Consider the following 56,775-nt stretch of genomic DNA (forward strand, 5'->3'; position numbering starts at 1 on the left):
GAAATCTCCATAGCCATCGACTGTGGCCCGCGGGTTCCTTCCTCGGGGACTTTCGTACGCCTGCCGGCGCCCGAAACTCTTCACGGAAGCGGAATGGCAGCTTCCGAGATGGTAGGGCTAGAAAGTCGACGTTTGTATTCAGCGTCGTGGGCCAACTGCAGGGACGACGAACGGAGCGACAGGCCTTACTTCACCGTGATGGCCATACCGCTGAGATCGGCGTTGACTTGCAGGCCTACCTGCTTGCCTGAGAGTTCGAGTTGGGCGCCCTTGTCATTGGTCATGACGATCACCTGGGCCCCTTTGCCGAGCGCGCCGCCACCGCCCGCCGCCCCGTAGACCCCCGTTACATCTCGGACGCGGCGAATGTGGCGAACGGTACCTTGGAAATAGGTCTTGGAAACCCCGAAGGCGAGGCCGCCCGAGATGCCGCCGACAGAGATGGGATAGCGGCGACCATGGAAGGTCAGCGTGCCCTCGCCTCCAGAGCCACCCACAAAGAAGGCAGCTTTGTAGACGGAGAAGCGGATCGTACCGCTCTCGGCATGCGCGGCGCTGGCAAGGCTTACCCCCGCAGCGGCGATGACGGCAAACGCGACTGAACGAAATGTGGACGAAATCTTCACGATGCGAACTCCTTAAGATCGCCGCTTACCACCGGCCGGGCACGGCAGCGTCGTATCAAAGCTATAGGTGAACAGTCTGGCCCGTCATTGGTTCCAAGCATGCGGATTGAATCCGGCTGCGGGAAGGCCGCCACGAAACGAGGCGGATGGCGAACATAGATGTGCTCGGAGGGCCGCTCATGTCGCGACGCCACCTACAGCGCGGTCTCAGGAGATGTCTGCTTCCGGGCCACGGCAATATCTACTTCTATGGCCGACATGCGGCGCTAAGTTGCCCGTTCCGGCGGCCGGCTCAAGCGGCAAGATCTGACCCCGTTGCCGACATCAGCCCGGACAAGTACCAGTTGCAGGGTCTTCAGGAAGGAAGAAGCTTCGCCGCTCGCAAGGGGTTAGTTCGCGGGGCACGGTGCGCCGGGCGAAGTCAATGAGGTCGTTGGGTGTCTGGAAGACGCGAACGATACGGACCCTTTCTTCACCGGAAATAATTGCGATCTGGGTGCCGTCGGAACTGAAGGCTGCGCGTGTAAGGCCCGGTCGAACGGTCGCTTCGTCCTGGCTGGCAAGGACAGCAATCTGGCGCCCCGATTGCGTCGCCCATAGCCTGACCGTGCGATCTTCGGACGACGCGGTCACGACATACAAACCACTGGGACTGAACTGGGCGCTGTCCACCGCGCCGCTGTGGCCCCTAAGAACGGCCCTTTCCAGTCCGCCAGAGACGCTCCAGATACGGACGGTTCCATCGCGTGAGGCAGTCAGCAGCGACTGACCGTCGGGGCTGAAAGCGACCACCGTCACCTCGTCGGTATGTCCCTCTAGCGTTACGACGTTTGCTCCGTCCGTGGTCGACCAAATTCGGGCCGTGTGGTCGAGTGAGCCCGTGGCGACCAGTTGACCGTTCGGGTTGAAGGCCGCTGCAGTGATGCGATCCTGATGCCCCACAAGAGCCTTAAGCTCAGCCCCGCCCGCCTTCAGGAGGTGGCCCGCATTGTCTTCCCTGGCCGCGAGGATCAGACGTCCGTCGGGGCTAAGAATGGCCTGCGGCAGCTTGCTGCTTGTTTTGATGACGGCCAGCTCGGTGCCGGTCGCCGCGTCCCACAGCTGCGCGGTACCGTCGATCGAAGCGGAAACAAGCGATTTACCATCGCGACCAAACTGGATCTGGATCAGTCCGCCATGTGATCGGAACTGGGCGGTCTCGAATCCCCTGGCCACCTCCCAAATTCGGACCTGGCCCCCAAGAGATGCCGTCGCGACGCGCCTTCCATCGGGACTGAACGTCGCACGTTGAACGATCTCATGTGTATCGAGCCGGATTATTTCGCGCCCGCTCAGAACATCCCACAAATGCGCCGCGCTGTCGCCGCCACCGGTCAGCAGGTGGACATTGTCGGGACTGAAGACCGCGAAAGTCGGCCGATATTCATGAGAGAGCGTCGTCGTCAGTGCGCCGTCGACATCCCACAGCCGAGATGTGCCATCGTGTGAAGCAGTGAGAAGGATGTTGCTGTCAACCGGGCTGAATTCCAGATGCTCGACCAAAGATTCATGACCGGCGATCGTCGTGACCAACGAGGCGCGTTCAACGTCCCAGATGCGGATCGGCCCATTGACCGAAGCGGTCGCCAGGAAGCGGTCGTCCGGGGTGAAAGCACCGTTCATCTCCTCATCGCGTTCATCCGCACCGATATCAGCCAGCTTCAAACCCGAAACCTCCTGGCCGAGCAGGTCATGCAGCGTTCCTAACGCTCCATCCCAAATCCGGGCAGCGCCGTCGAGTGATACCGTGGCAATTCGCTGACCCCCGTGACTGAAAATCACGCCGTTCAATTGCGTGTCGCTCTTCTGGCCTGCGAACTTTGCGATCTCCGTTCCTTTCGACACATCTAAGAGGCTGGAAGTGCCGCCGTATGAAAGCGGACCGCACGCGCCAGCCAGCAGCCGGCTTCCGTCCGGGCTGAACGCCAGGCTGTAGGGCCTGGAGTTCACCCGGATTGACCGCGTCAGTGCGCCATCTGCGGTATTCCAGATCGAAACAAAGTGCTTGCGTGCCGTCGCGAAGCTGCGACCGTCCGGACTGAAGCCAGCCCGTGCATATCCGTCGCTGCTTACACTCACGACTTTCTTTCCGGTCCGAGCGTCCCAGAGCGCTGCATCGCTGTTCTCCCCCGCCGTCAGCACCTGGTTTCCATTCGGGCTGAAGATTGCCGTTGGATAATTACCTACCGGCTGCAGGATGAAGAGCTGTTCTCCCGAGATGGCGTTCCAGACGCGCGCAGTGCCGTCCCTCGCGGCCGTCAGGATACGGCTACCGTCCGGGCTGAATTCAGCCCTCTCCACGGCCCCTTCATGACCTTTTAGAACTGCAGTTTCGGTACCGCTGGAGATGTCCCAGATGCCTGCAGTTTTATCGTAGGATGCAGTGACGATGTGATCGCCGCTCGGATTGAACGCCGCATCCGCAACGCCGGCGGCATGCCGAAAGATTTTGATCTGGTGGTGCGCCAGCAGGGCCTTGTAGAGGGCTGCCTCTGCTTCAAAGAGATATGGCCGCTCGGACTGGTCTTTCGAGGGCAGTGCTTCGAGCGCCAAGAGGATCGCAGCCTCGGTGTTGCCCGTCGCCGTGGACTGCTGTGAAAGAAAGGAGAGCGAAAGAGACTGGTTGCGCAGCGCCTGGTCGCGTTGCCACCTTGCTTCCTCCTGCGCCCTGAAGGCGACCAGTGCGCCTGCGCCCGCTATGAGAGCGAGCATTATCGCCACAATCGCGGCATTGCGCGTACGTCCGGCAAGCCGGTTTGCGGCAGTAGCCGCGAGGCTCCGGCGCTCGGCCTCGCGCTCCAGGCGCTCGCGTTTTGCCTCTTCGGCGGCCTCGATCAGCGCCAGCTCTGCCTGCCGGTCCTTCTCCTCTCTCTGCTGATGGGCGCGCAAAGATGCCTCGATGTATTCAAGGACATCATCGTCGACCTCCTCCCGTCTTGACAGCAGCAGCTCTTCGCCCTCCGCGAGACGTTTGCCGGACGGAAGGAGAAGCTCTCGATTCCTACTCTCCAGGTGCCAACGGTGGGCGTCGGCCCTGAGGCGGTCGCGCGTCTCGAGGAAGTTCCGGTTGGCATTCACAATGTCACCGGCGCGCGGCCAACGGCTCAACAGTGCTTCATGTGCAACGCGGACGAAGACATGCCCTCCGGCGTCCTCATCGCTGACGAGTAGCCGTGCGTCGATCAGGGCCCTGACGAGAGCCGATCGCGCGGGGGTGCCTGCAACTTCGGTGAGCAGGGCCGGACGTGCCGTCACCGTTCCATCGCTTGGACTTGCTGTGGTGAGGGCGCCCAGCACCGGGGGTAAGGCCTCCTGGATCTCGGGCGCGAGTAAGTCTACGACTTCATCGGCGCGGCGCGCGATTGCGCCTTCGAGCCCGCCGAGCGCGCGATAATGCGCAAAGGTTAGAACTCGGCGCTCGCGGCCGGCTTGGTACAACGCGTCGAGCACAAACTCGAGAAGCGGCAATGATCCGGGATCGGCAGCTGCTGCCTTCTGCAGCACATCATCGAGCCGCCCCAACTCGGCACTCTCCTCAAAGCGGAGCCCGGCAACGCCCGCCGGTTCGCGGATGATCTGCGCGATCTCTGGGCCGGTCGGCGGCAGGAGTTCGTAGCTGGAGAGGCCGTCCTTGAGTGCCGAGAAACCCGGGACCTCACCGCAGCGGTGAAAAAAGTCCGAACGGATCGCCGCGATCACCCAGACCAGTCCGCTCGCGGCTAGCACCGCCATGAGCCGCACAAGGGCCTCGCGCGTCGCCGGCTGCTTCTCCGTCGTGAACAGCTCCTCCAGCTGATCGATGGCGACAAGCAATCTGATCTGCGAGTGGGCCGACCCGGCCGCCTTGCCAAGTGCCTGTCGGACCATCGCCAGCGCCCGATCCGGCGCGCTCCTGCAGAGCAGAGCAAACTCCGCGACTGTTACTTCGCAGGACAACTCCGGCACAGCAGCTTCGCTAAGCAGTGCCGCAGCCAGCACAGCGAATGCATCCGGTCCTTCGGAGAGGCGGATCAGGCAGCGGCGCCACAAGGATATGCCCGCCACGGCTCCAGGCTGGGTCAATGACGGCAGCAGGCCAGCACGCAGGAGGGAAGACTTGCCGCAACCGCTCATTCCGTAGATAAGGAGGAATGCCGTACCGCTGGCTGCCTGCTGCTCCAGTCTTGCAGTGCAGGCAGCAATCGCCCGCGCTCGGCCGAAGAAGAGGTCGGCATCTTCGAATTCGAAGGCATCGAGACCGCGAAATGGCGACCTGACCGGTTCCTCCGAAGCAAGGGGTACGCGGTAGATGCGCAAGACGCGTGCGACGTTCTTCAGCTTATGCTCGCCGAGATCGACGAATTCCAGCGAGAGTCGGTCTTGAGCCTGGGCGTGGACCGCTTCCGTGACGCAAATCCCGCCCGGTCGTGACAACGTTTGCAGATGAGCGGCGACCTCGACTGCCTCGCCCGCGAGGTGGTCGCCCTCGGCGACGACATAACCCAGGTGAACGCCGATGCGGAAGCGCAGGCGCTTTGTCTCGGGAACTTCGCAGTTCCGCCTATCGACGTCATGCTGGATCTCGCTTGCACACCGCATCGCCTCGACAGGGCCGGTGAACTCGGCGACGACGCTCTCTTCGGCGCTCCAGAACACGCGACCCGCATGTTGAACCAGCAGCCGATCGATGATCTGCCTGTACGCCCGGAAAGTTGCAGCAGAGATCCGCTCATCCTTGCCTGTCGGCCGGCCCTCAGCGGCCACTTCGGCGGCCAGGATGGTGGCCATTCTCGGTCCGGCATTTGAGGGAAGGACCAGCCTGTAACCGCGCCTCGGCACTGTCTGCACGACGGCCTGCCGGCTGTCGTTGAGCGCCCCACGGATCTCGTGAATGCACTGCACCAGGCTGTCATCGGTCACGGCTATCCCGTTCCAGACCGCCTTCATCAGGTCGTCCTTGGTGATGACGCGATCAGCGTTCTCCAGAAGGTGACGAAGCACCGCGAAGGCCTGGTGGCGAAGTGCGATTGTCCTGTTGGACTTGTCGCGCAAGGTCTCGCTGCTCAGATCGGCGGTCACGCCGTTGAGTACGAACGTCGTGGGAGGCGAGCTATTCAAGCCGGTTCCCTCAAGCACGAAGCCGCAGTCCAATTCTTCGATCTTAGCACGGTTTCGCGCTGCGAAGAGTGTTCACCATCCAGACCGGCGGGGAGCGCAGATTTCGGCGAATGATCGGAAGCCGTTCGTGACCCAGGAGACGCCTCGGACCGACAATTGCATTGTCAGCGAGACGCTCGCCATGGACTACTTGGTGCAGATTGCTCGAAGTGCGGGCGCAAGACCGGTGCTACGGCTCATGGGCGTCTGCCTGCTCACTCTGTCCTTCGCGATGGCGTCACAGGCTTACTCTACCGACCGTCCCGCGGGCGACCTGGCCGAAGTCGATCTGCAACTGATCCTTGCCGTCGACGTCTCGCCCTCGATGAGCAAAGTTGAGCAAAGAGTGCAACGGGACGGCTATGTCGGTGCCTTCCGCCACGCGGACATCGCGAGGGCAATCAAGTCGGGAGAGCGGGGCAGAATCGCGGTGCTCTATCTGGAGTGGGCCGGGCCAAATCAGCAAACCGTCATTATGCCGTGGACAATTGTCGAAAGCCTCGACGACACTCTGGCTGTGGCAGACAGGCTCGCGGCGCTGTCGTTGACTGAGGGCCGCGGAACGTCGATTTCCGGCGCATTGGCGGCCGCGAATGATCTGTTCGCGAAGAGTGGCTTGCGCAGCCCGCGCAGGGTTATCGACGTATCAGGCGACGGTCCCAACAACGCCGGAGCGCTCCTTGACCCCATCCGGCAGGTTCTTCTCGCGGAAGGTGTAACGATCAACGGACTGCCTATCGCACTGCCCCGCATTGGCGGGGCAGACGGGTTTGCGATGTACGACCCTTCCAACCTGCAATCCTATTTCGAGCGCTGCGTCATTGGCGGACCAGACGCATTTGCAATCGGCGTCACCGAGGCCGCTATGTTCGCCATCGCAGTCCGTCGAAAGCTCGTGCGTGAAATCTCCATGAACACGGGTCAGATGATCTACGCGGCCTACACCGCGCGTTCAGACCGCACGGTCGATTGCAACGTGATCGCTCAGTTACCGGGCCGGTAACGATAGGCGATGGGGTGACCGCGATATATAGAGGGTGGGCGGCAACGGAATGCCTTTCGCGCACCGCTGCCTACAGTCAAATTGAATCTGCTTGCGGACCCCAAGGCAGCCATTGCCCTCAGCAGCGGTGAACGCCGTCGAAGGGTCGAGACGAGACGTTAGCGCTTGTCCCTGCGCAGGTCTGGCGTGACCACGACCTCCACAATGATCCCCGCGATGTCTGCTTCCGGGCACCAGCAAGATCTGTCGATATGACCGAGATGAGGCGCAAACCTGCCGTTCGCAATGTGGACAATAAAACTCGCCGTTAGCTCAATCGCAGAGTTCCCTTGGCTACTCCCCGCTCCGCTTCTGCGCGATCAGGTCGAGGCGCTCGCGGTCGGAGCGTTCGCGCTCGTCGCGGTTGCGCACGTCCTTGTAGGCGCGCTCGACCATGTTGGTGCGCGCGGTAGCCGCTGCGATGAGGCTGGCCTCCTGCCTGGCGCTTTCGAGGCTCGCCTCCTGGCGTCCGACCGCACTGGCGATGCGGCGATGGTAGAGATCGGGAAACAGGCCGGAAAGGGAATCGGCCTGGTCGAAATGCCCGACCAGATCCCGGGCTTCGGCCTCGGCGGCGCTGGCCGCGGCAAGGAAGGTGGCGTGACGGGTTTCGTGCAGCGCCTTCAGTTGTTCCTGCACCTTGACCAGTTTCTTCAAGCGGTCCCTGCGTGTGCTCATGGCTATCTTGCCAATGTCAGGTCGACAAAGCCGGCGACGAACAGCGACAGCATGGTGCCGACGGCGAAATAGAAGATGATCATGCCGCCGGCGATGATGAAGGGCTGGGAGATGAAATAGATCGGGATCTGCGGGGTCAGCTTGTTGACGAAGCCGATCGTCAGGTTGACGAGAATGGCATAGGCGACAAACGGGCTGCCGAGGCGGATGACCAGGAAGAATGTGTCCGACACCGTGTCGGTGACATCGACGAGTGCGGCCTGCGGGTTGAAGAAGATGTTGACCGGCGCGACCGTGTAGGAGGTCACCAGCGCGCGTATGATCTCATGGTCGAAATCGAAGACGAAGAGCATCAACAGCGCCGAGAACGAGATGATGGCGGCAAGCGCCGCCTGCGGCTCCGGCTCCTCGATCGCCGGTCCGCCGGTGCCGCCATAGCCGATCAGCATGGCGATGGCCGAGCCCATGAAGCGCAAGGCTTCCATGTAGAGCCTGGTCATGGCGCCGATCAGCCCGCCGACCAGAAGTTCCGAGATGATCATCGGCACCAGGATTTGCGGGCGCGGGTCGACGAAGGGAAAGATGCGGTCCCACAGGAAGGCGAGCAGGCCGCCGGTGGCGGCAACCGCCACGAACAGCCTGACCTGGACCGGGACGCGGGCGCTGGACAGGCCGGGCATCAGCATGAAGCAGGCGCCGATGCGGCAGAAGGCGAGGAACGCCGCGATGACGACGCCTTGCGAAAGCACGCTCACGATATGGTTCCGAGCACCCTGATCTCGACGCCCTTGGCGATTTCGACGTGGCTGAGCACCGGCAGCGTGGTGAACAGCCGCTCGATGATCATGCGCACATAGGGACGGGCGTCGGGCGCGGTGACCAGCACGAAACGCTCGCCGGCCTCCAGATATTTCTTGATCGCCTTGGTCGCGTCCTGGCCGAATTCTTCCAGCTGGCGCGGATCGATGTCGAATTCGCGCACCTCGCCCTTGGCGTCGCGCTTGAGGCTCTGGTGGAAGGCCAGATCCCAACGGTTGCCGAGACGCAGCACCTTGAGTACGCCTCCCTCGGAGAGGTCGCCGCAGATCTGCTGGGCCATGCGGATGCGGACATGTTCGACGATTTGCTCGGTGCGGCGCACATGCGGCGCGATCTCGGCGATCGCCTCGATGATCAGATGCAGATTGCGGATCGAGACCCGCTCGGCGAGCAGCAGCTTCAGCACCGCCTGCAGGCCGGGATAGGAGATGTGCGTGGTGCAGATCTCGTCGGCGAGCTTGCGATATTCCTGGTCCTGCCGTTCGAGCAGCGCCTTCATGTCCTTGTAGGACAGAAGCTGCGGCAGGTTGTTGCGGATGACCTCGGAAAGATGGGTGAGCAGCACCGACATGTTGTCGGCGAAGGTGTAGTTCTCGCGCTTCAGATCTTCGGCGAAGGTTTCGACCACGGAATAGGCGCGCATGCCGAAGGCCGGCTCGCGGATTTCCTCGCCCGGTATTTCGGGTATGTCGCGGTTGCCGAGCAGCACCATGATCTCGCCGACGCGCATCTGGTATTCGGCCACCACGGTGCCGTGCACCTTGATCTGGTAGCTCTTTGGAGGGATGGCGAAATCGTCGGCGACCCGCACTTCCGGCACGACGAAGCCGTATTGGGTGGCGAATTTCTTGCGCATCTTGGCCATGCGGAAAACCAGTTCCTGATGCGACACCAGCAGCCGGGTCGACAGCTGCTTGCCGATCAGGAGCTCGATCTCGGCGGTGGCGAGCGACGCCTTGACCGAGTTCTTTTCCTCTTCGACCTTGGTCGCCTTCTCCTGGTCCTTGATCGCTTCGGCGGCGGCGACGGCGCGGTTGTGGCGCATCGGAATGACGTAGCCGAGGCCAGCCATGCCACCGGCCAGCGCAAAGAACGGAAACAGCGGCAGGCCGGGCATCAGGCCGAGCAGCACCAGCAGCGATGCCGCCACGTAAAGCGCGCGCGGATGGGCGCCGAGCTGGCCGAACACCGCCTGGTTGGTCGAACCGCGCGTACCGCCCTTGGACACCAGCAGGCCGGCGGCCAATGAGACGATCAGCGCCGGGATCTGGGTGACGAGGCCGTCGCCGACCGACAGCTTGATGAACACGTCGGCGGCTTCGCCCATGCCCATGCCATGCCTGATATAGCCGATGGCGATGCCGCCGACGATGTTGATGGCGGTGATGATGAGGCCGGCGATGGCGTCGCCGCGGACGAATTTCGAGGCGCCGTCCATCGAGCCGAAGAAGGAGGATTCCTCTTCCAGCTCACGGCGGCGCAGCTGCGCCGTCTTGTCGTCGATCATGCCGGCGGAGAGGTCGGCGTCGATCGACATCTGCTTGCCGGGGATGGCGTCGAGGGTGAAGCGGGCGCCGACCTCGGCGATACGGGTGGCGCCCTTGGTGATGACGATGAAGTTCACCACGATGAGGATCATGAAGACGATGAGGCCGATGACGAAATCGCTGGCCATCACCAGCTTGGAGAAGCCGGCGATGACATAGCCGGCCGCGTGCGTGCCTTCATTGCCATGCGACAGGATCATGCGCGTGGTGGCGATGTTGAGCGACAGCCGCAGCATGGTGGCAATGAGCAGCACGGTCGGGAATGACGAGAAATCGAGCGGCCGCTGGATCCACAGCGCCACCATCAGGATCAGCACCGAAAGCGCGATCGAGAAGGCAAGGCCGATGTCGATGAGAAAGGCCGGGATCGGCAGGAACAGCACGGCCAGGATGATGACGATGCCGATGGCGAAGAAGACGTCGCGGCCGTTCTTGGCCACTGCGCCGGGCTGGATGCTTTCGCTGATCGCCATGTCGTCCCCAAAATGCCAAGCCTGCCCGCGCGGCAGCCTTGTGAGCCTAACCGGCCAAGCTTGCGCGAGGGTGGGAGACTGGCTACTGCGCTCTGGCTCACGGCTTCCAAGAGGAAATCTCATGCTCCTGATCATCGGCACCATCCGCTTACCCACCGGGAAGCTGGAGCAGGCAAGACCGGCGATGGAGCGCATGATGTCGGCCAGCCGCGCAGAGCCCGGTTGCCTCGAATATTCCTACGCGCAGGACGTGCTCGATGCCGGGCTCATCCGGGTCACGGAAGTCTGGAGCGACAGGACAGCGCTAGATGCACATTTCCGCTCGCCGCACCTTGCGGACTGGCGTGCAAGCTGGCCGGCACTTGGCATCGGCGAGCGCAATCTCGTGCTCTATGAGGCCGGCGATCCCAAGCCGACCTGATCGGTCCGCCAGCCGGCTGCTCTTCGGCCGGCGAGCGCCGTTCGCGGTCCAACAGAGGCAGCCGCGGCCCGCAACCGGACGGCCATGCCACAATGGCGCCTTGTCTGTCGCCATTGTGGTTGCCATGCCGTGTCGCCGGGCGTATCAGGCGGGCTTTCCACTGCCTTTTCTGATGTCGGCGAGCCGCCCCGGTGCTTTCCAGAAACCAACCGCAAGTCTATGCACGCCGGCTGCGCGCGGTGCTGACCAGATCGCTGCCGCTGCTCGAGGCGCGCGGCGTCGCGGTGGTCATTTTGGCCGGTGTCGTCGGGGTGATGGCGGGTATCCTGGTCACGGCGATGAGCCAGATCGTGCAGGACCTGCACGGGCTGCTGTTCGGCGTCCAGCCCGGCGGCCGGCTGTCCGGCATGTTCTCGCTCGCCAATCCGCTACAGGCGCTGATACCGGCGATCGGCGGCATCCTGCTTGGGCTGACCGTGATCTGGTTGAGACTGCGGAAATTCCGCACGCCGATCGACCCGATCGAAGCCAACGCACTCTATGGCGGGAGCATGTCGCTCACCGACACCTTCATCATCGCCGGCCAGACGATGATCTCCAGCGGTTTTGGCGCCTCGGTCGGGCTGGAAGCCGGCTACACGCAGGTCGGGTCCGGCCTGGCATCACGGCTGGCGCGCATCTTCCGGCTGCGCCGCAACGATGTCCGCATCCTGGTCGGCTGTGGTGCCGCCGGCGCCATCGCCGCCGCCTTCGACGCACCGCTGACCGGCGCCTTCTATGGCTTCGAACTGGTCATCGGCATCTATTCGCTCGCCAATGTCGCGCCGGTCATGACTGCCGCGATCTCGGCCTCTCTGACCGCCGAGATGTTTGGCGGCGTGCCGTTTCCACTCGAGCTTGCGGGCCTGCCGGCGCTGACCGCCAGCCAGTACGTGCCGTTCCTGCTGCTCGGCCTGCTCGGCGGCGCGGCTTCGATCGCCATCATGCATCTGGTGACACTGATCGAACGCGGTTTTAACAGGCTGTCGATCGATGCGTCGCTGCGCCCCGTCATCGGCGGCGTCATCGTCGGATTGCTGGGGTTGGTCACGCCGCAGGTCCTGTCCAGCGGCCATGGCGCGCTGCATCGCGAATTCGCGATGAACTATGGGCTGGCCGTGGTGGCCAGCGTCTTCGTGTTGAAACTGGCGGCGTCTGCCATCTCCCTGGGCTCGGGCTTTCGAGGCGGGCTGTTCTTCGCCTCGCTGTTCCTCGGCGCGCTGCTCGGCAAGGCGTTTGCCGGTGTGATGGCGCTCGTCTCGCCGGCCACCGGCATCGACCCCGCCGTTGCCGCCGTCGTCGGCATGACGTCGCTCGCTGTCGGCGTCGTTGGCGGCCCGCTGACGATGACCTTCCTGGCGCTGGAATCGACCCGCGACCTGACACTCACCGGTGTTGTGCTGGCGGCCTCGATCATGTCGGCCATCCTGGTGCGCGAGACGTTCGGTTACTCCTTCTCGACATGGCGCTTCCATCTGCGCGGCGAGACCATCCGCAGCGCCCACGACGTCGGCTGGATGCGCAGCCTCACCGTCGGCTCGATGATGCGCAAGGACATCAAGACCATCTATGCCTCGACGACGCTGGCGGCCTTCCGCAGGCAAGTGCCGCTCGGTTCGGCCCAGCGCGTCATCGCCGTCGACCCGGGCGATCACTATGTCGGCGTGCTGATCGTGGCCGAACTGCACAGCGATCCTTCCGATGGCGAGGTGGCTGTGCGCGATCTTGCCAAATACACGGGCGCCGTGCTGGTGCCCAGCATGAACGTGCAGTCCGCCGCCGAGACCTTCCAGCGTGCCGGCGCTGAAGAGCTCGCCGTGGTCGAGGATTTCACCGACCGCATCGTGCTGGGGCTGCTGACCGAAGGCCATTTGATGCGGCGCTATGCCGAGGAACTCGACAAGGCGCGCAGGGACCTGTCGGGCGAAGGTTAATGACATTCACAAGAAGAGGCGCAACACCTCCTGCTAGTGTTCGATCGGTCCCTTGGCCATCACGAGGGCCGTGCCGGCGTTCGTCGGGCGCTCGATCATGCGGCGCACGCGCGGCGGCTCGCCGCCGCTGTGCAGCGCCCGCAGGCGCTCGCCGACGACGGCGTCGGCATGGGTGATGCGGCCATTGTGGCGCACATATTCGAGCCAGGTCGGCGTGTGATAGTGCTCGATCCAGATCGCCGGATTTTCGAGGTCGCGTGCCAGCGTCCAGTTGCGGGCGCCGTCGCGGCGGCGGATGCGGCCGCGTTCGGCCATGGTGGCGAGGAACTCCGGCACGTCCTCGTCGCGGATGATGTATTCGATCATGATGGCGATGGGGCCGCTGCGCGGTTTCAGGTCGAGCGCAAGGTGCGGTTCCTTGAAGCGGTTGAGCGGATCGAGGTTGAGTATCTGCTGTTGCGGAAGCGGCAGCAGCAGGCCGATGGCGCCGCCGGCCAGCATGGCGATGCTGGCCGCGATCAGCGCGGTCTCGGCGCCATGCGCATCGGCGACGACGCCCCAGATCCAGCTGCCGAGCGCGATGCCGCCGAAGGTCGCGGTCTGATAGACCGACAGCACCCGGCCGACCACCCAGCGCGGCGTCGCCATCTGCACCGTGACGTTGAAATGCGAAAGGGCGATCACCCAGCAGGCACCGCCGACAAGCAGGCCGAGCGACGTCTGCCAGGCATGATGGCTGACGGCGGCATTGAAGGCGCAGGCGGCAAAGCCGGCGAAGGCTGAGCGCACCATCGTCTCGCTGGACAGCAGCTGCCGCAGCCGCACGCTGATCAGCGCGCCGCCGACCGCGCCGATGCCGAAGGCGCCGAGCATGATGCCGTAGGTCAGGGCATCGCCCTTGACGACGTCGCGCGCCACCAGCGGCAGCAGCGCCAGCACCGCGCCGGCGCTGAAGCCGAAAGCGGCGCCCCTGACCAGCACCTTGCCGATGTTGGGCGACATGGCGACATAGCGCAGACCGGCGCCCATGGCGGCACCCAGCGATTCGCGCGGCAAGGTCGAGACCGGCAGGTCCGGGTTCCAGCGCGCCAGCACGACGATGAGGCCGATATAGCTCACCGCGTTCGCCGCAAAGGCCGCCGCCGCACCGGCCGCGGCGACGATGATGCCGCCGATCGCCGGGCCGACGCTGCGGGTCAGGTTGAAGCCCATCGAGTTGAGCGCGACGGCGGCCGGCACCTTGTTGCGGGGCACGATGTCGCCGACGGAGGCCTGCCATGACGGACTGTTGAGCGCGGTACCGCTGTCGATCAGGAAGGTGAAGGCCAGCAGCGTCCACGGCGTGATCAGGCCGGAATAGGTGAACAGGGTCAAAAGCACCGAGACGACCAGCATGAAGGTCTGGGCGACCAGCATCACCTTGCGGCGGTCGAAACTGTCGGCGATGGCGCCGGCGACGAGCGCAAACAGCATGATCGGCAAGGTGGTCGAAGCCTGGACCAGGGCCACCTGATAGGGCGAGGTGGCGATCGTGGTCATCATCCAGGCGGCGCCGACGCCCTGGATCAGGCCACCGAAATTCGAGACGAGACTTGCGGCCCATACGGCGCGGAAAATGCCGTGCCGGAAAGGCGCCAGCGCCGAGACGCCCTCGCTTTCCGGCTTTTCGTCAATCATCGGTGGATCCCTGCCATGTCGTGCCGATTCGTCAGACGATCCGTTTGCTCAGATCATTTGCCGAAAGTAGGGCATGATGGTGCAAAGGGCGAACGGCTTTCGAAAAAGGTCATGGTCCAACAATGGGATAGCTGAGGTCCACGTCTCTGTTCCCCATCGGCCCGAGGACGCCTATGGGTCAGCGCGCGTCACCGACCTGCGCATGCAGCGCATCGGTGAGGCGGCTCGTGGTCTGGCCGCCGACAGAGCCGCGGCGCGGCTTTTCGATGAATTGCTCAGAACCCGTTCTGGATGCGCTCGAAGATGACGTTGGTGAAGGCCGAGATCTGGCTGCCGATGAAGGGGCCGGTCAGCGCCACCACCAGCATGATGGCGACGATCTTCGGCACGAAGGTCAAGGTGATCTCCTGAACCTGCGTCAGCGCCTGGATGAGGGCGATGCCGATGCCGACCGCCATGGCGACCAGCACCACCGGGGCAGACGCGGTGAGCACCGTCCACACCGCGTACTGGACGATGTCGAGAGCGTCGGCCTCGTTCATGGGACTGGCCCTGCCGGAAGCGTCAGCTCGCGGCCTTGATCGAGACTCCCGGGCCGACCGCGACCTCGGTGCCGTTCTGCAGCACGGCGATGAGGCCGCTGCTGGCGAGGCGCACCGACGCCACCGTGCCCGTCGTGTTGCCGTCGGCGGAGGTTATCGAGCGCCCGATCAGCGCGTCGGCCTGCGACAGCGCCGACGACGACATGATCTGGTCGAGCTTGGTGTTGGTCTGCACCGACTGCTCGACCTGCGAGAAGGTGGCGAGTTGGGCGACATACTGCGTCGAATCCATCGGCTTGGTCGGATCCTGGTTCTTCATCTCGGCGATCAGAAGCTTCAGGAACGACTGGTAGTCGACCGCTGTCTTCGAGGTCTGCTGGCTGGCCTGGTTGGCGCCAGTCGGTATCGTCGTCGTCATGTCCACGTTCATCAGTATCGTGCTCCCACAGCCAGCGGGCGCGCGGCACCCGGAACATAGTCATCGTCGCCAAGCGCGCGGCGTTCGAGCGGATAGAGCGCGCGTATCGCCTTCAGCGCCTCGTAGATATGATCCTCGCCGACCATGCGGTCGATCTGTTTCAGCGCAGCGCAGATCTGGGTGTCCTCGAAGCTTGCCAGCAGCAGCGGCAGCGAACGCCGGAACATGTCGCGCGCCTCGGCCGCGCCGGCCGGGTTCATCAGCATAACCTGCAGGATGAAATACAGCTGCCTGAGCGGCGTCGAGGCATCGTCGACCTGGATCACATGGCTCTCGAGCAGGAACTGCACGTCGTTCATCAATTCGACGGTGACCTTGCGGTCGACGCGGATGACGGCGCCGTTGATGTAGATCTTCTCGTTCGGCTTCAGCGATATCTTCAGCGTGTTGGTCATTGAATGCCGTCCCGGATGATCTGGGACACCTCGATCAGCCCTTCGAAATTGTTGGTGCGGCCCTGGCGAATGTCCTCGGCCTCGCGCAGCAGCCACAGGCCGATGGAAATCAGGTTGGCGCGCAGTTCCTTGGGCAGCGCGTTGTCGCTGGAGCCGAGATCCTCGACGAAGGCGGTCCAGACGCGGTTGGTGAAATGCAGCGCCTCGACCGCCTCCATCGAGCCGTGGCCGGCGGCCGCCGACGCCGACAGCATGTCGATCGAGCGGGTCAAAAGCTCCCGCTCGCGGTCCTTGGCGTCGGCAACGGAGGTGCTCTGGATGTCGGCGTAGGAGAATTGGTACATCGGTGGGGCTCTACCGTTCCGTTAAGCGTTATCAGGTCAGGTAATTCAACAGGCTGAGCTGCTGCAGGCGCGCGGTCAATGCGAACGACGTTTCGATGTGCTGTGTCAGGTCGGCGACCCGGGTCGCGGCTTCGGCCGGATCGACGCCTTCCAGATCGAGAATGTGCCGTTCGAAAAGGTCGACCTGCGTTTTCATCCGGTCGTTCGCATCGGAAACCCGCTTCTGGACGATACCGGTTTCGGACTGAAGCTGGCCAATGCCGCTCAGCGCTTCGCCGACCAGCAAGGTGGAGCGGCTGATGACCGTATTCTTCGCGGCCCGGCTGATGTTGCTGGACATCAGGCTGGAGACCATGGCCGCCGCCATGGCGAGCTTTTGGATGCCCTCGCTGTTGGCGCTGGTCGATGTCGGGGTGGTTTCGTTGAGGGCGATGCGGCTGACGATCTGCTGGTCGGTGGCGTTCGACCAGTTGCCTTGCCAGCCCGAGCCCGTGAACTGCGGTAGGACGTCGTTGGTGATGAAATCGTCCATCTGGGCGGCGGTGATGTTGGCCGCGGCCGGGTCGTCCTGGGTGAAGCCGAAATTGGCGACGAAGGCGGCGTCAAACGCCGCCTTGGCGGGAGAGCCGGCTGCGGTGAAGTCATTGATCGGCTTGACGTCGGTGTTGGTCCCGGCGAACAGATATTCGCCGTTCACGCTGGTGTTGAGGATCGAGGTCAGCTGCTGGATGGTCGTCTTGCCGGAGGATTGGGCGAGACTGTCGGAGGAATCGCTTGATGTCGCGGTGGCCAGGCTGGACAGAAGCGCCTGCGCGGCGCTGGCGAGCTGGCCGAGCGAGGTCTGCGTCGAGGACAGCCGGGCGCCGACCAGGCCGTTCGAATCGATGATGACATTGAGCCGGTCGAGATCACGCGAGAAGGTGACGGACTGGGCGGTGCGCCCTCCGAGAGCCAGGCCGACATCGGCAACCCTGCCAGTCGATGACTCTTTCGTGGCTTTGACAAGCTCGGCCTGCATGCGCATCTGCTGGTAGCGCATGGCGTTCGATATGGCGGCTGACGAGACTGAAGTCATGGATTATCCCACAGCGTTGAGCAAGGCCGTCATCATATCGTCGACGGTTTTCATCATCCGGGCCGATGCCTGATAGGTGTGTTCGAGGTCGAGCAGCAGCGACATTTCCTGGTCGACATTGACGCCGGTCGCGTTGGACAGCGCCTCGGCGCTGCGCGACGCCAGCGCTTCCTTGGCGTCGGAGGCGGTCGATGCCTGCTGGCGCACGCCCTCGAACCAGCCGATCGAATTGGCCGCGTAGTCGGAAACGCTGGACGTTGCCGAAACCCCGGCGGCGGGGTCGAAGGTCATCGGCTGGTCGAGCCGATCGCCATAGGCAACCAGAAGGCTGGAATAGGATGCGCCGCCGCCGGTGTTGGCGACATAGGCGGCACCGTTGGCGCCGCCATCGCGCAGCAGCGTCGGATTGCCGCCGGCGCTCGGGTCCATCGCCGCATTGACGCTGATGGAAGCGGCAAGGCCGTTGACCAGCGTGCCCGCGGCCGGCACCGCCGGTGCGCCGGACCAGGTGAACAGGCCGGCGGCATTGGGCAGCGAAGGTGCGGTCTCGGCAAAGGCCGTGATCAGGCCACGCGCGGTCTCGTCGAGCTGGCTTTGCATGGTCGAGGCGACGCTGTCGCGCAATTGCAGCAGGCCGGCAAGCTTGCCGCTGGCGCTGGTGTTGCCGCCGGTCCCCGCTGAGATCGGCACATTGTCGATATAGACCGCATTGCCGGCGGCCCCTGCGGTGTAGCCGGACGACGGCGCGAAGCTGACCGTGCGCGGAATGGTTTCGAACAGCGTCGTGCCATCGCCGGTGGTGATGACCATGTCATTGTCGCCGCGCGTGAAGGTCGAGACCGGCACATAGTCCGAAATCTTCTTCAAAAGCGCGTCGCGCTGGTCGAGCGCATCGGAAACATCGGTGCCGGAACGGGTTCCGGACATGACCGCGGTGTTGGCATCCTGGAACTGGCTGAGCAGCGAGTTGATGTCGTCGACCGCCGTGGCGATCTGGCTGTCGGTCTGGGTGCGGAAATCCTGGACGGCCTTGGAGCCCTCATTCAGCGAGCGCACAACCTGCTTGGCGGCGTCGATGACGCTGGCGCCGAGGTTCTGGTTGGACGGCGAGGTGGCGTAGAGCTGCAGCGCCTGCTGCAGATTGCCGATCGCCGTCGAGGGCGAGGACGCGTTGTCGACGCCATTGACCGAAACGCCCAGCTGATCCATGCCGCTGTACAGCGCGTTCTGGCCGCTCCAGGCCGACAGCGCGCCGAGGTTCTGGCGGAACAGCAGGTCGTTGGTGGCGCGCTGGATATCAACCGAACGCGCGCCCGGCGCCGTGCTGGTGACGACGGCCTGGCGGCGCGAATAATTCGGATTGTCGGCGTCGGCGACGTTGCGCGAGACAACGCTGGTCTGCTTCGCGGTGTTCATAAGCGCCGACTGGGCGATGCTCAATGCAGTGGACAGCGACATGCGGGTCTTTCACGGGCGGTGCCCGTTTTATCTCTTCAGGTTGACAAGGACGTCCATTAGATCGGAACCGGTCTGGAAGACTTTCGAATTGGCGGTGTAGCTGCGCTGTGCCGCGATCATGTTGGTCAGTTCTTCGGCGATATCGACGTTGGAATTCTCGAGGGCGCCGGAGATGATGGAGCCGGCCTTGCCTTCATTGGCAAAGCCAATACGGACCGCGCCGGATTCGGTGCCCTGTGCGTAGACGTTGCCGGGCAGCGCGGTGAGCTGGTCCGGGCTCTGCACATCGGCCAGCGGAATCTTGTAGAGCGCCTTGGTCGAGCCGTCCTTGTACTGCGCCGAGATGGTGCCGTCCTTGCTGATCTGGATCTTGTCGATGGTGCTCGGTGCGTTGCCGTTGACCTGGGCGTCGGAAACGGTGAAGCCGGCGCCGAGCTGGGTCAGTGTCGACAGGTCCAGCGAAAAGGCCGCGCCATTGGGCACCGTCAGGCTGACGCTGTTGACGGCGCCGGTGAGCTTGCCAGTGGTGGCGTCGAAGGTCAGGTTGGCCGAGCCCAATGCGCCGCCGGTGTAAGGGAACGACGTCCCGGCGGTGGCCTTCGACTGATCGAAGACCGCCACCTGCCACGTGCCGGCGCCCGTGTTGGTGAAATAGACGTCAAGCAGCTTCTTGTTGCCGAGATTGTCGTAGGCGACCATCGAGGATTTCGACGTATACTGCGCTCCCGCCGCGTTGGTGGTGGGCAGGTTGCCGGCGGCGACCGGCGTCGCGCCTGCCGGCAGGTTGCCGCTGTAGGTACCCTCGGTGCTCGGCGTTGCCGTCATCCCCTGGTCGGAGATGACGACGGGGGTCAGTCCCTCGAAGCCGTTGACCGTCGCCGCCGGCACGCCGTTGGCGTAGCTGTAGGCCATCAGCTGGAAGCCGGCCGCGTTGACCAGCCTGCCCTCCGCATCCGGAACGAAGGCGCCGGCTCGGGTCAGGAAAGGTGTTCCGCTCGGATCCTGAACGACGAAGAAACCATCGCCGTTGACGGCGAGGTCGGAGACCGAGGTCGTGTATTGAAGCACGCCCGGATCGCTGACCGCCTGCCGGATCGTCGTGGTGATGCCGCCGGAATTGTAGGCGCCGCCCGTGCTTGGCATGACCAGCGTCGAAAATTCGGCAGAGGACCGCTTGTAGCCGGTGGTGTCGGAATTGGCGATGTTGTCGGCCGTGGCGGACAGCCGGTTTGCCTGTGCATTCATGCCGGAAACGCCGGTCCGCATCATTCCGTAGAGGCTCATCGAAACGTCTCCCCAATGTGCATGCCACTGGCTACGAGGCTACGCGTCCTGTCTTGCGCGAGGCTGGCGCGGGGCTGCATCAGAAGACGAGCCGGTAGCCAAGGAAGCGCTTGGAATCGATCGGGTCGGTGCCCAGCTTCTCGCGCAGCTTCTTGCGCAATTTGCTGATGTGGCTTTCGACCACGTTCTCCTCGACCTCTTCGTCGAAGATGCCGTAGATGGCGTTGAAAACCTGGGTCTTGGTGACGCGGCGCCCGCGATTGCTTGCCAGATATTCGAGGATGCGGCGCTCGCGGCGCGGCAAGGGCAAAGGCTGGCCGTCGATCTCGGGGTCGCGGCCATCCATGAAGATGCGCATGGCGCCGATCTCGGTGTAGGCGACATCTTCCTGGGCGCGGCGGCGGATGGCGGTGATGCGGGCGAGGATCTCGCGGATGTGGACGGGCTTGCGAATGACGTCGTCGACGCCGCTCTCGAACAACCGCAGCGTGTTTTCCAACGAATGCTGTTCGCTCAAGGCGATGACAGGCGCGCCGGTGCGGTCGCGGATTTGACGGGGAGAGATCGAGCCTTCACGGCAGTCGCCGATGAGGAAGGCTCGGACCGATCTCAGGTCGGTGTCGGCCGCCGAGCTTACCCACTCGCCGAACTCGCCCGGCGCGAAGCCTGCACAGGCGACACCCTCACGATCGAAAAGTGAATTGTATCCCTCTGTTACGAGCTCGCGCTCGTCAACGATTACAATCATCGGCCCGCCTCCGAATCAAATCATTTGCCCCGTGAGAAAAGGGGTATCCGCTGGCGAGAATCCTGAACAACCGTCATTTCTTGTAGCTAGTTTCTTGGGAGTCTGGAATCGCAGCGGTTGCATTAGCGTGCAACCAGATATGCTTTCGGCGGCAAGTTTTGGCCAAGTCAAAACGATAAGCCATGACTGCGCGAACCGTGTATTAGATGCAGAAGATGCGCTTACGGGTTGCAGAAGCCGCGGGCGTTCGCGGTCCATTTCCCAAAGCCGGTGGCGACCATGTTGGCAATGACACGGCAGACATAGATCTTCTGTGCCGGATCGTTGTCGGGGCCGGCATGATAGCGGGCGACAGCCATCGACCAGGTCTCGTGACGGGCATGGAGACTGGCCAGGAAGCGCGCCGCATAGTCGACGTTCTGACGCGGATCGAGCATGTCCTCGACGCTGCGAAAATGCGACGCGTGGTAGTGATGGTTGATCTGCATGCAGCCCAGATCGATCAGCGTCTTGCCCTCGCGCCTGGCATTGGCGAAGGCTGCGAGGGCCTCGGTCCGGCTTCTCGGGAAGACCGCTTTTCCTTCTATATTCAAGGCGTTAGGCTGAAGGCTGCCCTTGTTTCCGGTTTCCGTCAGGCCCACGGCATAGAGGATGCCGGCGGGCACGCCATAGCGGTCGGCGGCACGCAGGATCTCCGGCTCGCAAGGGTTGGTGGCGGCAGCGGCAGCGCTCGCGATGCTAGATAAACATATCGTCGCCAGCGCGCTCGCGAGAAGCTGAAGTGCCGCGGCCGTAGTCCTGCGCGTCATCATTGCGGTTTCCTGCGGATTGCCGACCCGGTTGCTGACCACCCGCTCCACCATTGCCGCCGCCCGGGTTTCCAGGTTGGAAGGATGACGGATCGCGGCCTGCCGCCACCGGCAAGGGGGCGCTTGCATCGGTACGGGTTGCGGCAGGAACCGCTACCGAAGGTTGTAGGATCGTGACCTTGTCAACCTCGAAACCGAGCCCGCGCAGCGATTTGACGATGGCCTCGCTGTCGGCGGACAACCGACGATAAGCGTCGTGTGTTTCGGGCTTCAGTTCAATCGAAAGTTGTTCTCCGGAGAGGCGAAGGTTGGCCGTCACCATGCCGAGCTCGGCGGGGTGAAGTTCGATCTTCAACACATGTGTCGGAACGGCAACAGGGCTGGCCAACTGGGTGGCCGCGGATGAGGCCGAAAGGGCCTTTTGCGGGCCGCCATCGGCGGCTATGGCATTGACCACATTGAGGGCTGCCTGGCTGATGGGACTTTGCGGTGGCGCCGGGAAGCTCTGTTGCGACACGACGTCGATGCGGGCGGCGGACAAGGACTGTTTTCCCGCTTCGGGCCGTAACGAGGACTGGACATCCTCGATGCTTTTCATCTCCGGCGCGGCATGTTTCGATTGCACGCCGGGGACATCGGCGGTTGTGGTGTCCGGCAGCTTCTGGGCCGTCACGATAGTGTCGCGTTTCGGTGCGCTGGGGGCAGCGCCGGCAGCGCTCGGCGGCTGGCCGTCCAGCTCGGTCAAAGGCCCATCGACGATCGACACCTGCTCCGGCTTCGACTTGGTTTCGAGGACCTCGTTTCCGGCCGTGGACTTCGACCGGTAGGTCTTTGGCAGCGGAGCCTGCCCGTCGAGCGCCGGGTCCGGCGGGCTCTCGCCGGTAGCCGCATCGCGCCCGGCTGCCTTGGCCGATGTCGAGAAATGGCGCAGGTCATGAAACGCGATCAGCAGCGGCAGATGGTCCTGAAGCGGCACGGCATCCGCGTCCGGCGCCGTCTCTTCGGCGTCGGCATCGTCCTTGTGCGACTTTGCTTTCAGGTCGTCCTTGCCGATTTTCGCGGTCGGCACCTTGGCCGTGACGATCTTTCCGGGATCGGCTGATGCCGGCTCGGCCTTGCCGCCATGCCCGGCAAGGCCGGCGGCGAGCTTGCCCCAGCGTTGCTCGCGCGATCCCGTTTCGGTCGTCGGCTGCCGTTCCGGGCGGGCCGGACTGGCCTCGCCGTGCAGCATCTTGCTAAAACCTGCGTTGTCCTTCTTGCCATTCGCAGCCGGTTGCTCCGGCGTGGCGCGCGCGGTGGCAAATCCTGGCAAGGCCGAGCCTAGGCTGGTGGTCATTTGGGGGCGGCTCCAAGCATCTGGTCGATCAGGTCGAGCTGTCGACGTGTTTTGGTCATGGCGGCGTCGGTCGGATCGGCGGGCTCGGGACTGGCTGCGGGCAATGGTGCCGAAGCCTGCACGACAGTCGCCGCATCGGCTGGCGCAGCCGCAACCGCCGGCGTTTCCGGAGCACTGGTAGCTGGTCCGCCGGAGGCAGAAGTGACGGCAGGGTGCTCCGCGATGGCGCCTTCGACGGGTGGCAGCCCGCTGGCGTCGGCGCCTTGCGCCGCGACGGTTTCGGGCGCTGGAGGCTGCTTGACCGCAACAGGAGCCGGCTTTTCCTCGGGGAGGGGGGCGGGCGGCGCGACGACTTCGCCGGCAATGGCCTGAGCGGCGTCGAGCAAGGCGCGGTCGCCTTCCGACAGCCTGCTGCGGTCGATCTTGCCGAGCTTGGCGCGCACGTCCTCGATGGTGCCCGAGGTGACGGTGGAAAGACTGGCGTAAAGCAGGGCGCGCGGATCGTCCTGGTTGGTGTTGCCGTCGCGGCCCTGCTCAGCCCGCGCCGAAGCGAAGGCCGACAGGTCGTTCAGGCCGTCGATCGCGGCACGGCGGGCGATGCGCAGATAGATCACCTTCTCGCGCTCGGAATCCATCATCGAGGTGATGTCGGCCAGCTTGTCCTGGCTGATCGACATATGCAGCGCGATGACGCCGGAGACGAAGGAGTCGGCGAACTGGCTGGCATAGGGCGAATAGAGGTAGCGCTCGACATACTGGGTTGACGCAAGCGCGAAGCGTGCCGCGTCACCCTGCGCGACAGCAATGCCGACCGAGCGGCGCAGTGCTGCTTCCTCGACCAGCGTGCCGGGGCTGAGCAATCTTGCCTCGTCGAGCAACCCGAGCGCCGCCGCCGGCTGGTCGCCGGCAAGCAGCGAGCCTTTGACCAGGGCAAGGAAGGCGCCGAGATCGGGGGGCAGCGTCATCGGATCGATCGGCTTCAACGCTTCGATCGCCTCGCCGGGCCGGCCGCTGAGATAGTCGATCACACCGTTGGCCACGGCAAGGCTTTGCGGGTCCGTCGTGGCGCGCGACGTGGCGGCCTCGACAGTCACCGGGTTGCCGCCGCTCATGCCGTAGACAAGCAGGGCGCGAAAGTTCTTGGGATCGTTGAAATCCTTGGCGTCCGCCGCGCGCAGGCGCGCATCCACCATCTCGAGCAGCTTGGCCTGCATCGGCAGGGCGGCATGATCGCCGGCGGCGATGCGGTCCTGGATGAGCTGCAGCGAGCGCACCAGCTGATACGGCTGCAGCGCGTCCTGGGCGAAGCCGGCCGACGGATATCCGCCGGCCAGCAGCAACAGGCCAATCAACCGGCTGGTGACGGCCGCTCGCCTCATCCGCCGGTCGCCATCAGGATCTCGATGCGGCGGTTCGCAGCCGCCAACGGATCGGCCGGGTCCTTCGGCTGGCGGTCGGCGAAGCCGGCAACCTCAGTGATGCGGCGTTCGTCGACGCCGCCGCGCACGAGCATGTAGTAGGCCGAATGCGCGCGCGCCGTCGACAGCCGCCAATTGTCGTAGCTGTCGCTGCGGAACGGCCGTGCGTCGGTGTGGCCGTTGATGCTGATGGTGCCCTTCTGGCTGTTGACGATGTGGCCGATCTTCTCCATCGCCAGCACCAGTTCGCGGCGCGGCAGCGCCGAGCCGACCTCGAACATGCCGAAGTCGAGCTGGTCGGTGATCGAGATGACGACGCCCTTGTCGGTGGCTTCCACCGAGATGCCGTCATGCAGCTTGTCACCTGGCTTGAAGGCATCGGCCAACTGCCGCTTGACGTCGGCCGCGGCCTTGACGGCGGCGGCGGTCGGCGCCTTCTCCCCGGTGTCGGGCTTGGCGGCCTCTTGCGCCTTGGCCTCGGCCTTGGCTGCGTCGGCGGCTTTGGTCTCGCCCGGCTTGGTCTCGCCTGGCTTGGCGTCATTAGCCTTGGCTATTGCCGTGGCGGGGTTCGTGGCTTGCTTGCCGGTCGCGTCCTTTGCCAGAGGCTCGAGCGGTGCGGCCGCGACGGGCGGCACGGCCTTGACCTTGAGCACTTGCATCTCGGCGACCTTGTCACCGGGCTTGACCGGATCACCCTCGATCTTGGCACGCTGGGCACTGGCTTCGGCGCCGGGCGCCGCCACTTGCTGCGACCAGAAATCCGGCTCGAAGGGATCGCGATAGGAAGCGCCACCGGAGGCGCCCGTCGCCGGGCCGGCGGCCTGCGCGCCGCCATCGCCCTTCTGGCTGACATTCTGCATGACGCCGGTGTCGGTGGCGATTTCCGAAAGCACCGCGTAGGGGTCGGCGAACAGATGCTCGTCGGAGTGTTCCGCCTGCGGGAGTTCCTGCTTGTCCTGTTTGCGGTCCGCCGAGCCATCACCGTCCTGGCCGGCCTTGTTGGTCGCCTTCTGCGGATTGTCGGCCGTCGTCCCGATCGCGCGCGGACCGTCGCCGAGATCCTCCAGACCCTTCCGGCTCGAATTGCGGTCGACCAGCTTGACCGGGTTGAAATAGCTGGCGACGGCCGCCTTGGTCTGTTCGTTGGCGGCATTGATCAGCCACATGACCAGGAAGAAGCACATCATTGCCGTCATGAAGTCGGCGAAGGCGATCTTCCAGACGCCGCCATGATGGGCATCGTCATGGTCGTCGTGACCACGACGAACGATGATGATCTCCTGGTGAACCTGTCCGGCGTCGGCGACGCTCATGCCAGAACCTCGGAAAGGGTCGTCGACCATTCGGCCATGCGTGTCTCGAACACCGCCTCGTCGATGGCAACCGTGAGGTCGAAGCCTGGTGTCTCGATGAAGTCGAGATTGGCGGCGCGGGGTCCGAGCGATGCCTTCAGTGTTTCGAACAGCGAGAGCGGCCCGCGCACGGCGATGCGCACCGCTTCGGCATCGCCGACCGCTTCGCGGATCGCGCCGGCAAGCGCCTCGATCGAGCGTTTCTGCAGATCGTCGCTGACGATGCCGCCGATCATGCGGGCGACGGTGGCCGCGACCAGTGCGGTCACGCGCGCCTCCATGGCATCGATGCGCAACGAGACCGCCTTGCCGACATCGTCGCCGAGGCTTTCGAGGAATACCCTTGCTTCCTCGGCATTGGCCTGGCGTTCGGCCTCGAGCGCGGCTTCATGGGCAATCGACAGGCGTGCCTCTAGCGCCGCCTCAGCCTGGGCAACCGCTTCCGCGATCAGCGTGCCGATATCGGCTTGTGGCGCCGGCGTCTCGGGTTTGCGTTCGGGATCGGCCGTGGGCCGGGGCTGGCCGGCACGTTGCGTGCGGGTTCCGAAATCAGGCAGAAGGTCGAAAAGGGCTACGGAGGGCATGGTTTACACCGCGACTTCCTGGGCGGCCCATTTGCGCAGGATCTGCGCGGTGCGTTCCTCGTTGAGGTCGACCATTCGGGCAAGCCGATCCTGCGGCGCCGGCCTGATCTTCTGGCGAAGATCGTCGAGCGGTGTGGGACCTGGGCGTGAACCGGGCAGGGCGCCGACGGCAGCGCTTTCGGCGTTGGCGCTTGCTTCCGGTGTCGGCAGCGAGCGCTGGACTTCATCGTAGCTGGGGCCCGACAGGGCCGGCGTCGCCTTTGCCGTCAGCGCCGCCGCCATCGGCCTCAGGCCGAAGAAGGCGACCAGGAACACCACGACGATGAAGGCGCCGGCGTTGATCAGCGTGCCGGCATGCTGGCCGATGGAATCGAGCATTCCAGCCTGCGGGATCGCCTCGCCGTCCAGCCCGTCAATGAACTCGACCGCCGAGACGTCGATGAGGTCGCCGCGCTTGTCGTCGAAGCCGGTGGCCGAGGTCACCATCTTCTGGATCTCGGCGACGCGCTTGGCAATCTGCTCCGGCGTGGCGTCCTTGCCGAGAATGGTCATCAGCCGTTGCTGGTTGACGACCACGGCAATCGACATCTTGGTGACGGTGTAGCCGTTGGAAACGGTGGCGATCTTCTTCGAATTGATCTCGTAGTTGGTGATCTCTTCCTTGCGGTCGTTCTGCGAAGAGGATTGCGGACCGTCGGTGGCGGTTGCCTGGGTCTCGGGCAGGTTCTGCTCGACGCTGGCCGGGGTCGAGGCCTGCTTCTGGTTGTTGTTTTCGTTGGCGCGCACCGACTGTACCGAGCGCTCGACGCGGGAATTCGGATCGAAAATGGTTTCTTCCGTCTGGCGGGTGTCGGTGTTGACCTCGGCCTTGACGCTGGCGCGGAAGTTGTCGGGGCCGAGATAGGCCGTCAGCGCACGGCGGATGTTGTCGCCGATCTGCGCCTCGACGGTCTGCTCGACGCCGAGCGTGCGGGCGGCGCTGGTGTTGGAAGGATCATCGCCCGCGGCCAGCAGATTGCCGCTGGAATCGAGCACCGTCACCTTGTCGGCCGACAGGCCGGGGACGGCGGCGGCGACGAGATGGCGGATCGACATGGCGCTCTTCTCGGCGTCGATGCCGGTGTAGCGGATGACCACCGAGGCGGAGGGCTGCTGTTCGTCGCGGCGGAAATTGGCCCGTTCGGACATGACGATGTGGACGCGCGCCGCCTTGATGCCTGAAATCGACTGGATGGTGCGGGCGATCTCGCCTTCCAGTGCGCGCACGCGGGTGATCTGCTGCATGAAGGAGGTGAGGCCGAGCGAGCCGACATTGTCGAACAATTCGTAGCCGGCATTGGCACTGGTCGGCAGGCCCTTTTCGGCAAGCAGCATGCGCGCTTGCGCGGTGGTGCCGGCCGGCACCAGCACCGAGGTTCCGTCGGCGCCGACATCGAAGCCGATGCCGGCTTCGCCCAGCACCAGGCCGATCTGGTTCACGTCGGCGCGGTCGAGCCCGACATAGAGCGTGTCGTAGGCGGGACGGTTGAGATAGACCGAGGCGATGCCGATGACGCCCATCACCAGAACGGCGATGCCAGCCAGCATGGCAAGGCGCTTCACGCCAAAGCCGCGAAGATTCGAGATGATGCTCTGGATCTGTTCCGGCACGGTTCGACGACTCCCAGCATGACTGTCCGCCGGAACAGTAGTCTTCGAAGCTTGTGCGAAAATGAAATCGGGCCGCGCTTGCGGCGCGGCCCGTCAATCGGAGTGCGAAAAGGAGGGCGGGATGCGAAAGGAGGGCGCCGGTGGCGCCTGCGATTAGCTCTTGAACAGCGACAGGATGCTCTGCGAGGCGCTGTTGGCGATCGACAGCGCCTGGATGCCGAGTTGCTGCTGAACCTGCAGCGCCTGGAGCCGTGTCGATTCCTTGTTCATGTCGGCATCGACGAGCTGGCCGACACCACGGTCGATGGAGTCCATCAGGCTCTGGGTGAAGGTCTTCTGCAGGTCGATGCTGCTCTTGGCCGAGCCGAGGATGGTGGCGGAATCGGTCAACTGCGCCATGACCTTGTCGATCTTGGTGACCATCTGCGTGATGATATCGTCGGTTACGCCGACCGCGGTGATGTCGAGGTTGTAGGCGGAGATGTTGTCGACCTTGGCGACAGCTCCCGCCGCCGTCTGGCCGGCGGTGTTTGCGGCGATGTCCGTTCCTCCACCCGCGATCGCTGTGGCATAGGCGTTGTCATACAGGGTCTGGGCGGCCGCCGTGGAATAGATGGAGGTTTGGCGATCGAGGGTGCCGTAGTTCTTGACGCCGGTGGCAAGGCCGTAGTCGAAAAGCTTGGTGCCCTCGACATCGATGTTGATCGTCCCGATCGAGATCGCGCCGGACGAGGAACGATTGAATGAGGACACGATCTGCGAGTCGGGCTGGACGCCATCATTGGCTGCGGCGACCTGCTTGGAGGTCACCGCAAGGAAATTCGAGCCGGAGAAGGTTGCCGCATCGGCAAAGGACTTCATCTGCGCCTGAAGCGCCTTGATCTCGGTCTGGGTTTTTGCCTTGGCGGCATCCGTCTGGCCGACGGTCGAAAGCAGCTTGGTCTTGATCTGGCCGATCGTGGTCAGCACATTGTTCATGCCGGTGTAGGCGGTATCGACTTTCGAGGCGCCGAGGCCGAGTGCATCCTGTACCGTCGACAGGGCCGAGTTGTCCGAGCGCATCGTGGTTGCGATCGACCAGTAGGCGGCGTTGTCCGAGGCCTGCGAGACCCGGTAGCCCGTCGAGATGCGAGCCTGCGTCTGTTCGAGTGACTTGTTGGTGGCGCTGAGGCTTTGAAGTGCGGTTAACGCCGCGGCGTTTGTCATAATGCTCGCCAAGAAAGTCGCTCCTTCTCATAAGACGATATGTCCAGACATGCCGGATGGGCCTGTTCAACGGGTGGCATCGTGCCGGTCGGGCCGATTCGCCAAACTGTCGTAAGCTATTGGTTAACCATAACTAGCGCGGCATGGTTAACAGCCTGTTAAAAGCTGGCTTTTGACAGTTAAGAAACGAGCATTGCGCCAGGCTGGAACAAACGCAAATCGGGCCGCGCTTTTGGCGCGGCCCGATATTTTAGTGCCAACTACTGTTGGGCGTAGGTGATTAGCCGCGGAAGAGCGACAGGATCGACTGCGAGGAACCGTTGGCGATCGACAGCGCCTGGACGCCGAGCTGCTGCTGGACCTGCAGGGCCTGCAGACGGGTCGATTCCTTGTTCATGTCGGCATCGACGAGCTGGCCGACACCGCGATCGATGGAGTCCATCAGATCGGAGGTGAAGGTCTTCTGCAGGTCGATACTGCTCTTGGCGGCGCCGAGCGTGGTGGCGGAGTTGGTCATGTCGGCGAGCGCCGAGTCGATGACGGTCAACATCTGCTGGATCTGCGTATCGCTGGCAGCTTTGCCTGTCGCGGTGTCGAAGATCTTCAGGCTGGCGGCCGAATAGGTGTCGGTGGCCACAGCAGCGGCGCCCAGGGTCGGGGCCGAGGCCGTGAGGGTGGCCACACCGGTGGAGCCGACGCGGAGCGTGTCGAGGATACCCTTCGCGAGGGTCGCGGTGGTGCCAGCTTCATACAGCTTGATGTTTTCCACCTTGACGTCGATGGTCGAGATCGAAGCCGCGCCGGAGGCGTCACGGTTGAACGCCGAAAGGATCTTCACATCGGCCGCCGTCGTGGCTGTCGCGCCGCTGTTCACGGACAGCATGTTGGTGCCGGAGAAGGTGGCGCCGTCGGCGTAGGACTTCATCTGCGCCTGAAGAGCGGTGATTTCGGTCTGGGTCTTTTCCTTCGAGGCATCCGTCTGGCCATAGGATGCCAGCAGCTTGGCCTTGATCTGGTTGATGGTGGAGATCGCACTGTTCATGCCGGTGTAGGCGGTGTCGACCTTAGATGCGCCGAGGCCGAGCGCGTCCGAAACGGTGGACATCGCGGAGTTGTCCGAGCGCATCGTGGTGGCGATCGACCAGTAGGCGGCGTTGTCCGATGCCTGCGAGACCCGGTAACCGGTCGAGATGCGGGCCTGGGTGTCCTGGAGGGATTTGCTAGTGGCGTTAAGGCTCTGCAGAGCCGTCAACGCGGCGGAGTTCGTCATGATGCTGGACATGGTACTCGTACCTTGATTTTACAGGTGTTTTTTTGACATACCGGGCTTCCCGGTATGACGGTGCGGCATCATGCCAATGATCTCGAAATCGATCACCCGCCATCTGCGAGCGAATATGCGGGCAAGTCCCTACCAAAGGGCTAAACCGGACGGTTAATCGAAAATATATTGCTTGAATTTTGGGCCGGAGCGCGCGGCAAAGATCAAGTTGCCAGGGATCAGTTGCCGGGGATCAGTTGAAGGAGCGCACCAGGCTGCCGACAAGCAGATTCCAGCCGTCGATGAGGACGAAGAACAGGATCTTGAACGGCAGCGACACCACCGTTGGCGGCAGCATCATCATGCCCATCGCCATGGTGATGGTGGCGACGATCAGGTCGATGACCAGGAATGGCAGCACGATCAGGAAGCCGATCTCGAAGCCGCGCCGGATTTCCGAGATCATGAAGGCGGGCACCAGGATGCGCAGGTCCACGGTGTCGCGCGCAACGGTCTGGCCGCGCTCGCGGGCGAGATCGGCGAACAGGTCGAAGTCCTTGTCGCGCACATTGCGCAGCATGAAGGTGCGGAACGGATCCGAAATCTTGTCGAAGGCCTCGGTCTGGGTGATCTGGTTGTCCATCAGCGGCTTGACGCCGGTGTTCCAGGCCTGGTCGAAGGTCGGCGCCATGACATAGAAGGTCATGAACAACGACAGCGAAATCAGAATGAGATTGGCCGGCGTCGACTGCAGGCCGATGCCAGCGCGCAGGATCGAGAAGGCGATGACGAAGCGGGTGAAGCTCGTCACCATGATCAGCAGGCCTGGCGCCACCGACAGCACGGTCAGCAGGCCGAACACCTGGATGATGTAGCCGACGGTGGTGCCATCGGCCTTGCCGATGCCGCCGAGATCGAGTTGCTGCGCCGCCGCGACGGACGTGGCGGCGGCGATCATCGCGGTAGCAAGAAGGAACTTTCTCATTCGAGCAGCAATGTCCTGATAAGAATCTGCTTGGCGTGACCCTGGCTGCGGATCGAGGCGCGTTCCTCAAGATCGGCCTTCAGGTGCTGGTAGCCGCTGGCGCCCTCGATCTGATGCATCTTCAAGGTGCGCACCAGGGCCAGAAGGTCCTGGTGGATGTCATCCGACATGGCCTGTGACTGCGGCCCGTCATAGACTACGGACACCTCCATTCTGATCCAGGTATCGGCAGGCGAGGCGATGTTGGTGGTGATTGGCGCCAGCACGACGAGCGTCGGCCCCACGCCTGGCTCACCGCCCGCGGCGGGCTCCACGGTCTTGCCTTCGTTCTCAGGCGCCACCGGCACCGACGCAGGTGCCCCGACGCCCTTGAGATAGCCGCCGGACATCCAGCCCATGCCGATGGCGGCCGCCGTCACGACCAGCAGCATGATGGCCTGGATGGCAAGGGAGGGACCCTTGCGCGGCTGAACCTGTTCGAAATTTGCCACGGTGCCGTGTTCCCCAATTCTAGAACGGAAGAACCTGGTCGAGAATCTGCTGGCCATAGGCAGGTTGCTGGACCTCGGTGATGCGGCCGCGCCCGCCGTAGGAGATGCGCGCCTCGGCGATGCGTTCGTAGGGGATGGTGTTCTCGGCGCCGATATCGGCCGGCCGCACGATGCCGGCGAGTGTCAGCACCCTGAGCTCGGCGTTGACGCGCACTTCCTGCGATCCCGTGATCATCAAATTGCCGTTCGGCAAGACATCGGTAACGATGGCCGCGACATTGAGTTCAAGCGTTTCCGAGCGCTTGATCTCGCCGTCGGCCGTCGTGTCCGTGGTGGAGCTGAGAGCGCCGGCGCCCTTGCCGGCAGTGCTCCAGTTGTCCCACTGCGCGCTGAGGTCGTAACCGAGCTTGCGGTTGGCGGTGCGGCTCCTGTCGTTCTGGTTCTTGAAGTTGGCCCTGTCGTTGATCTTGATCTTGACGGTCAGGATGTCACCCTGCGACAGTGCCCGAGGGTCGGTGAACAGCCGGCTCTGACGGTCATCCCACAATGAGAATTTCCTGACCGGCGCGGGCGGCGTTTCCGGATAGCGATAGAGGGACGAGGTGTTGCCGCCATCGATGCCTGAGCCGACCGGGGACAGAGCGGGCTCCTTGCCGACCTCCTTCAGATTGGTTCCGCACCCGGACAGCCCGGCGACCGTGCACAGGAGGAGCATCTTGCGGATCATGACGGATCTACCCTTCGGGCTGCGCTGGCCATGATGCCGGTGAGCGTCGCCGCCGCCTTCTGGTCCATTTCGTTGAGGATGACGCTCGCCTTGCGTGAATCGAGCTTCATCAATATGGCCGCCGCCAGGTCGGGGTTGACGATGGCCAGCCGCTCGGCGGCGGCGTCAGGCTTCATGCCGGCATAGATCTGGACGACGCCGTCCTCGGCCCGGGCCAGGAAAACCTCGCGTCGCTTCAGCCAGGTCTCGTATTCGGCCCGCTTCTCCTCCAGCGCCTTCATGCGCTGGTCGATGCCGGCCTGCAGCTGCTTCATCTCCTCCGCCTGCAAGGCATAGCGGCGGTCGCGGGCAGCGTCGGCGATGTTGGAGCAGAAGCGCTCGATCTCGCTTTGGTCCGGCGCCTTTTCCCGCGTCAATTGCCGCGGCGGCTCAGCGGCCGGTGCGCCCGGCAGGACCTGGCGAACCGTTTCCTCGCCGCGCGCCGTGCTGCCGGCAAAGGACATGGCGACAACAGCGGCTGCGAGCAGGATCGCGGCGGGGCGGCGTCTTTCATGGCGTGAGAGAGAGCGGGTCATCGGCATCGCCTATTGCAGAACCAGGTCGGCCTGCAGGGCGCCGGCCGACTTGATGCCCTGCAGAATGGCAATGATGCCGTCCGGCTTGACGCCGAGACGGTTGAGGCCGGAAACGAGCGTTTCGAGATCGGGTCCGTCAAGCACGGCGACGCGGGCATCGGGCCGGCTCGCGTCGATAGCGGTGAACGGTTCGACGGCCGTCTCGCCCCTGGAGAAAGGCTCGGGCTGGACGACGCGCGGCGCTTCGGTGATGCGCACGGTGAGCGTGCCGTGGCTGATGGCGACCCGCGAGATCTTGACGTCGTTGCCGATGACGATGGTGCCGGTGCGCTCGTCGATGACGACACGGGCCGGCGTGTCGGATTCGACCACCAGGTTTTCGATCTCGGCATAGAAGCGGGCCGCCGAAACCCCCTTCGGCCTTCTGATCTGCACGGTGCGGGAATCGCGCTCGGCCGCAACCCGCGCGCCGAAGCGCTGGCTGGTATAGTCGTTGATGGCGTCGGCGATGCGGATTGCGGTCGAAAAATCGGGATTGCGCAATTGCAGGGTCAGCGTCGCCTGATCGTCGAACTCGGCCTGGACGGCGCGCTCGACGATGGCGCCGTTCGGCACACGACCGGAGGTCGGCACGCCTTGCGTCAGCTGCTCGGCCTGTCCCTTGGCGACGAAGCCGGAAACGATGACCGAGCCCTGGCCGACGGCATAGATCTCGCCGTCCGCCGCCTTCAAGGGCGTCATGATCAGCGTGCCGCCAGCGAGCGAGGTCGCGTCGCCCATCGAGGAGACGTCGATGTCGATGCGGGCGCCAGACTGCACGTAGGGCGGCATGTTGGCGGTGACGATGACGGCGGCGACATTCTTGGCGCGTGCGCTGCCGCCTTCGGTGGCGATGCCGAGATTTTCGAGCATGGCGCGGATCGATTGTTCGGTGAACGGCGAGTTGCGCAGGCTGTCGCCCGACCCGGCAAGCCCGATGACCAGGCCGTAGCCGACCAGCTGGTTGTCGCGCGAACTCTGCAGCTGGGCGATGTCCTTGATGCGCGAGGCGACCTGGCCCGGCGGCAGCGAACTCGGCCCGGACGAAACCCGGAACATGCGGCTGGTGGTGGCCGGATTGTATTCGGGATCGTCGTAGACGCCGCCATTCTTGGCGGCGAGCTCGCGCTTGGCCTTGGGCGTCAGGCCGTCGGCCAACGCCGGCTGCAAGCCGAGCACGGCCGCCAAGATCAGGGCAAGTCCGCGCATCATGAAGCGCTGACCTGGATGGTCCCATCCGCCATCACCGTTCCGGACAGGATCTTGCCGCTGTCGACGTTGCGGACCTTGACGAGGTCGCCCGCCGCACCCGGCTGCAACGTCACCGCGGTGGCCGAGATCGTCAGCCCGCCGGCGATGAAGAAGACCTGCACCGACGCGCCCTGTTCGACCAGCCAGGCCTTGCGGACGGCAGCGGAAGGGATGTAGCGGCCAGGCAGCAGCGTGCGCTTGGCGACCTTGCCGTCGAGTTCCTCGGCCCGGGTGGCGACCGCGTCCGGCTTGTGCTTGCCGGCGATCAGGGTCACCTTTTTCAGGGCAGCGAGCTCGATGGTCTCGCCGGGATAGATGACCCGGTTGGGGATCAACACAACCTCGCCGGCAGGTTGACTGCTGGCGATCTGAGTGGCCGATTGGTCTGCCGATTCCTGGGCGAAAGCCGGCATGCCGCCGGCCACCAGCGCAAGGACGAGCGCGGTGCGGCGGAATGCGGAGCAGGAGATCGGCATGGCCATCTTCCGTTACCTGATGTTCTTGGAGACGACGGAAGCCATGTCGTCGGCGGCCTGGATGACCTTGGAATTCATCTCATAGGCGCGCTGCGCCGAGATCAGCTCGGTGATCTCCTTCACCGGATCGACGTTGGAGGCCTCGAGATAGCCCTGCTCGATCGTGGCAAAGCCGGGATCGCCCGGCACGCCGACATTCGCCGGGCCGGAAGCCGTGGTTTCCTGGAACAGGTTGTCGCCGAGCGGCGCCAGACCCGCCTCGTTGGCGAAATTGGCGATCTGAAGCTGACCGAGGGTCTGCAGGTCGGTCTGGCCATCGATGCGGGCGAAGACCTGTCCGGTCTTGTTGACGATAACCTCGACGGCGTCGGTGGGAACGGTGATGGCCGGAATGACACTGGCGCCGTCGACCGTCACCAGCTGGCCGGTGGCGTTGGTGTTGAAGGCGCCGGCGCGGCTGTACAGCGTGCCGCCGTCGGCGCCCTCGATCTGGAACCAGCCCCTGCCGGTGAGCGCCATGTCGAAACTGTTGCCGGTGCTGGTCAGTTCGCCCTGGGTGTGCACGTTGCGCACGGCCGTCGTCTTGACGCCGAGGCCGATCGAGACGCCCTCCGGCACCAGCGAGGCGTTGGAACGGTTGGGCACGCCCTGCGTGCGGTCGACCTGGTAGAGCAGGTCCGAGAATTCGGCGCGGGCGCGTTTGTAGCCGGTGGTGTTGATGTTGGCGATGTTGTTGGCGATGACTTCCAGATTTGTCTGCTGGGCATTCATGCCGGTGGCGGCGATGGCGAGTGCTTTCATGGCGGAATTCCTCAGATGCCCATTCGACTGACTTCGAGATAGGCGGAAACCACCTTGTCGCGGATGGCGACGGCGGTCTGAAGCGCCTGTTGCGCGCTCATCACGGCGTCGACCACCTGACGGGTGTCGGCGTCGCCCTTGAGCGCCTGCATCGACACCTGCTCGGCATTCTCCATCGTGTTGACGGTCTTGGAGGCCGCCTGGCTCAGCGCCTCGGCGAAGGAGGTGCCGATATTGCCGCCGGCCGAGGGTGTGGCGCCGCCCTGGAGCAGGCTTGTCACCGCGTCGTCGCCGCCGATCGAGGACTTGAACTGAAGGGCTCCGATACCGCTGATCATTACTGGTTCCTCATCAGGTCGATGGTCATGGAAATCAGGTCGCGCGCCTGCTTGACGACCTGAAGATTGGCTTCGTAGGAGCGGTTGGCCTCGGTCATGTCGGCCATTTCGATCAGCACGTTGACGTTGGGCATCTTGACGTAGCCCTTGTCGTCGGCGGCCTCGTTGCCGGGCTGGAACTCGACCGGAAAGTCACTGGGATCACGATCGATCGAGTTCACTGCGACCGTTGAGCTGCCGGAGGTCCGGTCGAGCTCGGAGACGAAGCTGATGGTCTTGCGGCGATAGGGATCGGAACCGGGTGCGGTGCCGGTCGACTGGGCGTTGGCCAGGTTTTCCGAAACCACGCGCAAGCGCTCCGACTGGGCGCCGAGGCCGGATGCTGCGACTTTGAGGGCTGCGGTCAGCGCGTCCATGTCAGCTCTTCACCGCCATCATCATCATCGAATGGAACGCCTTGACGATCGCCGTGTTGAGCTCGAAGGAGCGGCGCACTTCGCCGGCCTTCATCAGCTGGTCTTCCAGCACGACCGAGTTCTTGGACGGCATGACAACGCCGTCATCTTCCTGCGGCTTGACGGTGAAGCCGGCATTGGTCGCGGCGTTGCCGAGATGGCCGGCCTGCGTGGCCTGCAGCGACACCGCTGTGCGGTCGAGCACCTTTTCGAACGGCTCGACATCGTTTGCCGTGTAGCCCGGCGTGTTGGCGTTGGCGATGTTGCCAGCGATGGCGGACTGGCGCACGGCAAGCCATTGCGCTTGCTTGGCGGCGAGGTCGAAAAGGGAAACGGGCTCCATGGGAATCTCCGGGCGGGTTCCCGAAGACTAGGCCGCCAGTCTTGCGCGGACCTTGCGGATGGCCGGGCGCCCGAGACGGGCGTTTACCTGGAGAGTTCGATCACCTGGTCGGTGCTGGTGACCATGACCCATTTGCCGTTGCGCTGCTCGATGGAAGACACCTGACTGGAGTCCGGCAGTATCGAGCCACGCTGGACGATCCACAGTCCGGCATCGTCCTCGATCATGGCGCGGCCATTGGCGACATGAACCATGCGGAATTTCGCGGCATCGGCCGGAAAGGGTTGCTCGTCCGGCGCAGGAGCGGGATTGGCATCATCCTGCACGGTTCCCGTGGCAAGCAGATCGATATTGGCCGCGGGAGCGTCCTTTGCCGTCAGCGGCGCGCTGCGTTGGGCGACCACGCCGCCGCCCGCCCGTCCTGAATTGGTGCCGGTGCCGCCAAACTTGATCGCCTGGACGCCGAACTGTTCCTGGTTGAAGAAGATGTACCAGGGAAACAGGGCGCAGATCAGCCCGAGCGTGAGGCCGAGCGCGGCAATAACGAAATCGCTGCGCCGGTCGGACTTCTTTTTCAGCCTGGGAAATGGCGCCTTTGGCGGCTGCGGCCATTCGGTGCGCGGGAACAGGCCGTCGATCAGCGAGTCACGGCTGGCCTGCGTCATCTCGGCGGCCGCTGCCTGGGGAACCCTGGGCACGGCGAGCTCAGCAGCCCTGGACAGAACAGGCTCGGCTTTAGCAACCCTGGGCAGGATTGGCTTGGCAGCTCTGGCTAGAACAGCCTCGGCTTTCGCAGCTATGGCGCGGACAGCCTTTGCCTTGGCAACTCTGGCTTCGTCGGCCCTGGCTTCCTCCGCGGCGCTGGCCTCGGCGAGCATTTCGCGCAGGACGCGCTCGGTGTACTGGCGTTCAGTCTCCTGTATCGGCATTCAGCTTACCCTTGAGGTGACGGGCGAGGTCGGAGAACGGCTCGGCGGACGGGCGGTCCTTGGGCGATTGCGTCAGCGCCTCGTAGATCAGCGGCACCTGGCGCACGGCGATATCGAGCTCGGCATCGACGCCGCCCTGATAGGCGCCCAGCAAGCGGATATCGCGCGTGTCCTCGAACCGGGCGATCATCGACTTCAGCCTTGTCACCAGGGCACGCTGTTCGGCGCTCCAGGCCTTGCCGGCAAGACGCGATATGGACGACAGCGGATTGACCGGCGGATAGCGTCCCTGTTCGGCGATCGCGCGGTCGAGCACGACATGGCCGTCGAGGATGCCGCGCACGGAATCGGCGACCGGGTCGTTGTGGTCGTCGCCGTCGACCAGCACGGAAATGATGGCGGTGATCGATCCCTTGCCTTCAACCCCGGGGCCTTCGGCGCCCGGTCCGGCGCGCTCGAGCAGCTTGGGCAGTTCGGTGAACACCGAGGCCGGATAGCCGCGGGCGACCGGCGGCTCGCCGGTTCCCGTCGCCACCTCGCGCAAGGCATGGGCGAAGCGGGTGATCGAATCCAGCACCAGAAGCACGCGATGGCCCTGGTCGCGAAAATGCTCGGCGACGCGCATGGCGGTGTCCGGTGCACGCCGGCGCATCATGGCGCTCTCGTCGCTGGTGGCGACGACGGCGACGGTCTTGGCCATGCTGTCGCCGATCGTGTCCTCGAGGAATTCGCGCACCTCGCGGCCGCGTTCGCCGATCAGCGCCACGACGACGGTGTCGAATGCGTCGGCGCCGGCAAGCATGGCGAGCAGCGTCGACTTGCCGACGCCGGAGCCGGCAAAGATGCCGAGGCGCTGGCCGAAGCAAAGCGGCGTGAAGATGTCGATGACCTTGACGCCGGTCATGAAGGCGGTGCCGACGCGCTGCCGCGCCATGGCGCCGGGCGTCGTGCGGGCGCCGCTCGACGTGTCGTCACCCCTGACCAAAGACGGGCCGCCATCGATCGCCCTGGTGAGCGCGTCGATGGTGCGGCCGCGCCACGAGGCATGCGGCCCAACCGCGAGCGGACCGCGGCGGAACACCGCATCACCGATGCCGGCATCGGCGCTGCGTTCGAAGGGTGCCACGACGATCTCGTCGCGGCTGATCTTGACGATCTCGCCGCGGCGCGCGCCGGCATGGCCGCGCTGCTCGACGATGTCGCCCAGCCTGGCGAAGTCGGAAAGGCCGCGCACCTTGTAGTGCGTGGACGTGACTTCGACGACGCGGCCGCCGCGCTTGAGCAGTGCCTCCGTGTCGGCGAAACGTCGCCATACCCGTTCCAGCGCGGCAAGCCGGTCTTCCGGGGCCGGCTGGAGCTGTCTTTCGGGCGCGCGCAGGGATGGCTGGTCGAGCGACATGGGCTATTTCGAGCCGAGCGTCTTGATCGCCTCGTCGGTGGAGGAGTCGGTCTGCCGCATCAGGGCCGCGGTATTTTCGAAGGCGCGCTGCACCATGATCAGCCGGGTGATCTCGAGCACCGGATTGACATTGGATTCTTCGAGAAAACCCTGGGCGATCCCGGTATCGGAACGATCGGTGACCGGCTCCGGCGTGCGCGCCGGAATGATGCCTGAATTGCCGTAGCGGACGAAATTCTCGCCGGGATCGAAATTGTAGAGGCCGATGGAGCCGACGAGCTGATCGTTCTGGCGCAGCGAACCGTCGGCCCCGGCCTTGGGCGGACCATTGCGGGGGTCGAGCTGGATCGGTGAACCTCCGGCATCGAGCACCGGGTGGCCCTCGATCGACATCAGCTCGCCATTCTCGTTCATCGAAAAGCGCCCGTCGCGGGTCATGACAGTGCCGACCGGCGTATCGATGGCGAACCAGGCATCGCCCTGGACGGCGAAATCGAACGGATTTCCGGTCTCGGTCAAGGCACCGTGCGTGCCGGAAAGATAGGTCTTGCCCGAAGACGCGAAGGATACCGACTTCGGCCCGGTGCCGGAGACGACGTCCTCGAATTTCACGCCGGTGGCGCGAAAGCCGATCGTCGAGGCGTTGGCGACGTTGTCGGCGATCGTGTCGAGGCGGCGCTCGAGCGCGATCTGCGAGGAAAGGGCGACGTACAGGCTGTCCCGCATGATGGTCTCAGAACCTCAACTTCTGCATGGCCATCATCAGGTCGGTGGAGATGCCGACCGTGATCGGCTGGGAAAACAGCACGCTGACCGAGGAGACGGCCGATGAGGTCGGATTGTTTATCTCGTACATACTGGTGAAGCGGGTCAGGAACTTGCCGAGCTTCTCGGGGTCGGAGAAATCCGAGATGTCGAGTTTCTGCTCGAACAGCTGCGCCTGCTTGTCGATGTTGGCGGTGGCGAAGGAATCGGGCAGCCCGAGCGCGGTGCGCACGACGCTGGCAAGGGCGGTGTCGGCCAGCACGTCGTACCAGCTGGTGATGGTCGGCGCCTTGCGGTCGAAATAGAGCGCCAGCCGCACGCCTTGATTGGACTGGCCGGCATCCTCTTCGAGGGTCTGACGCATGTACTTGTCGACGGTCGGCTGCTGCGCCGGATTGATGGTGGTGGTGTTTTCGCCATAGGCTTCGAAGTTGAAGGCTGAGGCCAGCGCGGCGTAGGTCTTGTCCGTCATCTGGTTGGCGACGCTGTCGGGGTCACTGACGCCACCCTGCAGAACCCGCTTGATGAGATCCTTGTCCTCCGTCGCCGCATCGAGGCCGAATGACGCGAGGGCGTAGGTGTAGAGCCGGCTGTTCGACATCAGGTCGTCGATCGACTTCACCTTGGTGATGTTGGCGAGATAATATGTCGTCTCGCCCTTCACATAGTCGGAGTTCGGATCGAGGCCGGCGATTTTCGCCTGCGTGGCGTAGTTCTTGGTCACCATCTGCTGCGTCTTGTTGTAGATGGTCGCATCGGCGCCGTTGGCGGCGAAGTTGAAAGCGCTGACGAATTCGGCGTAGCGCTTGTCGGTCAGCTTGTTGGCAAAGCTGTTGGGATCGGAGACGCCTTCCTTCAGCGCCTTGACCATGAAGGCCTTGGCGTAGTCCATATCCTCGAGCCCGTAGGCCTTCATGGCATATTTGAACAACCGGTCATTTTTGACGAAATCGTCGATCGATTTCACCTTGGTGATGTTGTCCAGATAATATTTGGTATCGCGGTCAACGACGGGCTGCTGCTCGATCCTGTCGAGCGACTTTGAAATGTCCTTGGTGATGAGCTGGTAGCTGGTAAATGTACTGAGCAAAGACGTGCCTCCGGCCGAAGCTATGTCAGCACAATACCCCCACTTCCTTGCGCGAAACTGAATCGGATCGAGCGGCTTCGATTCAAGCCTCACACAAGGCACGGGGGCTATTCCTTGCTCCTGTTGTGAAATGCGGAAGGACCTATTGTGGGCATTCTGATTGGACTTGTGGTGACGCTCGGCTGCGTCCTTGGCGGCTTCATGGCCATGGGCGGCCATCTTCATGTGCTGGTCCAGCCGTGGGAAGCCGTGGTCATCTGCGGCGCCGCGTTCGGCACGTTTCTGGTGGCCAACCCGATGAAGACGGTCAAGGACACCGGCAAGGCCATCCTCGAGGCGTTCAAGCAGGCGGTGCCGAAGGAACAGAACTACCTCGAAACGCTCGGCGTGCTGCACAGTCTGATGCGCGAACTGCGCTCGAAGTCGCGCAGCGAGGTCGAGGCGCATATCGACAATCCCGAGGAATCGGCGATCTTCCAGGCCTTTCCGACCGTGCTCAAGAACCACGATTTGATGAATTTCATCTGCGATTACTGCCGCATCATCATCATTGGCAATGCACGCTCGCACGAGATCGAGGCGCTGATGGACGAGGAAATCCAGACCATCAGGTCCGACAAGATGAAGGCCTATCACGCAATGGTGGCGGTCGGTGACGGCTTGCCGGCGCTCGGCATCGTCGCCGCCGTGCTTGGCGTGGTCAAGGCGATGGGCGCGCTCGACCAGTCGCCGGAAATCCTCGGCGGCCTGATTGGCGCGGCCCTGGTCGGCACCTTCCTCGGTATCTTCCTGTCCTACGCGGTGGTCGGGCCGGTCGCCACCAAGATCAAGACGGTACGCGAGAAGAACAACCGCCTCTACATCATCGTCAAGCAGACGCTGCTGGCCTACATGAACGGCGCGCTGCCGCAGGTGGCGATCGAGTTCGGCCGCAAGACCATCTCGTCCTATGAACGGCCAACGATCGACGCCGTCGAGCAAAGCACGATGAACACCGGCTCCGTCGAAAAGAAGGCCGCCTGAACGATGCGCGACAGATCGGTCCCAGCACTGTCATGACCAGTCCGGGAAGCCCCTCGGAAGCCCGCTCGCTAATCATCGAGCGTCTTGTCGGCGATAGCGGCGAGGCCGCCCAGGTCATCGGCACTGGCCGGGCCATGGCCGAGCGCGCCGCGCCGCTGCTGCAGAAGAGCCTGACCAGTGAGCTTGGCGTTCCGGTCACCGTCGATCTCAGGGCCGTCGAGGTCAGCCGCGTCTCGGAGGCGCGCTCGCGCGCCGGCGATACGTTTGCCATGACCATTGTCGCATCATCCACGTCCTCCGATGCCATGACCCTGGTGATCGATGCGCCGGCGATCGCGATCATGATCTGCACGCTGTTCGGCGGCGACCCGGACCTGCCTGTCTCGCCGATCGAGCGCGATCTGTCGCAGATCGAAATCGATGTCTCGACTATGGTGTTCCAGCAGGTCGCACAGGCCCTGAACGGGTCGGGACGGCGCTCGCTCGACCTGCGCCTGCCTGTGCCGCGGGCGATGTCGGGCACCGAGGCGAAACGGCACGTGCTTCGCGATGGCGCGGCAATCCGCATCGTTCTTGGCATCTCGACGCCGGCCGACAGCGGCACCGTCACGGTGATGATGCCGCAGCGTGTCGTGCTGGCCAGCCGGGACAGTGCAGTCGCCGCCGGCGAGAACGATCAGGGTGCCAGCTGGCGGGCGCGTTTTTCGGAAGAGGTGATGCGCTCCACGGTGGCGCTCGAGGCCACCATGCCGCTGGCCCGGCTGACGCTCGGCGACCTCGCCGGTTTCGAAATCGGCCAAGTCATCGAATTCGAGGAAACGGCGCAGTCGCAGGCGCGTCTCAGCGCGCGCGGCAAGACGCTGTTCGTATGCGAGTTCGGCAAACTCGGTCAGAATTACACCGTCCGAATCAGGCATCCCTACGATGCCGGGCAGGACTTTATCGACGGGCTGATGCCGGCTGCCGCCGGACGCGCCTGAGCATTTGGAGACGACGCATGGCCAACACCAAGGCGGAAGCCGACCTCGACCAGCCGGACGAGCAGCTCGACCGTGCCATCGAAGAATTGCGCGGGGTCCTGCATGAAGAGGAAAAGCGCCCCGATGCGGCGTTCAGGGCCGCTTCCGGTGCCAATGCGAGCGTCATCATGAACATCCCCGTCGATGTCCAGATCATCCTCGGCAGTACCGAGATGCCGGTCTCCGACCTGATGGCGCTGCAGAAGGGTTCGACGGTGGCGCTCAACCGCCGCATCGGCGAACCTGTCGACGTCGTGGTCAACGGCCGCAAGATCGCGCGCGGCGAGATCACCGTGCTGGAAAGCGATCCGTCGCGCTTCGGCATCAGGCTGACCGAAATCATCGCCGGCACGAAGGGCGCCTAGACATGGATTGCGGGGCTTGCCGGTGGCAGCGGAGGCGAGAGGCATGACGACGCCGGTGACCTTGACCCGCGCGCAGAAGGCGGCCGCCATATTGGTGGCGATGGGCAAGCCGTCGGCCAGCCGTCTTTTGAAATTCTTCAAGCAGGAAGAACTGAAGGCGCTGATCGAGGGCGCCCGTCTGCTGCGGACCATTCCGCAAAGCGATCTCGAGCGCATCGTCGCCGAGTTCGAGGCCGAGTTCACCGAAGGGGCGGGACTGCTCGATTCCGCCGACAGGATGGACACCATCCTCAATGAATCGCTCTCGCCCGAAGAGATGAGCGCCATCATGGGCGACAAGAAATTCGAGGTCGCACCGGAAGGCCCGCCGCCGATCTGGCCCGAACTCGAAAAGCTCGAACCGGCGCGGCTTGGCGCCTTCCTGGCTGGCGAGCATCCGCAGACCGCGGCCATGGTGCTGTCGAAGCTGGCGCCGCAAGTGGCGGCGAGCGTGCTCCTGACGTTGACCAAATCGACGCGCGGCGAAATCATCAAGCGCATGGTGACGATGGCCAATGTTCCGGACGCCGCTAGCAGGATCGTCGAAAACCGGCTGCGCACCAGCGTGCTCACGGAAACCTCGACCAAGGATACCTCGGCTGGTCAGGCGCGCGTCGCCAGTGTTCTCAACGAACTGGACAAGCCGCTGCTCGAGGAGGTCATGCAGGATCTGGAGGCCGCCGGCACGCCCGATCTCGACGGCGTCCGGGCCCGCCTGTTCGCCTTCGACGACCTGCCGCTTCTGACCCAGAAAGCGCGGGTGCTGCTGTTCGACGGGCTGTCGACCGAACTGGTCACGCTGGCCTTGCGCGGCGTGCAAGCGGGACTTGCCGAATCCGTGCTGTCGGCGATCGGCGCGCGGTCGCGGCGCATGATCGAAGCCGAACTCGGACAAGGGTCGGAAGGCATTCCGCTTGCCGACATTACGGCGGCGCGCAAGACGATCGTGACGACGACGATCCGGCTGTCGCGCGAAGGCGCCTTCGAACTTCCCTCGACCCAGAACGCGGCCTAAGGCCGCGACATGGCTGACGCGGTCGACAAGGACTCGAAAACCGAAGAGGCGACGGAAAAGAAGATCCGCGACACCATCGAACAGGGCAAGCTGCCCCATTCGCGGGAAACGGCGCTGCTGGCATCCTTCGTCGCCATACTGGTATTCACCGTCTTCTACGCCAAGGACGCGGTCATCGATCTCGGAATGTTTCTGTCGATGTTCCTGGAGAAGCCGGAAGCCTGGCCGATGGACACCGAGACCGACGTCATCGCGCTCTACAAGGTCGTCCTCCTGGAGGTGGGTCGCGCCGTCGTCAGCCTGCTGGTGCTGTTGACCGTTGCCGGTGTCGGCGCCTCGGTGTTCCAGAACATGCCGCAATTCGTCGGCGAGCGGGTCCGGCCGCAACTCTCGCGCATCTCGATTGCCAAGGGCTGGAGCAGGCTGTTCGGCATTCAGGGTTGGGTCGAGTTCCTGAAGGCGCTCGGCAAGGTCGGTTTTGCCATCGTCGTGCTGAGCTTCACGCTGTCGGAAGACCACCGCAAGCTGCTCGCCGGCATGATCACCAATCCGATTGCCTTCGGCCTCGTCATCCGTGGCATCGCCGTCGACATTCTGGTGGCGATCGTCTTCGTCATGGGGCTGATCGCGGCGGTCGACATCGTCTGGTCGCGCTTCCACTGGAAGCAGGACCTGCGCATGAGCAAGCAAGAGGTCAAGGACGAGTTCAAGCAGTCCGAGGGCGACCCGATCGTCAAGTCGCGGCTACGCTCGCTGGCGCGCGACCGGGCGCGCAAACGGATGATGACGGCGGTGCCGCGCGCGACACTGATCATCGCCAACCCGACGCACTTCTCGATTGCGCTGAAATATGTGCGCGACGAGGATTCGGCGCCGATCGTGCTGGCCAAGGGGCAGGATCTGGTGGCGCTGAAAATCCGCGAGATCGCGCGGGAACACAACATCCCGATCTTCGAGGACGTGGCGCTCGCCCGCTCCATGTACAAGCAAGTTTCGGTCGATAATGTGATCCCGTCGCAATTCTATCAGGCCGTCGCCGAACTGGTGCGGGTCGTCTACTCGAAAAAGGCTGAGCGCAGACAGATTTCATGAACCGGCAACCGCACGCAAATTCCCGCGAGATCATCGTCGCCAGCGCCATCGAGCAAGTGGTGGGGGAACTCCGACTGATCGATGTCGCCGATTACATCGCCTTCATCCGGCTGGAGCATTTCGCGTGCCTGTCGGATCTGGTCGATTCAGCGGTGGAGCTGTTCTTCATGCCGGGCACGCTGCGGCTCGGCCATGGCGGCGAGGCGCATGTCGACTGGAGCGGCAGCCCGCGCATCGTGCTCGATCTGGAACTGAGGCCGCCCGGTGTCACCGTCTATTTTCAGCTGACGCTGAGCGAGCTCGGCGCTTCGGTGGTGGTCAACTACGTGTCATTCGAGAAGCCGGGCGAAGACCCGGAGCACAACACGGCCCTGCTCGAGGCGGTGATCGAACAGGCGCGCATCCGCAAGGTCGAGCCGCTGGCCTTTCGCTGACATCGGTCGCTTCCGAGCCTTAAAGCGCGTCGCGTCGAAACGGATTCATGCGACGTGCTTTAAGCCTGTTTCTATGCATGCCGCTGTCCCGGGGCCACTTTTGAGCGACATGCATTAGCCGCAAGATCCTCGAATTGCCCTATTCGATAAGCCCCAGCCGCAATGCCTTCGCCACGGCCTGGTTGCGGTTGACGGCGTTGAGTTTCTGGGTGGATTGGGTCAGGTACTGGTTGGCGGTGTGCACCGAAAGCTTCAGAAGCCGTGCGATCTCCTCGCTGGTGTTGCCATTGGCGGTCAGCTTCAGGCATTCGAGCTCGCGCTTTGAGATCGCGCGCATGCGGCCGGCATCGCTCGGGCGGATGCGGGCGACAGCGGCGAACAGTGAAAAGCAGCGGGCGTGGATCTCGTAGAGTGTATCCTGCGGCAGGGCGATCTCGGACCCCAGGAAGACAACAAGGCCGCATTGCCCACGATCGGCATGGACGGGGAAGGCGATGCCGCTCGTGCCAGGCGCCAGCGGCGCCATCTGCTCGGTCCAGGCGAGATTGCCGAACGTCTCCGCCATGGCGGCGACACCGTCGTCCGTCCACCAGCGCGGCTCCGTCGAGTTGCGGGTGTGGCGCACGATCTCCTCGCCATTGGCGCCTGAAATGAACTTGGTCGCCACCGCAATGCCGGGATAGTCGGAATCGAGGCAAGGGACGAGCCGTGCCCGTTCGGGCGACGGGCTGACGAAGAACAGGCCGAAGGCCGAGGCGTTGATGTCGACGGCGATCCAGCGACAGCGGCGCACGGCGTCTGGAATGGTGACGGCGTGATGGGTCTCGGAGCCGAGCGAGAAGGCGCCGAACGGATTGCGCTGCTCGTTGAAAAGGGCTTCGGCAGCCTCCTTGATATCGGCCTGTTTCAAATGATGCCGCTCCTGATCGCCGTGGCGATGGCCATCGCGCGGTTGCTGGCCGCGAATTTCTGGATGGCGTGGGTGATGTAGCTGTTGACGGTGTTGGAGGAGACGCCAAGGATGACGGCGACCTCGTCGGTGGTTTTGCCTTCCGAGACCCAGAACAGGCATTCGCGCTCGCGGTCCGACAGCGGATCCTGCATGGCGGCGGCGGCAATCAATTGCGGGATGTGCGAGAGCGCGTAGCAGCATTTCAGCTGCGCCCTCATCAGCGCCGGCTGGTCGATGCTGCCGGCAGCCGCTGCCGAGAACAAGGCGAACAGACGCTGGCGGCCGACATTCAGCTTGAGCGAATAGACCTCGGCATGACCGAGCACATCGAGAAGGCGGGCCTCCTCGCCGGTGACCAATCCGTCTGTCTCGGGCGCCTGGGATGCCACCAGCGGTCTCGGGCGAATGCCGGGGGCGACAGTGAGCGCACCTTGTGCAAGCCCGGCGATCAGCCGTTTGCCGATCAGCTCGATGGCGTCGAAAATCCAGTTGGACGAAACGATTCGCGCATCGTTGCGGTCTTGGTCGTGGACAATGGCAACCAGCATGTAGCTGTCGGCACCGATCTCGGCGGTCAGCTGCATGAAAAAGCTTGTGAGATCACCGCGCGACGTCAGGCGCGAGCCCAATGTATCGGATTGAAGAAGCGCGGCGGGACTGCTCATTCTTGTTGCTTTTGGCCGGAATCGTTTCTGCTGTCCGGATGCTGGGTGCCAGCCGCCGAACCCGAATACGCACTACTTTAACGAAGACACACGCGTGGCGCAGGGCTGCGCCAACCAGATCCGAATCCATTCAGGGAACGCGAAGCCGTCCGCGTCTGGTGCCGGAAAGCTCCGGAACAAGAGACTTTGGGTGGTTGCCGCGCCCCCCAAGGACCGGCTGATTCGGGTCTAATCTATCCGCAGTTGAATCTGACATCAAACGCGATTTGACAAAATCGAATCCGGTGGACTCGCATGCGACTCAGAGGCGGGCTCCCGAGCCCTTTCACCGCCGTTGGGTCGCGGAAACGCCGACACGAAAAAGCCAGACGTTGTTGTTATCTTGCCGTATCGAGGGCCAATCGATTCCGATAGGCTTCCGCTGACCGGCAGGGATGGGCGTCCCTTCGGTCGGACTGGGCGAGATGGGCAGCGCCTGTTCGCGGCCATCGGCATGGGGGGTGATCATGAAGCGGGTTTTCCTGGCGTTCACGGTGGTGCTTGCGATCTTGAACGGTGTGTGGGCGGCAGCCCCCGCGCAGATCCACGCCGATTGATCGGTTCAATGCGCGGCCGCCGGCCGCGCGCAAATCTTGGCACTGTTGGTTTCGGGGGAAACGATGAGCGATTCATTTCGGGAAGTTACATCCGTCTCGTGGTTCGGGCGGATCAAGCGCGCGGTCGGCGGGGTTATCTTCGGCCTGCTGCTGATCGTGCTCATGGTGATCGGCCTGTTCTGGAACGAGGGCCGCGCGGTGCAGACGGCACGCTCTTTGGCCGAAGGTGCCGGCGCTGTGGTTTCTATCGACGCGGGTAGCGTCGATGCCGCCAATGACAGCAAGCTGGTGCATGTCAGCGGGCCGGTGACGGCGGACAGCGGCTTGTCCGACCCGGATTTCGGTATCGCGGCGCAAGGGCTGCGACTTTCGCGCGACGTCGAGATGTATCAGTGGAAGGAAGAGTCCAAATCCGAGACCACCAAGAAACTTGGCGGCGGCGAAGAGACGGTGACCACCTACAGCTATTCGAAGGTGTGGGATGACAGCCAGATCGACTCGTCGGATTTCAAGAAGCCGGACGGCCACCAGAATCCACCGATGGCGATCCACAGCCGGACCTTCCAGATTCCGGAAGGCAAGCTTAGCGCTTTCACGCTCGACACGCCGGTGCTCGATCGCATCGAGGGTGACAAGGACTATTCGCTGTCGGCCAATCAGTCAGCCGCGATAAAGGCCGCTTATGCCGGCAGCAGGCCGCTGAGCATCGTCGACGGCAAGATCTATCTCGGTGCCGACACGACAGCGCCGGCGCTGGGCGACTACCGAATCGGTTACGAACTGGCGCCGCTCGGCGTGGTCAGCATCGTGGCGCGCCAGGCCGGCAGCCGGTTCGAACCCTACCAGACAGTGGCCGGCGACGAATTGCTGTTGGTCGACCCCGGCACAGTCCCGGCCGACAAGATGTTCGCCGAAGCGGTCTCCGAGAACACGCTGATCACCTGGCTGCTGCGCGCTGCCGGCCTGCTGTTGCTGACGATCGGCTTTGCCCTGTTCCTCAGCCCGATCGGCGTGATCCTCGACGTCATTCCATTCCTTGGCAGCATGGCGCGGATGGGAACCGGCATCATCGCCTTTTTCCTGGCGATCCTGGTCGGCACGACGACGATCGCCATCGCCTGGTTCTGGTATCGGCCGGTGCTGGCGGTGGGCATCCTGGCAGCCGGCGTCGTCGCGGCGGCGGTAGTCTACTATCTCGGCCGCTCACGCAAGGCAGCCGCACCAGCGGTCGTGCCGGGCACCGGCACCGCTACCTGATCGCGAGAGCCGGGCGGCATTGCCGCCCGGTGTCGGCTGTTACCTGTCTTCAAATCCGGTCAGCACGCCGACGGCGTTGACGCCGATCTCCTCGACGGCATAGCCGCCTTCCATGACGAACAGCGTCGGCAGGCCGAGCCTGGCGATGCGGCGGCCGATCTTGGGATAGTCGGATGTCTTCAGCTTGAACTGGCTGATCGGGTCCTTCTCGAAAGTGTCGACGCCGAGCGAGACGACGACGACATCCGGCGCGTAAGCGGCAAGCTTGGCGCAGGCATCTTCAAGCGAGGCATTCCAGCCGTCCCAGCCGGTGCCGAACGGCATGGGATAGTTGATGTTGAAGCCTTCGCCGGCGCCGGCGCCACGTTCGTCGGCATGGCCGAGGAAGAAGGGATATTCGACCATCGGATCGCCATGCAGGTTGATCACCTGCACGTCGGCGCGGTCATAGAAGATTTCCTGCGTGCCGTTGCCGTGGTGGTAGTCGACATCGAGGATGGAGACGCGGCCGGCGCCCTGGTCGCGGAACCATTGCGCGGCGACGGCGGCGTTGTTGATGAAGCAATAGCCGCCCATGAATCCGGCACCCGCATGATGGCCCGGCGGGCGGCAGAGCGCGAAGGCGGACGCCTCGCCGCCCTTGACCAGGCCGGCGGCGGTCAGCGCCACGTCATAGGACGACTTGATCGCGGCCCACGTGCCTGCGACGAAGGTGGCGCCCGCATCGAAGGAATAATAGCCGAGCAGGGCGTCGATGCGCTTTGGCGGCACGTCGCCGCGCAGGCCGCGCGTGGGCCAGGTGAAGGGCATCGCCGAACCCTTGAAGCCGGCCTCCGTCCATTGCGGCCAGACCGTCGGCAGGAAGTCGATGTAGTCGGCCTTGTGGATGCGCTTGGCGGCGGCAAGATCGTGCTCAAGCGGCAGGACGATCGGACCCAGCTTCTCGCTTTCGACCCGCGCCCTGATGAATTCGGCCCGCGAGGGCATTTCGAAACCCGGCACGATGGCGCTTGTGACAAGCTCCATTTGGCCAGCATGGCCAGCATGAAGCGGCGAATAGACAGTCTTCATAGAATTCCTCTCGAAGTACGAAATTAGTCAAGATCGAGATAGGGGCTCACCAGAGCGAGCCACATGGTTTCCACATCGTCCTCGATGAGGTCGAACGTCCTGCGATCTTTTTTCAGCCCCACAAGCCGGCAGACGTGCCCGACCTCCATCATCACCACGCCGAGCCGGCCGGCGATCTTGTCTTCAAGAGCCGGGTTCACATGCTGCAGCCATGCGGCGTAGAGGGCGATGATCTGGTCGTCATATTCGTTCTGGATCGGCCTGAGGTCGGCGTTGCCTGAAATAGCCTCGATCACCGGCATCAGGCTGGCGTTTTCGAGATAGAGCCTGGACGTGTCGATGAAGAGCTTGCGCACTTCCTGCCGAAACTCTTCGCGGTTGGTGGGCGGGGTGACCTTGATGCGCTTCGCGATCACCTCGGGAAAGGATGACAGCCAGCGCCGGGCGAGGTCCAGAAGAATGGCTTCCTTGTTGGGAAAGTATTGGTAGACCGAACCGACCGACAAGCCTGCGCGCTGCGCAATGGCGAGCGTCGTCGGCGTCTTGGTTCCTTGCTCCCGCGTCAAGATCAGCGCCGCGTCCAGAATCCTGTCGACCACCTTGCTCGACCGTTGTTGTCGCGGCTGCTTGCGCGGTTCGAGCGCTATCCTGGTTTTGCGGTCGAGACTGCGCTTCACTGCTTGATGTCCCCGTTCCCCGCCCGGTCCAACACACGCGGTGGGTGCTGTCCACAATACATTCCAAATTCCGCATGTTGACAAACGCGAATGATTAGTCGCATTCTTTATCCACGCTGTCCTTAGGGATAACAAGGGGAATTTCGAAGACAGCGCGCTGGCATCATTTTTTTGTCCCATAGCGCCGCTCCGGTGGAGTGGCCGGTCGTGGGCACAGGGTTGTCGGTCTCAGTCAGTCGTCAAAAGCGCGGAGTCGCGATGTCTGTCACGGGTGCGGGTCATAATGCCGATCTGATCGTCATCAACGGTCGTGTTCTGACCATGGACGATGGCAATCCCGCCACCGAGGCTGTTGCCGTCAAGGACGGCGCCATCATCGCCATTGGCAGCCGCGCCTCCATCGAAGAGCTCAAGGGACCGGCCACCAAGGTCATCGACGCCAAAGGCGGTTCAGTGATCCCGGGCTTTATCGAAGCCCACATGCATCTGTTTTCAGGCGGGGCTGAACTTGCCCACCTCCAACTCACGGGTATTCACGGGTTCGAGGCGTTGCAAAAGGCGATCCGCGATTATGCGCCAACGCGGCCGGATGCGAAAATGCTGGTCGGGCAGGGCGTCGACTACACAGTGCTCGGCAGTGAGCGGGTGACACGTCACCATCTCGACGCCATTTTGCCCGATCGCCCGTTCTGCATGGCGGCGCCCGACCATCACACAATGTGGGCCAACACCAAGGCGCTGGAAATGGCCGGCATCCTGCACGGGCGCACGCTTGGCCCCGGCAACGAGATCGTCATGGGCGATGATGGCCTGGCTGGCGGCGAATTGCGCGAGGGCGAAGCGTTCGGTCCGGTGCTTGACCTTGCCGGCGAAAGCCGGGTGCGGCTGGGCCTGGCGACCGGCGGCGAGCCGGACCCGATGCCGACCGCGGCCGAGCGGGCCGCCGACCGCGATATCATGCGGCGCGGGCTGGCCTGGTGCGCGCGCCACGGCATCACCTCGATCCAGAACATGGACGGCAATCTCTATCAGCTTGAGCTGCTGGCCGAGATCGAAGCCGAGGAAGGGCTGCCCTGCCGCGTGCAGATACCGTTCCACTACAAGAATTTCATGACGCTCGACATGCTCGACAAGGCGTCCGATATGGCCGAGCGCTACAACAGCGAGTGGCTGTCATCGGGCATGGTCAAGGTGTTCTACGACGGTGTGCTGGATTCCTGGACGGCTGTCATGGTCGAGCCCTATGCCGACCGCCCGGACTGGGTCGGCGAGCCGTTGTTCACGCCGCAACAATTCATCGATCTGGCCGTCGCCGTCGACAAACGCGGGCTGCAGATTGCCGTGCATTCGATTGGCGACGGCGCCGTGCGCGCGGTGCTCGACGGTTACGAAGCGGCGCAGAAAGCAAACGGCAAGCGCGACAGTCGCCACCGGATCGAGCACATCGAGGTCACCACCACCGCCGACGTTCCGCGTTTCGCCGAACTCGGCGTCATCGCTTCCATGCAGCCGCCGCACCCGCCTGGCGCCATGGATTTTCCGCTGGAGCCGACCGTATCGCGCATCGGGCCGGCGCGCTGGCCGTTGAGCTATGCCTGGCGGACCTTGAAGGATGCCGGCGCGCGTGTCGTCTTCGCGTCGGACTGGCCGGTGTCGCCGGTCGATCCGATCCTGGGCATTCAGGCGGCAGTGTTGCGCAAACCGTGGGCAGAAGGCGATCCGGACCAGAGTTTCTCGCTGCATGAATCCCTCGCCGGTTACACAGTCGAAGGCGCCTATGCCGAGTTCGCCGAGCACCGCAAAGGGTTGATAAGACCCGGCTACATGGCCGATCTGGTGGTGCTCTCGGCCGATATCGAGGCAACCGCGCCGGAGGCGTTGCACAAGGTGCATCCGGTGACGACGATCTGTGGCGGCAAGCTTACCTATCAGGCCTGACGATGGCATGAGACTTGCTAGCCAAAACTACGAATTGAACTGTGATTCAATGCCGGGCTTGCCAACATACCGGCCTTGTGTTCACATCAAACAGGGGACAACTCCGCCAGCAAGAGCGGGGTCAACAGTGAGGCGTAATCGTGCCGGACAAACCGGATCGGAATGCGATTGAAGTTGTCAAAGTAAGCAAAATTTTCGGATCAGGAGAGGGGCAAGTCGCTGCCCTCGACACGGTCTCAGTATCCATCCGCGAGAATGAGTTCTTCACGCTGCTCGGCCCGTCCGGCTGTGGAAAGACGACGTTACTGCGGCTGATTGCCGGCTTCGACTTTCCAACCGCCGGCGAAATCCTGCTCTATGGCCAGGACATCGCGCCGTTGCCGCCGTTCAAACGGCCGGTCAACACCGTCTTCCAGTCCTATGCGCTGTTTCCGCACATGACGGTCGCCGAGAATATCGGCTTTGGCCTAGAGATGCTGGGCAAGCCGAAGGCCGAGATCAAGGCGCGCGTCGACGCGATGTTGAAGCTGGTCAAGATGGAAGCGCTCAGCGCGCGCCGCACCAGCCAGATCTCCGGCGGCCAGCAGCAGCGCGTGGCGCTGGCTCGCGCCTTGGCGCCGCAGCCCAAGGTGCTGTTGCTCGATGAGCCGCTCTCCGCGCTCGACTACAAGCTGCGCAAGGAAATGCAGATCGAACTGAAGCGGCTGCAGCACGAGACCGGCATCACCTTCATCTTCGTCACCCACGACCAGGAAGAAGCGCTGACCATGTCGGACCGCATCGCGGTGATGTCGGCGGGCAAGATCCTGCAGGTCGGCACGCCGCGCGACATCTATGACCGGCCGTCGGAACGCTTCGTCGCCGATTTCATCGGCGAGTCGAACTTCCTCAAGGCTGAGGTGGTTGGTGTCTCAGGAGGCCGGGCAACGGTAAAACTGTCGTCGGGCACGGAAATTCCGGCCTCGCTGCCGGAGGGCCTGGTTCCCCAGGGCAAGGTTACCATCGTGGTGCGCCCCGAACATGCGCAGTTGAGCGCCGCCAACTCAGGCGCTTCGCTGTCGGGCATGGTCGAGAACATCGTCTATCTCGGCACCGATACGCATTTCCATCTGCGCCTTGCCGATGGTGAGCCCTTCATCGTGCGGCGTCAGAACAGCCGTGGCACCGGCGACGGAATCGTCCAGGGCGGCAAGGTCGGCATCCTGATTGGCGGCGACGCCGCTCAGGTCTTGAAGGACTGACGATGGCGACCGCAGAGGAAGTCGCCAAGGCAGCGGAACGGCGCGATATCCGTGACCGCTGGCTTTTGTCAGCGCCAGCGCTGCTGATCATTTTTCTCGCCGCGACCGGCCCGTTGCTGATCGTGCTCGTCTATTCGTTCCTGACGCCAGGTTCCTATGGTGACGTGAAGTGGCAATTCTCGCCGGAAGCCTGGATAGCGGTGTTTCTAGAGCGCGATATCTTTGACGACACGCTTTCCGTTGCCGCAGCCCACGTCACCATCTTCCTGCGCTCGATCAAGCTTGCGGTGGTGACGACAATCGCCACTTTGGCGCTTGGCTTCCCGACCGCCTATTTCATGGCGACGCGCAGCGAAAAGACCCGCGATCTCTGGCTGTTCCTGATCACCATACCGTTCTGGACCAACCTCCTGATCCGCACCTTCGCGGTGCTGCAGATCATCCGCAACGAAGGCATCATCAACACGATCCTGCTCAAGCTCGGCATCATCTCGGCGCCGATCCAGATTCTCTACACCGATACGGCGATCCTGATCGGCATGGCCTATGTCTACCTGCCGCTGATGGTGCTGCCGATCTACGCCAGCATGGAAAAGCTCGATTTCCGCTTGGTCGAGGCGGGCTATGACCTCTACGCGACACGCTTCAAGGTGCTGCGGAAGATCATTTTCCCACTGGTCAAACCCGGCGTCATCGCCGGCTCCATCCTGGTCTTCATTCCAGCACTCGGCGCCTATGTGACGCCAAGCGTGCTTGGCGGCGGCAAGAACATGATGCTGTCCAACCTGATCGAATTGCAGTTCGGACAAGGCCGCAACTGGCCACTTGGCTCGGCGCTGTCGATCGCGGTGATGATCATCGTCATGGTGGCGCTGCTTGCCTATGTGCGCAATGCCGGCAAGTCGGGGGTGCGTCATGGCTAGTCGCTTTTCCACCAAGCATCAGCCGGGTTTCACGACGATCGCTGCGACCTGCTTCATCGTGCTCTACCTGCCGATCGTCGTGCTCGTCATCTACGCCTTCAACGCCGCGACATCGACCTCCGAATGGGGCGGCTTCTCGTTCAAATGGTTCCAGTCGGCGTGGCAAAACACCCAGGTCATCGATGCGACACTGCGCTCGTTCCAGATCGGCGCCATCGCGGCGGTGTTCTCGACCATCTTCGCCACCATGGCCGCGCTCGCCACGACACGCACGGCCCCCTATCCGGGTCTGACGTTCAAATACGCGGCGATCAACCAGCCGCTGATGGTGCCCGAGATCGTCACCGGCGTGGCGCTACTGATCTTCTTCTCGCGCATCAAGATCTTCACCGGTTATTCCGGCCTTGGTTACCTGATCGCCGCGCACACGGCCTTCTGCATTCCGTTCGCCTATCTGCCGATCCGGGCGCGGCTTGAAAACATGGACCTGACGCTGGAGCGTGCCGCCGCTGATCTTTATGCGACGCCGTGGCGAACCTTCAGGCGCATCACGCTGCCGCTGCTGTGGCCCGGCATTCTGGCCGGCCTGATGCTGGCCTTCGTCATCTCGCTCGACGATGTTGTCATCACGGAATTCGTCAAATCGGGCGGCCAGGATACGCTGCCCACCTACATGCTCGGCCAGATACGCCGCGGCATAACACCTGAGATAAACGCGATATCGACCGTGTTCCTGCTCTTGTCGGTCGCTATCGTGACGTTGTTCTTCTTCATCAGCAGGAAACGCGACTAAATCTGAAAAATGGGAGTTAACACCATGAACTGGAAGACAACAGCGACCGCCATGGGGTTGGCGCTGCTCGCATCGACGAGCCTGGCTCGCGCCGATGGCGAACTGAACATCTACAATTGGGGCAACTACACCAGCCCCGACGTGATCAAGAAGTTCGAAGCGAAATACAACATCAAGGTGACCATCACCGACTACGATTCCAACGACACCGCACTCGCCAAGGTTCGCCAGGGCGGCACCGGTTTCGACATCGCGGTACCGTCACAGACCTACGTGCCGATCTGGATCGAGGAAGGCCTCGTTCTGGAGACCGATCCAGGCAAGATGGAAAACTTCAAGAATGTCGCGCCGGAATGGGCCAATCCCGATTTCGACCCGCGCCGCAAATATTCGGTGCCGTGGGCTCTGGGCACTGTCGGTGTGGTCGTCAACACCGACGCCTACAAGGGACCGGCCGACAGCTGGGGCATCATCTTCAACACACCCGACGAGCTGAAGGGCAAGGTCAATGTCGTTCCCGAAATGAACGACGTGATCTTCGCGGCGATCAAGTATGTCGGCGGCCAGCAGTGCACCACCGACAAGGAAGTGCTGAAGAAGGTGCGCGACACGCTTGTCGCGGCCAAGCCGAACTGGATCG

At 63.6% G+C, this 56,775-nt stretch carries 56 protein-coding genes (1 of these 56 only partly in view); 16 read left to right on the plus strand and 40 right to left on the minus strand.

Going from position 1 to position 56,775, the window contains the following annotated elements; genetic code table 11:
- Nucleotides 1–185 precede the first annotated feature (185 nt).
- Together ACFFNA_RS18980 and ACFFNA_RS18985 are read right to left on the minus strand one after the other, a co-directional pair.
- Complete coding sequence (locus ACFFNA_RS18980) at nt 186–626, minus strand: lipid-binding SYLF domain-containing protein (RefSeq protein WP_111548634.1); 441 nt, start codon at nt 624–626, stop codon at nt 186–188.
- A gap of 324 nt (nt 627–950) precedes the next feature.
- Nucleotides 951–5,780, minus strand: coding sequence for an nSTAND1 domain-containing NTPase (locus tag ACFFNA_RS18985; protein WP_378920666.1), 4,830 nt, complete (start codon nt 5,778–5,780; stop codon nt 951–953).
- A 109-nt stretch (nt 5,781–5,889) separates the two neighbouring features.
- On the opposite strand from ACFFNA_RS18985, the gene ACFFNA_RS18990 reads away from it, so the two are divergent.
- The gene (locus ACFFNA_RS18990; RefSeq protein ID WP_378920668.1) at nt 5,890–6,804 is read left to right on the plus strand and encodes a DUF1194 domain-containing protein; all 915 of its coding nucleotides are present in this window, start codon (nt 5,890–5,892) and stop codon (nt 6,802–6,804) included.
- Nucleotides 6,805–7,137: 333 nt separating this feature from the next.
- On the opposite strand, the gene ACFFNA_RS18995 is transcribed toward ACFFNA_RS18990, so the two are convergent.
- From ACFFNA_RS18995 to flhA, 3 genes are read right to left on the minus strand one after another with little or no spacing between them, the layout of a single operon-like run.
- The gene (locus tag ACFFNA_RS18995) at nt 7,138–7,521 is read right to left on the minus strand and encodes a hypothetical protein (protein WP_378920670.1); all 384 of its coding nucleotides are present in this window, start codon (nt 7,519–7,521) and stop codon (nt 7,138–7,140) included.
- Nucleotides 7,522–7,523: 2 nt separating this feature from the next.
- Complete coding sequence (gene fliR, locus ACFFNA_RS19000; protein WP_095084533.1) at nt 7,524–8,276, minus strand: flagellar biosynthetic protein FliR; 753 nt, start codon at nt 8,274–8,276, stop codon at nt 7,524–7,526.
- Nucleotides 8,273–10,360, minus strand: a complete 2,088-nt coding sequence (gene flhA, locus ACFFNA_RS19005; RefSeq protein WP_111548630.1) for a flagellar biosynthesis protein FlhA — start codon at nt 10,358–10,360, stop codon at nt 8,273–8,275. The genes fliR and flhA overlap by 4 nt, the downstream gene beginning before the upstream one ends.
- Before the next feature lie 121 nt (nt 10,361–10,481).
- Here flhA and ACFFNA_RS19010 point away from each other — a divergent pair, with 121 nt between their 5' ends.
- A complete protein-coding gene (locus tag ACFFNA_RS19010) occupies nt 10,482–10,781 on the plus strand; it encodes a putative quinol monooxygenase (RefSeq protein ID WP_378920672.1) in 300 nt (99 codons plus the stop codon).
- Nucleotides 10,782–10,972: 191 nt separating this feature from the next.
- Nucleotides 10,973–12,754: a chloride channel protein gene (locus ACFFNA_RS19015; RefSeq protein ID WP_378920674.1), complete on the plus strand. Its 1,782-nt coding sequence runs from the start codon at nt 10,973–10,975 to the stop codon at nt 12,752–12,754.
- Between the two features lie 33 nt (nt 12,755–12,787).
- On the opposite strand, the gene ACFFNA_RS19020 is transcribed toward ACFFNA_RS19015, so the two are convergent.
- From ACFFNA_RS19020 to ACFFNA_RS19170, 31 genes are all read right to left on the minus strand, one after another.
- Nucleotides 12,788–14,431, minus strand: coding sequence for an MFS transporter (locus tag ACFFNA_RS19020; RefSeq protein WP_378920676.1), 1,644 nt, complete (start codon nt 14,429–14,431; stop codon nt 12,788–12,790).
- A 275-nt stretch (nt 14,432–14,706) separates the two neighbouring features.
- A complete protein-coding gene (gene fliQ / locus ACFFNA_RS19025) occupies nt 14,707–14,973 on the minus strand; it encodes a flagellar biosynthesis protein FliQ (protein ID WP_095084529.1) in 267 nt (88 codons plus the stop codon).
- Between the two features lie 22 nt (nt 14,974–14,995).
- Nucleotides 14,996–15,403, minus strand: a complete 408-nt coding sequence (gene flgD / locus ACFFNA_RS19030) for a flagellar hook assembly protein FlgD (RefSeq protein ID WP_111547795.1) — start codon at nt 15,401–15,403, stop codon at nt 14,996–14,998.
- The gene (flbT, locus tag ACFFNA_RS19035) at nt 15,403–15,846 is read right to left on the minus strand and encodes a flagellar biosynthesis repressor FlbT (RefSeq protein WP_378920678.1); all 444 of its coding nucleotides are present in this window, start codon (nt 15,844–15,846) and stop codon (nt 15,403–15,405) included. Before flbT ends, flgD begins: the two co-directional genes overlap by 1 nt.
- Nucleotides 15,843–16,190 carry a flagellar biosynthesis regulator FlaF gene (flaF, locus tag ACFFNA_RS19040; RefSeq protein ID WP_378920680.1) on the minus strand — a complete coding sequence of 116 codons (348 nt, stop codon included), beginning with the start codon at nt 16,188–16,190 and terminating at the stop codon, nt 15,843–15,845. Before flaF ends, flbT begins: the two co-directional genes overlap by 4 nt.
- A 31-nt stretch (nt 16,191–16,221) precedes the next feature.
- Entirely contained in the window at nt 16,222–17,265 is a 1,044-nt protein-coding gene (locus ACFFNA_RS19045) for a flagellar hook-associated family protein (RefSeq protein WP_111547797.1), read from the minus strand.
- Nucleotides 17,266–17,268: 3 nt separating this feature from the next.
- Nucleotides 17,269–18,723 (minus strand): flagellar hook-associated protein FlgK, encoded by a 1,455-nt coding sequence (flgK, locus tag ACFFNA_RS19050; RefSeq protein ID WP_378920682.1) that lies wholly within the window; start codon nt 18,721–18,723, stop codon nt 17,269–17,271.
- A 27-nt stretch (nt 18,724–18,750) separates the two neighbouring features.
- On the minus strand, nt 18,751–20,007 hold the full coding sequence (locus ACFFNA_RS19055) for a flagellar hook protein FlgE (protein ID WP_378920684.1): 1,257 nt from the start codon (nt 20,005–20,007) through the stop codon (nt 18,751–18,753).
- 79 nt (nt 20,008–20,086) lie between these two features.
- Nucleotides 20,087–20,755 (minus strand): response regulator transcription factor, encoded by a 669-nt coding sequence (locus tag ACFFNA_RS19060; protein WP_111547800.1) that lies wholly within the window; start codon nt 20,753–20,755, stop codon nt 20,087–20,089.
- A 221-nt stretch (nt 20,756–20,976) separates the two neighbouring features.
- On the minus strand, nt 20,977–21,567 hold the full coding sequence (locus tag ACFFNA_RS19065) for a transglycosylase SLT domain-containing protein (RefSeq protein ID WP_378920686.1): 591 nt from the start codon (nt 21,565–21,567) through the stop codon (nt 20,977–20,979).
- Nucleotides 21,494–22,900: a flagellar hook-length control protein FliK gene (gene fliK / locus ACFFNA_RS19070; protein WP_378920688.1), complete on the minus strand. Its 1,407-nt coding sequence runs from the start codon at nt 22,898–22,900 to the stop codon at nt 21,494–21,496. Before fliK ends, ACFFNA_RS19065 begins: the two co-directional genes overlap by 74 nt.
- Nucleotides 22,897–24,279, minus strand: coding sequence for a MotC family chemotaxis protein (locus ACFFNA_RS19075; RefSeq protein WP_378920690.1), 1,383 nt, complete (start codon nt 24,277–24,279; stop codon nt 22,897–22,899). Before ACFFNA_RS19075 ends, fliK begins: the two co-directional genes overlap by 4 nt.
- Nucleotides 24,276–25,631, minus strand: a complete 1,356-nt coding sequence (locus ACFFNA_RS19080; protein WP_378920692.1) for a MotB family protein — start codon at nt 25,629–25,631, stop codon at nt 24,276–24,278. Before ACFFNA_RS19080 ends, ACFFNA_RS19075 begins: the two co-directional genes overlap by 4 nt.
- Entirely contained in the window at nt 25,628–26,254 is a 627-nt protein-coding gene (locus ACFFNA_RS19085; RefSeq protein WP_378920694.1) for a hypothetical protein, read from the minus strand. Before ACFFNA_RS19085 ends, ACFFNA_RS19080 begins: the two co-directional genes overlap by 4 nt.
- Before the next feature lie 3 nt (nt 26,255–26,257).
- The gene (gene fliF, locus ACFFNA_RS19090; protein WP_378920696.1) at nt 26,258–27,904 is read right to left on the minus strand and encodes a flagellar basal-body MS-ring/collar protein FliF; all 1,647 of its coding nucleotides are present in this window, start codon (nt 27,902–27,904) and stop codon (nt 26,258–26,260) included.
- 153 nt (nt 27,905–28,057) lie between these two features.
- Nucleotides 28,058–29,122 (minus strand): flagellin N-terminal helical domain-containing protein, encoded by a 1,065-nt coding sequence (locus ACFFNA_RS19095; protein ID WP_378920698.1) that lies wholly within the window; start codon nt 29,120–29,122, stop codon nt 28,058–28,060.
- Between the two features lie 268 nt (nt 29,123–29,390).
- Entirely contained in the window at nt 29,391–30,392 is a 1,002-nt protein-coding gene (locus tag ACFFNA_RS19100; protein ID WP_111547807.1) for a flagellin N-terminal helical domain-containing protein, read from the minus strand.
- A gap of 232 nt (nt 30,393–30,624) precedes the next feature.
- Nucleotides 30,625–31,356, minus strand: a complete 732-nt coding sequence (gene fliP / locus ACFFNA_RS19105) for a flagellar type III secretion system pore protein FliP (protein ID WP_378920700.1) — start codon at nt 31,354–31,356, stop codon at nt 30,625–30,627.
- A complete protein-coding gene (locus ACFFNA_RS19110; RefSeq protein WP_378920702.1) occupies nt 31,353–31,847 on the minus strand; it encodes a flagellar basal body-associated FliL family protein in 495 nt (164 codons plus the stop codon). The genes fliP and ACFFNA_RS19110 overlap by 4 nt, the downstream gene beginning before the upstream one ends.
- Nucleotides 31,848–31,866: 19 nt before the next feature.
- Nucleotides 31,867–32,574, minus strand: coding sequence for a flagellar basal body L-ring protein FlgH (gene flgH, locus ACFFNA_RS19115; RefSeq protein ID WP_378920704.1), 708 nt, complete (start codon nt 32,572–32,574; stop codon nt 31,867–31,869).
- Nucleotides 32,571–33,149 (minus strand): MotE family protein, encoded by a 579-nt coding sequence (locus ACFFNA_RS19120; protein ID WP_378920706.1) that lies wholly within the window; start codon nt 33,147–33,149, stop codon nt 32,571–32,573. Before ACFFNA_RS19120 ends, flgH begins: the two co-directional genes overlap by 4 nt.
- Before the next feature lie 9 nt (nt 33,150–33,158).
- The gene (locus tag ACFFNA_RS19125) at nt 33,159–34,400 is read right to left on the minus strand and encodes a flagellar basal body P-ring protein FlgI (protein ID WP_111547811.1); all 1,242 of its coding nucleotides are present in this window, start codon (nt 34,398–34,400) and stop codon (nt 33,159–33,161) included.
- Nucleotides 34,397–34,921: a flagellar basal body P-ring formation chaperone FlgA gene (flgA, locus tag ACFFNA_RS19130; protein WP_378920708.1), complete on the minus strand. Its 525-nt coding sequence runs from the start codon at nt 34,919–34,921 to the stop codon at nt 34,397–34,399. Before flgA ends, ACFFNA_RS19125 begins: the two co-directional genes overlap by 4 nt.
- 6 nt (nt 34,922–34,927) lie before the next feature.
- Nucleotides 34,928–35,716, minus strand: coding sequence for a flagellar basal-body rod protein FlgG (gene flgG, locus ACFFNA_RS19135; protein ID WP_378920710.1), 789 nt, complete (start codon nt 35,714–35,716; stop codon nt 34,928–34,930).
- An 11-nt stretch (nt 35,717–35,727) separates the two neighbouring features.
- Nucleotides 35,728–36,054 carry a flagellar hook-basal body complex protein FliE gene (gene fliE, locus ACFFNA_RS19140; RefSeq protein ID WP_378920712.1) on the minus strand — a complete coding sequence of 109 codons (327 nt, stop codon included), beginning with the start codon at nt 36,052–36,054 and terminating at the stop codon, nt 35,728–35,730.
- A complete protein-coding gene (gene flgC, locus ACFFNA_RS19145; protein ID WP_111547815.1) occupies nt 36,054–36,470 on the minus strand; it encodes a flagellar basal body rod protein FlgC in 417 nt (138 codons plus the stop codon). The genes fliE and flgC overlap by 1 nt, the downstream gene beginning before the upstream one ends.
- Nucleotide 36,471: 1 nt before the next feature.
- The gene (gene flgB, locus ACFFNA_RS19150; RefSeq protein WP_095084506.1) at nt 36,472–36,852 is read right to left on the minus strand and encodes a flagellar basal body rod protein FlgB; all 381 of its coding nucleotides are present in this window, start codon (nt 36,850–36,852) and stop codon (nt 36,472–36,474) included.
- 83 nt (nt 36,853–36,935) lie between these two features.
- Entirely contained in the window at nt 36,936–37,781 is an 846-nt protein-coding gene (locus tag ACFFNA_RS19155) for a hypothetical protein (protein ID WP_378920715.1), read from the minus strand.
- Nucleotides 37,762–39,180 (minus strand): flagellar protein export ATPase FliI, encoded by a 1,419-nt coding sequence (fliI, locus tag ACFFNA_RS19160; RefSeq protein WP_378920717.1) that lies wholly within the window; start codon nt 39,178–39,180, stop codon nt 37,762–37,764. Before fliI ends, ACFFNA_RS19155 begins: the two co-directional genes overlap by 20 nt.
- A 3-nt stretch (nt 39,181–39,183) precedes the next feature.
- Nucleotides 39,184–39,906 (minus strand): flagellar basal-body rod protein FlgF, encoded by a 723-nt coding sequence (gene flgF, locus ACFFNA_RS19165; RefSeq protein ID WP_378920719.1) that lies wholly within the window; start codon nt 39,904–39,906, stop codon nt 39,184–39,186.
- Between the two features lie 7 nt (nt 39,907–39,913).
- Nucleotides 39,914–41,035, minus strand: a complete 1,122-nt coding sequence (locus ACFFNA_RS19170) for a DUF1217 domain-containing protein (protein ID WP_378920721.1) — start codon at nt 41,033–41,035, stop codon at nt 39,914–39,916.
- A 147-nt stretch (nt 41,036–41,182) separates the two neighbouring features.
- Here ACFFNA_RS19170 and motA point away from each other — a divergent pair, with 147 nt between their 5' ends.
- The 6 genes from motA to ACFFNA_RS19200 are packed head-to-tail and all read left to right on the plus strand — an operon-like array spanning nt 41,183 to nt 46,022.
- On the plus strand, nt 41,183–42,058 hold the full coding sequence (motA, locus tag ACFFNA_RS19175; protein ID WP_111547819.1) for a flagellar motor stator protein MotA: 876 nt from the start codon (nt 41,183–41,185) through the stop codon (nt 42,056–42,058).
- Nucleotides 42,059–42,090: 32 nt separating this feature from the next.
- Nucleotides 42,091–43,038, plus strand: coding sequence for a FliM/FliN family flagellar motor switch protein (locus tag ACFFNA_RS19180; RefSeq protein WP_378920723.1), 948 nt, complete (start codon nt 42,091–42,093; stop codon nt 43,036–43,038).
- Between the two features lie 17 nt (nt 43,039–43,055).
- Complete coding sequence (gene fliN, locus ACFFNA_RS19185) at nt 43,056–43,442, plus strand: flagellar motor switch protein FliN (RefSeq protein ID WP_378920725.1); 387 nt, start codon at nt 43,056–43,058, stop codon at nt 43,440–43,442.
- Between the two features lie 43 nt (nt 43,443–43,485).
- A complete protein-coding gene (locus tag ACFFNA_RS19190) occupies nt 43,486–44,496 on the plus strand; it encodes a flagellar motor switch protein FliG (RefSeq protein ID WP_378920727.1) in 1,011 nt (336 codons plus the stop codon).
- A 9-nt stretch (nt 44,497–44,505) separates the two neighbouring features.
- On the plus strand, nt 44,506–45,588 hold the full coding sequence (gene flhB, locus ACFFNA_RS19195) for a flagellar biosynthesis protein FlhB (protein ID WP_378920729.1): 1,083 nt from the start codon (nt 44,506–44,508) through the stop codon (nt 45,586–45,588).
- Entirely contained in the window at nt 45,585–46,022 is a 438-nt protein-coding gene (locus ACFFNA_RS19200) for a BspJ family T4SS effector nucleomodulin (RefSeq protein ID WP_111547824.1), read from the plus strand. The genes flhB and ACFFNA_RS19200 overlap by 4 nt, the downstream gene beginning before the upstream one ends.
- A 139-nt stretch (nt 46,023–46,161) precedes the next feature.
- On the opposite strand, the gene ACFFNA_RS19205 is transcribed toward ACFFNA_RS19200, so the two are convergent.
- Entirely contained in the window at nt 46,162–46,932 is a 771-nt protein-coding gene (locus ACFFNA_RS19205; protein ID WP_378920731.1) for a helix-turn-helix transcriptional regulator, read from the minus strand.
- Nucleotides 46,929–47,639 (minus strand): helix-turn-helix transcriptional regulator, encoded by a 711-nt coding sequence (locus tag ACFFNA_RS19210; protein WP_378920733.1) that lies wholly within the window; start codon nt 47,637–47,639, stop codon nt 46,929–46,931. The genes ACFFNA_RS19205 and ACFFNA_RS19210 overlap by 4 nt, the downstream gene beginning before the upstream one ends.
- Before the next feature lie 434 nt (nt 47,640–48,073).
- Between ACFFNA_RS19210 and ACFFNA_RS19215 the strand changes: the two genes are divergently transcribed.
- The gene (locus ACFFNA_RS19215; RefSeq protein ID WP_378920735.1) at nt 48,074–48,235 is read left to right on the plus strand and encodes a hypothetical protein; all 162 of its coding nucleotides are present in this window, start codon (nt 48,074–48,076) and stop codon (nt 48,233–48,235) included.
- A 63-nt stretch (nt 48,236–48,298) separates the two neighbouring features.
- Nucleotides 48,299–49,492 (plus strand): TMEM43 family protein, encoded by a 1,194-nt coding sequence (locus tag ACFFNA_RS19220; protein ID WP_378920737.1) that lies wholly within the window; start codon nt 48,299–48,301, stop codon nt 49,490–49,492.
- A 39-nt stretch (nt 49,493–49,531) separates the two neighbouring features.
- Here ACFFNA_RS19220 and ACFFNA_RS19225 read toward each other — a convergent pair whose 3' ends face one another.
- Both ACFFNA_RS19225 and ACFFNA_RS19230 read right to left on the minus strand, forming a co-directional pair.
- Nucleotides 49,532–50,563 carry a histone deacetylase family protein gene (locus ACFFNA_RS19225; RefSeq protein WP_378920739.1) on the minus strand — a complete coding sequence of 344 codons (1,032 nt, stop codon included), beginning with the start codon at nt 50,561–50,563 and terminating at the stop codon, nt 49,532–49,534.
- 23 nt (nt 50,564–50,586) lie between these two features.
- Nucleotides 50,587–51,420 (minus strand): TetR/AcrR family transcriptional regulator, encoded by an 834-nt coding sequence (locus tag ACFFNA_RS19230; protein WP_378920741.1) that lies wholly within the window; start codon nt 51,418–51,420, stop codon nt 50,587–50,589.
- A 78-nt stretch (nt 51,421–51,498) separates the two neighbouring features.
- Here ACFFNA_RS19230 and ACFFNA_RS19235 point away from each other — a divergent pair, with 78 nt between their 5' ends.
- From ACFFNA_RS19235 to ACFFNA_RS19255, 5 genes are all read left to right on the plus strand, one after another.
- Entirely contained in the window at nt 51,499–53,178 is a 1,680-nt protein-coding gene (locus ACFFNA_RS19235; RefSeq protein ID WP_378920743.1) for an amidohydrolase, read from the plus strand.
- A 140-nt stretch (nt 53,179–53,318) separates the two neighbouring features.
- Nucleotides 53,319–54,419 carry an ABC transporter ATP-binding protein gene (locus ACFFNA_RS19240; RefSeq protein ID WP_378920745.1) on the plus strand — a complete coding sequence of 367 codons (1,101 nt, stop codon included), beginning with the start codon at nt 53,319–53,321 and terminating at the stop codon, nt 54,417–54,419.
- A 2-nt stretch (nt 54,420–54,421) separates the two neighbouring features.
- Complete coding sequence (locus ACFFNA_RS19245; RefSeq protein ID WP_378920747.1) at nt 54,422–55,342, plus strand: ABC transporter permease; 921 nt, start codon at nt 54,422–54,424, stop codon at nt 55,340–55,342.
- Nucleotides 55,335–56,135 (plus strand): ABC transporter permease, encoded by an 801-nt coding sequence (locus ACFFNA_RS19250; protein ID WP_378920749.1) that lies wholly within the window; start codon nt 55,335–55,337, stop codon nt 56,133–56,135. Before ACFFNA_RS19245 ends, ACFFNA_RS19250 begins: the two co-directional genes overlap by 8 nt.
- A gap of 24 nt (nt 56,136–56,159) precedes the next feature.
- A protein-coding gene (locus tag ACFFNA_RS19255) for an extracellular solute-binding protein (RefSeq protein WP_378920751.1) crosses the window boundary here: on the plus strand, nt 56,160–56,775 show its 5' portion. 419 nt of this gene lie beyond the right edge of the window; the window shows 616 of its 1,035 coding nt (coding positions 1–616); it begins with the start codon at nt 56,160–56,162; its stop codon lies beyond the right edge, outside the window.

It is taken from the genome of Mesorhizobium kowhaii (assembly GCF_042431665.1).
Taxonomy (GTDB): Bacteria; Pseudomonadota; Alphaproteobacteria; order Rhizobiales; family Rhizobiaceae; genus Mesorhizobium; species Mesorhizobium kowhaii.

Coding starts and splice junctions, on each gene's coding strand:
- fliI (WP_378920717.1), bottom strand. CDS start 39,180: ATGTCGCTCGACCAGCCATCCCTGCGCGCGCCCGAAAGACAGCTCCAG.
- flgB (WP_095084506.1), bottom strand. CDS start 36,852: ATGGAGCCCGTTTCCCTTTTCGACCTCGCCGCCAAGCAAGCGCAATGG.
- flgD (WP_111547795.1), bottom strand. CDS start 15,403: ATGAACGTGGACATGACGACGACGATACCGACTGGCGCCAACCAGGCC.
- flhA (WP_111548630.1), bottom strand. CDS start 10,360: ATGGCGATCAGCGAAAGCATCCAGCCCGGCGCAGTGGCCAAGAACGGC.
- ACFFNA_RS19080 (WP_378920692.1), bottom strand. CDS start 25,631: ATGAGCGTCGCCGACGCCGGACAGGTTCACCAGGAGATCATCATCGTT.
- ACFFNA_RS19180 (WP_378920723.1), top strand. CDS start 42,091: ATGACCAGTCCGGGAAGCCCCTCGGAAGCCCGCTCGCTAATCATCGAG.
- flbT (WP_378920678.1), bottom strand. CDS start 15,846: ATGACCAACACGCTGAAGATATCGCTGAAGCCGAACGAGAAGATCTAC.
- ACFFNA_RS19100 (WP_111547807.1), bottom strand. CDS start 30,392: ATGTCCAGCATCATGACGAACTCCGCCGCGTTGACGGCTCTGCAGAGC.
- fliK (WP_378920688.1), bottom strand. CDS start 22,900: ATGACCACCAGCCTAGGCTCGGCCTTGCCAGGATTTGCCACCGCGCGC.
- flaF (WP_378920680.1), bottom strand. CDS start 16,190: ATGTACCAATTCTCCTACGCCGACATCCAGAGCACCTCCGTTGCCGAC.
- ACFFNA_RS19055 (WP_378920684.1), bottom strand. CDS start 20,007: ATGAGCCTCTACGGAATGATGCGGACCGGCGTTTCCGGCATGAATGCA.
- ACFFNA_RS19225 (WP_378920739.1), bottom strand. CDS start 50,563: ATGAAGACTGTCTATTCGCCGCTTCATGCTGGCCATGCTGGCCAAATG.
- ACFFNA_RS19215 (WP_378920735.1), top strand. CDS start 48,074: ATGGGCGTCCCTTCGGTCGGACTGGGCGAGATGGGCAGCGCCTGTTCG.
- ACFFNA_RS19085 (WP_378920694.1), bottom strand. CDS start 26,254: ATGCCCTCCGTAGCCCTTTTCGACCTTCTGCCTGATTTCGGAACCCGC.
- ACFFNA_RS19020 (WP_378920676.1), bottom strand. CDS start 14,431: ATGATTGACGAAAAGCCGGAAAGCGAGGGCGTCTCGGCGCTGGCGCCT.
- ACFFNA_RS19210 (WP_378920733.1), bottom strand. CDS start 47,639: ATGAGCAGTCCCGCCGCGCTTCTTCAATCCGATACATTGGGCTCGCGC.
- ACFFNA_RS19120 (WP_378920706.1), bottom strand. CDS start 33,149: ATGACCCGCTCTCTCTCACGCCATGAAAGACGCCGCCCCGCCGCGATC.
- fliN (WP_378920725.1), top strand. CDS start 43,056: ATGGCCAACACCAAGGCGGAAGCCGACCTCGACCAGCCGGACGAGCAG.
- fliQ (WP_095084529.1), bottom strand. CDS start 14,973: ATGAACGAGGCCGACGCTCTCGACATCGTCCAGTACGCGGTGTGGACG.
- ACFFNA_RS19075 (WP_378920690.1), bottom strand. CDS start 24,279: ATGAGGCGAGCGGCCGTCACCAGCCGGTTGATTGGCCTGTTGCTGCTG.
- ACFFNA_RS19125 (WP_111547811.1), bottom strand. CDS start 34,400: ATGATGCGCGGACTTGCCCTGATCTTGGCGGCCGTGCTCGGCTTGCAG.
- flgC (WP_111547815.1), bottom strand. CDS start 36,470: ATGGACGCGCTGACCGCAGCCCTCAAAGTCGCAGCATCCGGCCTCGGC.
- ACFFNA_RS19190 (WP_378920727.1), top strand. CDS start 43,486: ATGACGACGCCGGTGACCTTGACCCGCGCGCAGAAGGCGGCCGCCATA.
- fliP (WP_378920700.1), bottom strand. CDS start 31,356: ATGAGAAAGTTCCTTCTTGCTACCGCGATGATCGCCGCCGCCACGTCC.
- ACFFNA_RS19200 (WP_111547824.1), top strand. CDS start 45,585: ATGAACCGGCAACCGCACGCAAATTCCCGCGAGATCATCGTCGCCAGC.
- flgH (WP_378920704.1), bottom strand. CDS start 32,574: ATGATCCGCAAGATGCTCCTCCTGTGCACGGTCGCCGGGCTGTCCGGG.
- ACFFNA_RS19245 (WP_378920747.1), top strand. CDS start 54,422: ATGGCGACCGCAGAGGAAGTCGCCAAGGCAGCGGAACGGCGCGATATC.
- flhB (WP_378920729.1), top strand. CDS start 44,506: ATGGCTGACGCGGTCGACAAGGACTCGAAAACCGAAGAGGCGACGGAA.
- ACFFNA_RS18995 (WP_378920670.1), bottom strand. CDS start 7,521: ATGAGCACACGCAGGGACCGCTTGAAGAAACTGGTCAAGGTGCAGGAA.
- ACFFNA_RS19010 (WP_378920672.1), top strand. CDS start 10,482: ATGCTCCTGATCATCGGCACCATCCGCTTACCCACCGGGAAGCTGGAG.
- fliE (WP_378920712.1), bottom strand. CDS start 36,054: ATGATCAGCGGTATCGGAGCCCTTCAGTTCAAGTCCTCGATCGGCGGC.
- ACFFNA_RS19045 (WP_111547797.1), bottom strand. CDS start 17,265: ATGACTTCAGTCTCGTCAGCCGCCATATCGAACGCCATGCGCTACCAG.
- ACFFNA_RS19065 (WP_378920686.1), bottom strand. CDS start 21,567: ATGATGACGCGCAGGACTACGGCCGCGGCACTTCAGCTTCTCGCGAGC.
- ACFFNA_RS19220 (WP_378920737.1), top strand. CDS start 48,299: ATGAGCGATTCATTTCGGGAAGTTACATCCGTCTCGTGGTTCGGGCGG.
- ACFFNA_RS19230 (WP_378920741.1), bottom strand. CDS start 51,420: ATGGGACAAAAAAATGATGCCAGCGCGCTGTCTTCGAAATTCCCCTTG.
- flgA (WP_378920708.1), bottom strand. CDS start 34,921: ATGGCCATGCCGATCTCCTGCTCCGCATTCCGCCGCACCGCGCTCGTC.
- flgK (WP_378920682.1), bottom strand. CDS start 18,723: ATGTCGCTGTCCACTGCATTGAGCATCGCCCAGTCGGCGCTTATGAAC.
- ACFFNA_RS19060 (WP_111547800.1), bottom strand. CDS start 20,755: ATGATTGTAATCGTTGACGAGCGCGAGCTCGTAACAGAGGGATACAAT.
- flgG (WP_378920710.1), bottom strand. CDS start 35,716: ATGAAAGCACTCGCCATCGCCGCCACCGGCATGAATGCCCAGCAGACA.
- ACFFNA_RS19235 (WP_378920743.1), top strand. CDS start 51,499: ATGTCTGTCACGGGTGCGGGTCATAATGCCGATCTGATCGTCATCAAC.
- ACFFNA_RS19250 (WP_378920749.1), top strand. CDS start 55,335: ATGGCTAGTCGCTTTTCCACCAAGCATCAGCCGGGTTTCACGACGATC.
- ACFFNA_RS19155 (WP_378920715.1), bottom strand. CDS start 37,781: ATGCCGATACAGGAGACTGAACGCCAGTACACCGAGCGCGTCCTGCGC.
- flgF (WP_378920719.1), bottom strand. CDS start 39,906: ATGCGGGACAGCCTGTACGTCGCCCTTTCCTCGCAGATCGCGCTCGAG.